Source organism: Mucilaginibacter sp. A3364 (assembly GCF_059690715.1).
In genome coordinates, this window is record NZ_JCAWED010000001.1 from 2,766,463 (window position 1) to 2,824,133 (window position 57,671).

General features: G+C 45.6%; 49 protein-coding genes (2 of these 49 only partly in view). 31 read left to right on the forward strand and 18 right to left on the reverse strand.

From position 1 onward, the window contains the following. The 8 genes from AC59JT_RS12300 to AC59JT_RS12335 form a co-directional block, all read left to right on the forward strand. Positions 1-202: the final stretch of a class I mannose-6-phosphate isomerase gene (locus tag AC59JT_RS12300; protein ID WP_497399200.1), read on the forward strand. 1,589 nt of this gene lie to the left of the window's left edge; the window shows 202 of its 1,791 coding nt (coding positions 1,590-1,791); its start codon lies beyond the left edge, outside the window; it ends in the stop codon at positions 200-202. A gap of 7 nt (positions 203-209) precedes the next feature. Next, a complete protein-coding gene (locus AC59JT_RS12305) occupies positions 210-2,564 on the forward strand; it encodes a GH92 family glycosyl hydrolase (RefSeq protein WP_497399202.1) in 2,355 nt (784 codons plus the stop codon). A 29-nt stretch (positions 2,565-2,593) separates the two neighbouring features. Then, a complete protein-coding gene (locus AC59JT_RS12310) occupies positions 2,594-4,009 on the forward strand; it encodes a sugar porter family MFS transporter (protein WP_497399204.1) in 1,416 nt (471 codons plus the stop codon). Between the two features lie 11 nt (positions 4,010-4,020). Next, a complete protein-coding gene (locus AC59JT_RS12315; RefSeq protein WP_497399206.1) occupies positions 4,021-6,369 on the forward strand; it encodes a GH92 family glycosyl hydrolase in 2,349 nt (782 codons plus the stop codon). Positions 6,370-6,584: 215 nt separating this feature from the next. After that, positions 6,585-6,905 carry a YbbC/YhhH family protein gene (locus AC59JT_RS12320; RefSeq protein ID WP_497399208.1) on the forward strand — a complete coding sequence of 107 codons (321 nt, stop codon included), beginning with the start codon at positions 6,585-6,587 and terminating at the stop codon, positions 6,903-6,905. A gap of 592 nt (positions 6,906-7,497) precedes the next feature. Beyond that, a complete protein-coding gene (locus AC59JT_RS12325) occupies positions 7,498-8,055 on the forward strand; it encodes an REP-associated tyrosine transposase (RefSeq protein WP_497399210.1) in 558 nt (185 codons plus the stop codon). Between the two features lie 456 nt (positions 8,056-8,511). Continuing rightward, entirely contained in the window at positions 8,512-10,962 is a 2,451-nt protein-coding gene (locus AC59JT_RS12330; RefSeq protein ID WP_497399212.1) for a glutaminase family protein, read from the forward strand. A gap of 83 nt (positions 10,963-11,045) precedes the next feature. Then, positions 11,046-11,873: an SGNH/GDSL hydrolase family protein gene (locus AC59JT_RS12335; RefSeq protein ID WP_497399214.1), complete on the forward strand. Its 828-nt coding sequence runs from the start codon at positions 11,046-11,048 to the stop codon at positions 11,871-11,873. A 25-nt stretch (positions 11,874-11,898) separates the two neighbouring features. Here the strand turns inward: AC59JT_RS12335 and AC59JT_RS12340 are convergent, their stop codons facing one another. From AC59JT_RS12340 to AC59JT_RS12350, 3 genes are all read right to left on the reverse strand, one after another. After that, positions 11,899-12,840: an outer membrane protein assembly factor BamB family protein gene (locus AC59JT_RS12340; RefSeq protein WP_497399216.1), complete on the reverse strand. Its 942-nt coding sequence runs from the start codon at positions 12,838-12,840 to the stop codon at positions 11,899-11,901. 167 nt (positions 12,841-13,007) lie between these two features. Then, positions 13,008-14,714 (reverse strand): sialate O-acetylesterase, encoded by a 1,707-nt coding sequence (locus AC59JT_RS12345; protein WP_497399218.1) that lies wholly within the window; start codon positions 14,712-14,714, stop codon positions 13,008-13,010. 114 nt (positions 14,715-14,828) lie between these two features. Further along, positions 14,829-17,135: a GH92 family glycosyl hydrolase gene (locus tag AC59JT_RS12350; protein WP_497399220.1), complete on the reverse strand. Its 2,307-nt coding sequence runs from the start codon at positions 17,133-17,135 to the stop codon at positions 14,829-14,831. A 210-nt stretch (positions 17,136-17,345) separates the two neighbouring features. On the opposite strand from AC59JT_RS12350, the gene AC59JT_RS12355 reads away from it, so the two are divergent. Beyond that, on the forward strand, positions 17,346-17,738 hold the full coding sequence (locus tag AC59JT_RS12355) for a VOC family protein (protein WP_497399222.1): 393 nt from the start codon (positions 17,346-17,348) through the stop codon (positions 17,736-17,738). Positions 17,739-17,979: 241 nt separating this feature from the next. On the opposite strand, the gene AC59JT_RS12360 is transcribed toward AC59JT_RS12355, so the two are convergent. Genes AC59JT_RS12360 through AC59JT_RS12370 form a run of 3 tightly spaced genes read right to left on the reverse strand, consistent with a single transcriptional unit; the run spans position 17,980 to position 21,184 of the window. Continuing rightward, positions 17,980-19,290: a glycoside hydrolase 5 family protein gene (locus tag AC59JT_RS12360; protein ID WP_497399224.1), complete on the reverse strand. Its 1,311-nt coding sequence runs from the start codon at positions 19,288-19,290 to the stop codon at positions 17,980-17,982. A 34-nt stretch (positions 19,291-19,324) separates the two neighbouring features. Next, entirely contained in the window at positions 19,325-20,581 is a 1,257-nt protein-coding gene (locus tag AC59JT_RS12365) for a Na+/H+ antiporter (protein ID WP_497399226.1), read from the reverse strand. Between the two features lie 12 nt (positions 20,582-20,593). Then, complete coding sequence (locus tag AC59JT_RS12370) at positions 20,594-21,184, reverse strand: Crp/Fnr family transcriptional regulator (RefSeq protein ID WP_497399228.1); 591 nt, start codon at positions 21,182-21,184, stop codon at positions 20,594-20,596. Positions 21,185-21,299: 115 nt separating this feature from the next. Between AC59JT_RS12370 and AC59JT_RS12375 the strand changes: the two genes are divergently transcribed. The 8 genes from AC59JT_RS12375 (at position 21,300) to AC59JT_RS12410 (ending at position 27,377) form a co-directional block, all read left to right on the forward strand. After that, positions 21,300-21,743 (forward strand): DoxX family protein, encoded by a 444-nt coding sequence (locus AC59JT_RS12375; protein WP_497399230.1) that lies wholly within the window; start codon positions 21,300-21,302, stop codon positions 21,741-21,743. A 34-nt stretch (positions 21,744-21,777) separates the two neighbouring features. After that, positions 21,778-22,395 (forward strand): hypothetical protein, encoded by a 618-nt coding sequence (locus AC59JT_RS12380; protein WP_497399232.1) that lies wholly within the window; start codon positions 21,778-21,780, stop codon positions 22,393-22,395. 28 nt (positions 22,396-22,423) lie between these two features. Continuing rightward, on the forward strand, positions 22,424-22,687 hold the full coding sequence (locus AC59JT_RS12385; protein ID WP_497399234.1) for a hypothetical protein: 264 nt from the start codon (positions 22,424-22,426) through the stop codon (positions 22,685-22,687). Positions 22,688-22,759: 72 nt separating this feature from the next. Next, a complete protein-coding gene (locus tag AC59JT_RS12390; RefSeq protein ID WP_497399236.1) occupies positions 22,760-23,698 on the forward strand; it encodes an EamA family transporter in 939 nt (312 codons plus the stop codon). Positions 23,699-23,712: 14 nt separating this feature from the next. Beyond that, entirely contained in the window at positions 23,713-24,204 is a 492-nt protein-coding gene (locus AC59JT_RS12395) for a cupin domain-containing protein (RefSeq protein WP_497399238.1), read from the forward strand. Positions 24,205-24,303: 99 nt separating this feature from the next. Next, complete coding sequence (locus AC59JT_RS12400; RefSeq protein ID WP_497399240.1) at positions 24,304-25,413, forward strand: hypothetical protein; 1,110 nt, start codon at positions 24,304-24,306, stop codon at positions 25,411-25,413. Then, a complete protein-coding gene (locus AC59JT_RS12405) occupies positions 25,397-26,500 on the forward strand; it encodes a hypothetical protein (RefSeq protein WP_497399242.1) in 1,104 nt (367 codons plus the stop codon). Before AC59JT_RS12400 ends, AC59JT_RS12405 begins: the two co-directional genes overlap by 17 nt. A gap of 154 nt (positions 26,501-26,654) precedes the next feature. Then, complete coding sequence (locus AC59JT_RS12410; protein WP_497399243.1) at positions 26,655-27,377, forward strand: helix-turn-helix domain-containing protein; 723 nt, start codon at positions 26,655-26,657, stop codon at positions 27,375-27,377. Positions 27,378-27,491: 114 nt separating this feature from the next. Here AC59JT_RS12410 and AC59JT_RS12415 read toward each other — a convergent pair whose 3' ends face one another. Together AC59JT_RS12415 and murB are read right to left on the reverse strand one after the other, a co-directional pair. After that, on the reverse strand, positions 27,492-28,028 hold the full coding sequence (locus AC59JT_RS12415; protein ID WP_497399245.1) for an RNA polymerase sigma factor: 537 nt from the start codon (positions 28,026-28,028) through the stop codon (positions 27,492-27,494). A gap of 237 nt (positions 28,029-28,265) precedes the next feature. Then, complete coding sequence (murB, locus tag AC59JT_RS12420) at positions 28,266-29,285, reverse strand: UDP-N-acetylmuramate dehydrogenase (RefSeq protein WP_497399247.1); 1,020 nt, start codon at positions 29,283-29,285, stop codon at positions 28,266-28,268. Between the two features lie 136 nt (positions 29,286-29,421). Here murB and AC59JT_RS12425 point away from each other — a divergent pair, with 136 nt between their 5' ends. From AC59JT_RS12425 to AC59JT_RS12445, 5 genes are all read left to right on the forward strand, one after another. Beyond that, positions 29,422-30,321 carry a tetratricopeptide repeat protein gene (locus AC59JT_RS12425; protein WP_497399249.1) on the forward strand — a complete coding sequence of 300 codons (900 nt, stop codon included), beginning with the start codon at positions 29,422-29,424 and terminating at the stop codon, positions 30,319-30,321. 265 nt (positions 30,322-30,586) lie between these two features. After that, entirely contained in the window at positions 30,587-32,791 is a 2,205-nt protein-coding gene (locus AC59JT_RS12430) for a putative Ig domain-containing protein (protein WP_497399250.1), read from the forward strand. A gap of 35 nt (positions 32,792-32,826) precedes the next feature. Next, positions 32,827-34,182, forward strand: a complete 1,356-nt coding sequence (locus tag AC59JT_RS12435) for a Gfo/Idh/MocA family protein (RefSeq protein ID WP_497399252.1) — start codon at positions 32,827-32,829, stop codon at positions 34,180-34,182. A gap of 99 nt (positions 34,183-34,281) precedes the next feature. Then, complete coding sequence (locus AC59JT_RS12440; protein ID WP_497399254.1) at positions 34,282-35,325, forward strand: DUF6807 domain-containing protein; 1,044 nt, start codon at positions 34,282-34,284, stop codon at positions 35,323-35,325. Positions 35,326-35,406: 81 nt separating this feature from the next. Beyond that, the gene (locus tag AC59JT_RS12445; protein WP_497399256.1) at positions 35,407-35,976 is read left to right on the forward strand and encodes a hypothetical protein; all 570 of its coding nucleotides are present in this window, start codon (positions 35,407-35,409) and stop codon (positions 35,974-35,976) included. A gap of 477 nt (positions 35,977-36,453) precedes the next feature. Here the strand turns inward: AC59JT_RS12445 and lpdA are convergent, their stop codons facing one another. After that, entirely contained in the window at positions 36,454-37,857 is a 1,404-nt protein-coding gene (gene lpdA, locus AC59JT_RS12450; RefSeq protein ID WP_497399257.1) for a dihydrolipoyl dehydrogenase, read from the reverse strand. Positions 37,858-37,968: 111 nt separating this feature from the next. Here lpdA and AC59JT_RS12455 point away from each other — a divergent pair, with 111 nt between their 5' ends. The 4 genes from AC59JT_RS12455 (at position 37,969) to AC59JT_RS12470 (ending at position 41,579) form a co-directional block, all read left to right on the forward strand. After that, positions 37,969-38,592, forward strand: a complete 624-nt coding sequence (locus tag AC59JT_RS12455; RefSeq protein ID WP_497399259.1) for an XAC2610-related protein — start codon at positions 37,969-37,971, stop codon at positions 38,590-38,592. A gap of 60 nt (positions 38,593-38,652) precedes the next feature. Continuing rightward, the gene (locus AC59JT_RS12460) at positions 38,653-39,081 is read left to right on the forward strand and encodes a hypothetical protein (protein ID WP_497399261.1); all 429 of its coding nucleotides are present in this window, start codon (positions 38,653-38,655) and stop codon (positions 39,079-39,081) included. 47 nt (positions 39,082-39,128) lie between these two features. Next, the gene (locus tag AC59JT_RS12465; RefSeq protein ID WP_497399263.1) at positions 39,129-40,781 is read left to right on the forward strand and encodes a M1 family metallopeptidase; all 1,653 of its coding nucleotides are present in this window, start codon (positions 39,129-39,131) and stop codon (positions 40,779-40,781) included. A gap of 72 nt (positions 40,782-40,853) precedes the next feature. After that, complete coding sequence (locus AC59JT_RS12470; protein ID WP_497399265.1) at positions 40,854-41,579, forward strand: head GIN domain-containing protein; 726 nt, start codon at positions 40,854-40,856, stop codon at positions 41,577-41,579. A 511-nt stretch (positions 41,580-42,090) separates the two neighbouring features. Here AC59JT_RS12470 and AC59JT_RS12475 read toward each other — a convergent pair. Next, positions 42,091-43,125 carry a lipid A deacylase gene (locus AC59JT_RS12475; protein WP_497399267.1) on the reverse strand — a complete coding sequence of 345 codons (1,035 nt, stop codon included), beginning with the start codon at positions 43,123-43,125 and terminating at the stop codon, positions 42,091-42,093. 10 nt (positions 43,126-43,135) lie between these two features. Beyond that, positions 43,136-44,854: an ArnT family glycosyltransferase gene (locus tag AC59JT_RS12480; protein ID WP_497399269.1), complete on the reverse strand. Its 1,719-nt coding sequence runs from the start codon at positions 44,852-44,854 to the stop codon at positions 43,136-43,138. A 98-nt stretch (positions 44,855-44,952) separates the two neighbouring features. On the opposite strand from AC59JT_RS12480, the gene AC59JT_RS12485 reads away from it, so the two are divergent. Continuing rightward, complete coding sequence (locus AC59JT_RS12485) at positions 44,953-45,408, forward strand: DinB family protein (RefSeq protein WP_497399271.1); 456 nt, start codon at positions 44,953-44,955, stop codon at positions 45,406-45,408. A gap of 99 nt (positions 45,409-45,507) precedes the next feature. Here the strand turns inward: AC59JT_RS12485 and AC59JT_RS12490 are convergent, their stop codons facing one another. The 4 genes from AC59JT_RS12490 to AC59JT_RS12505 all read right to left on the reverse strand — a co-directional run bounded on the left by AC59JT_RS12490 (position 45,508) and on the right by AC59JT_RS12505 (position 52,321). Next, positions 45,508-46,242 (reverse strand): EcsC family protein, encoded by a 735-nt coding sequence (locus AC59JT_RS12490; protein ID WP_497399273.1) that lies wholly within the window; start codon positions 46,240-46,242, stop codon positions 45,508-45,510. 79 nt (positions 46,243-46,321) lie between these two features. Further along, on the reverse strand, positions 46,322-47,542 hold the full coding sequence (gene odhB / locus AC59JT_RS12495) for a 2-oxoglutarate dehydrogenase complex dihydrolipoyllysine-residue succinyltransferase (RefSeq protein ID WP_497399274.1): 1,221 nt from the start codon (positions 47,540-47,542) through the stop codon (positions 46,322-46,324). Between the two features lie 138 nt (positions 47,543-47,680). Next, a complete protein-coding gene (locus AC59JT_RS12500) occupies positions 47,681-50,482 on the reverse strand; it encodes a 2-oxoglutarate dehydrogenase E1 component (protein ID WP_497399276.1) in 2,802 nt (933 codons plus the stop codon). A gap of 546 nt (positions 50,483-51,028) precedes the next feature. Then, on the reverse strand, positions 51,029-52,321 hold the full coding sequence (locus AC59JT_RS12505; protein WP_497399278.1) for a DASH family cryptochrome: 1,293 nt from the start codon (positions 52,319-52,321) through the stop codon (positions 51,029-51,031). 172 nt (positions 52,322-52,493) lie between these two features. Between AC59JT_RS12505 and AC59JT_RS12510 the strand changes: the two genes are divergently transcribed. Both AC59JT_RS12510 and AC59JT_RS12515 read left to right on the forward strand, forming a co-directional pair. Continuing rightward, entirely contained in the window at positions 52,494-53,156 is a 663-nt protein-coding gene (locus AC59JT_RS12510; protein WP_497399280.1) for an HAD family hydrolase, read from the forward strand. Between the two features lie 38 nt (positions 53,157-53,194). Next, positions 53,195-53,506, forward strand: coding sequence for a Dabb family protein (locus tag AC59JT_RS12515; protein ID WP_497399282.1), 312 nt, complete (start codon positions 53,195-53,197; stop codon positions 53,504-53,506). A gap of 106 nt (positions 53,507-53,612) precedes the next feature. On the opposite strand, the gene AC59JT_RS12520 is transcribed toward AC59JT_RS12515, so the two are convergent. Next, entirely contained in the window at positions 53,613-54,917 is a 1,305-nt protein-coding gene (locus tag AC59JT_RS12520; protein WP_497399284.1) for an FAD-dependent oxidoreductase, read from the reverse strand. Positions 54,918-55,003: 86 nt separating this feature from the next. Between AC59JT_RS12520 and AC59JT_RS12525 the strand changes: the two genes are divergently transcribed. Together AC59JT_RS12525 and AC59JT_RS12530 are read left to right on the forward strand one after the other, a co-directional pair. Continuing rightward, positions 55,004-55,528, forward strand: a complete 525-nt coding sequence (locus tag AC59JT_RS12525) for a YfiT family bacillithiol transferase (RefSeq protein WP_497399286.1) — start codon at positions 55,004-55,006, stop codon at positions 55,526-55,528. Positions 55,529-55,814: 286 nt separating this feature from the next. Beyond that, the gene (locus AC59JT_RS12530) at positions 55,815-56,135 is read left to right on the forward strand and encodes a DUF6686 family protein (protein ID WP_497399288.1); all 321 of its coding nucleotides are present in this window, start codon (positions 55,815-55,817) and stop codon (positions 56,133-56,135) included. Between the two features lie 68 nt (positions 56,136-56,203). On the opposite strand, the gene AC59JT_RS12535 is transcribed toward AC59JT_RS12530, so the two are convergent. Continuing rightward, positions 56,204-57,217, reverse strand: a complete 1,014-nt coding sequence (locus AC59JT_RS12535; protein ID WP_497399290.1) for a 2Fe-2S iron-sulfur cluster-binding protein — start codon at positions 57,215-57,217, stop codon at positions 56,204-56,206. Position 57,218: 1 nt separating this feature from the next. After that, a protein-coding gene (locus tag AC59JT_RS12540; RefSeq protein WP_497399292.1) for a zinc-binding dehydrogenase crosses the window boundary here: on the reverse strand, positions 57,219-57,671 show its 3' portion. 546 nt of this gene lie beyond the right edge of the window; the window shows 453 of its 999 coding nt (coding positions 547-999); its start codon lies beyond the right edge, outside the window; it ends in the stop codon at positions 57,219-57,221.

Sequence of the window (57,671 nt, forward strand, 5' to 3'; positions counted from 1 at the left end):
AGTTGAAGTGCAAACTAACGGCTCAGTCCATGTGCTTATGCTTGTTGAAGGCTCAACAATCACGGTAGAAACGGCCGACGGCGAGAAAACCAACTTCAGCTACGCTGAAACATTTGTGATACCTGCCGCGGCAAACTCGTATAAAATTTACAACAACGGCTCAACACATGCCAAAGTTGTTAAAGCATTCCTAAAAGCATAGACCTATTATGATCTCTTTATTAAAAAAATCATTGCTCGTGCCGGGCCTCATCTGCGCTACGCTGATGGGTGCATCAGCACAGCAAACCAAAAAACAACCCGTTGATTACGCCGACCCGCTATTGGGTACGTCCGAGTCACGCTGGATGTTGACGCCTGCAGCTACCCGTCCGTTCGGTATGGTGCAGATCTCGCCGGACAACCAGGAAAACGTATGGAAATCGGGCTATGAATACTCGTTAAACAACGTTGGTGGCTTTAGCCATATCCATGCCTGGACCATGGCCGGGCTATCCGTAATGCCTACTGTGGGTGTTTTAAACGTGGTTAGAGGCAGTGCCGATAACCCAACCACCGGCTGGACAACCGGCTACCGCTCGCGCGTCTATAAAGAGACCGAGAAAGCCAGCCCGGGTTACTATGCCGTTAAATTAATGAACGGCGATATCACTACCGAGATTACCAGCACCACGCGTTCGGGTTTCTTTAGGTTTACCTTCCCTAAAAAGCGAGAAGCACATGTTTTGCTGAACCTGGACGTGCCGTTTGAAAACACCGCCGTTATACACGAGGCAACCATAACCAAAGTAAGCGATACCGAAATTGAGGGCTACTCTAAACAACAATGGGGCTGGCAAGAATATACCGTGCACTTTGTGGCGCGCTTTGATAAACCCTTCCGCGCGTTTGGTGGCTGGAAGGATAGCAAAGTGATCAAAGATGTGAAAGAGATCAGCGGCAAACCTTACAAAGAAAGCAAAAACCGCATGGGCGCCTATGTTGACTATGATGTAAAGGCCGGCGACGTGATCCAGATGCAAACCGCTATATCATTAGTAAGCATTGAGCAGGCAAGGCTGAACCTCATCACCGAGATGGATCCCTTTAAATGGAACTTTAACGCCGTACGCACCGATGCCCGCAACCAGTGGAACGCTTTGCTGGGCAAGATAAAAGTTGATGGTACTAACGAGATCAACAAAAAGAAATTCTACACTAATATGTACCGCTCGTACGTAGCGCGTACTACCTGGAGCGATGTTAATGGCAAATGGGTTGACCCGAACGAGAAGATCCGCCAGAACGACACCAAGTCCCCTATTTTAGGATCAGACGCTTTTTGGAACACCTTCTGGAACCTGAACCAGCTATGGACCCTGGTTACTCCTACCGTGGCCCGCGACTGGACAAATTCATTCCTTGAAATGTACAAAACCGGCGGCTGGTTGCCAAAAGGCCCTGCCGGGATGGAATATTCGGGTATTATGGAAGGCTCGCATGAGATATCGCTCATTGCCAGCACCTACCAAAAAGGCATCCGCGATTTTGATGCGAATCTGGCTTTTGAGGCTATGATGCACCAGCAAACTACACCGGGTGTTAAAACGCCTGAAGGTGGTTTTGCAGGCAATAAATATTACAAATCATACCTGGAATTGGGTTATGTGCCTAACGAAGAGGGCCAGGTATCAAACACCTTAGAGTATGCTTATGATGATTGGTGCGTGGCACAATTTGCCAAAGCATTAGGCAAAACCAAAGAGTACGATATGATGATGAAACGTGCCGGTGCCTACAAAAACGTGTGGGACCCGCAAACCAAATACATTCGCATGAAAAACCGCGATGGCAGCTGGGTGAAGGATTGGAACCCGCTTTGCTGCACCGCCTTTGATGGTGCCGGTTATTTAGAAGGTAACGCCTGGCAATACAGCTTCTTTAACCCGCATGATGTGCAGGGCATATTAAACCTGATGGGTAAAGACGAGTTTAACAAACGCCTGGATGAAGGTTTCGTTAAATCATCGCAGTTTGATTTTAATGCCGATGGCGATATGTACGACTTAGTGCCTATTAACCACGGTAACCAGCCCAACATGCAGGCCGCATGGTTGTTCAACTACTCGGGCAAGCCCTGGTTAACCCAGAAATGGACCCGCGAGATCATGAACAAATACTATGGCGCTACCCCATACCACGGCTGGTTAGGCGATGAGGACGAGGGCCAGATGGGTGCCTGGTATGTGATGTCAGCAATGGGTTTATTTGAGACAGATGGCGGCGCTTCTACCAAACCGTTCTATGAGATCGGTAGCCCTATTTTCCCAAAAACGACCATCACGTTAGATAACAAATACTACAAAGGCAAAACCTTCACTATCGAAGCTAAAAACACTTCGGATGTGAACAGGTATATTCAGTCGGCTACGTTTAATGGCAAACCGTTAACCAAGCCGTGGATCTATCACCAGGATGTAGTTAACGGCGGTAATTTGGTATTGGTGATGGGACCAAAACCGAACATGAACTGGGGCAGCAAGCCTGCAGACGCGCCGCCGTCAATGTCGGCACCAACCAAATAATTTTAAACCAATTATTAAGAATTTAGATTATGACGAATGAAAAAAAGATCAGCCTAACAACCATAACCATGGTGGCCTCGCTTGGCGGGTTCCTGTTTGGTTTTGATATGGCTGTAATATCGGGCGTGTTGCCGTTTGTAAAAACGCAGTTCGCGCTAAGCGCCGCGCAGGAAGGCTGGTTTGTATCGGTAGCCCTGGTGGGTTGTATCATCGGCGTAGCCTTTTCAGGTGAACTGAGCGACCGCTTAGGCCGTAAAAAGCCTTTACTAATATCCGCCATATTATTCCTGGTATCGGCCTTGGGTTGTGCTTTGGTGCCTTCTTTAGAGCTGGTTATCGTATCGCGCCTGTTGGGTGGTATCGGCATTGGTATCGCCAGTAACGTGGTGCCTTTGTATATTTCCGAGATCGCGCCGGCTAATATTCGTGGTCGCTTGGTTACTTATTACCAGTTTGCCTTAACGTTTGGCATTTTGGTGGCTTATTTAACCAACGCCTGGCTGGTAAATTATGCTACCGGCGCAGCCGAAGGCAGTCTGTTCAAAGCCGAAATATGGCGCGCTATGCTGGGCTTAGGCGCGGTACCTGCGGTGCTGTTCCTGGCGGGATTGTTTATTGTGCCCGAAAGCCCGAGATGGCTCATCCAAAAAGGCCGCCGCCAGGAAGGTGCAGATATTCTTTCACGCATTGAGGGCCATCAAACATCCGAAGAAAAAACCATCGACGACGCACCGCAAAGCCAGGGTTCGTACAAAGAACTCTTCGCCCCCGGCATGCGTAAAGCTTTGCTGATTGGTATTTTGTTACCGCTGTTCTCACAGTTTAGCGGCATTAACGCTATTATTTATTACGGTCCGAGTATTTTGAGCAATGCCGGTATCTCGTTAAGTAACTCCTTAATAAGCCAAATCATCTTCGGCGCAGCCAATATGTTGTTTACCCTGGTGGCCATATGGAAGGTTGACAGCTGGGGCCGTCGCCCGTTATATTTATGGGGAACTGCCGGCGCTACCGTTACCTTGATAGCAACCGGTTTATGCTTCCATTTTGGTGCTACACAAAGCATTTGGCTGCTGGTTTGTGTGTTGGGCTTTTTAGCCTTCTTCGCTTTCTCTATCGGTCCGTTGAAATTTGTGGTAGCTTCCGAGATCTTCCCGAATGCGATTCGTGGTCGCGCACTAGCCATCAGTATCATGACCATGTGGGTGGCCGATACTATTGTTGGTCAGCTTACGCCGATGTTGCTGGATAATGTTCATGGCATTGGCACGGCAGGTACTTTCTTCCTGTTCGCGTTCTTCTGCGTGATCGCATTCATCACTGTTTACAAACTGTTGCCCGAAACCAAAGGACAATCATTAGAGCATATTGAGAATTACTGGAAATCAAAAGGCATGGACGCTTCAAAGCAAGAGGCCGGCGATTCGCCATTAACGCTACACTAAAAACATCAGCTATGCTAAAAACATTCAAACGCCCCTTTTTAGGGGCTTTATTTTCTGTCGCTACGCTAACCGCCGCCGCGCAAACAACAGCGCCCGATCTGACTAAATTTGTAGACCCCGGCATCGGCACCGCGCATTCGCGCTGGTTCTTTTATACGCCGGGCGCTTCACCGTTCGGTATGGCAAAACCTGCACCATCAACCAATGGCAGCTACGGTAATGCCCATGGGTGGGACGCGGTTGGTTATGACCATCGTCATACTTCGATAGAAGGCTTTGCTAACCTACACGAGTTCCAGGTAGGTGGTATTGTATTTGCCCCTATTACCGGCAAGCTGCAAACCGTTCCGGGTCGTTTAGAGCATTCGGATGAGGGGTATCGTTCTGAGTTTGACCGTAAGGACGAACACGCGACCGCGGGCTATTATTCCGTTTTACTAAAAGAGTACGGCATTAAAGCTGAACTCACCTCTACCCCACGCGTGGCTTTCCACCGCTATACTTTCCCAAAATCAACCGAATCGCACATCCTGTTCGACATCGGCAATAAACAAGGCGAAAGCGGCGAGGTAAAAGAAGCCGAAGCACACCTAACCGCCGATGGCCGCATTGAGGGCTACGTGATTACCAAACCGGTTTACGTATTAAAATATCAGCCGGGCGCGCAGGTTGCCATGTATTTTTCGGCCGTGGTAAATAAAAAGCCTACGGCGTTTGGCACTTTCAAAGGAACTGACGTTAAAGCAGGCGAAAAAGACGTTACCGGCAAAGGTTCGGGCATCTATCTAACCTTTACAACTGCCGAAAAAGAGAGCATCACCATTAAAGCCGGCTTCTCGTACACCTCGGTAGCCAATGCCCGTTTAAACCTGCAAACCGAGGCCCCTGCAATGACCTTCGACCAGGCCAAAACCAAGGCACATAACATTTGGAACGAGTACCTGGGTCGTATTACCGTGCAAGGTGGCAAGCAGGAAGATATGGTGAAGTTTTACACCGGTTTGTACCACGCTATTTTAGGCCGTGGTTTGGCTAGTGATGTTAACGGTGCTTATCCAAAAAACGACGGCACCATTGGTCAGATCGCTTTAGATAAAGCGAAACACCCTATCCATAATCATTATAACACCGATGCTATTTGGGGCGGTTTCTGGAACCTTACCCAGCTTTGGGCCCTGGCCTACCCCGAGTATTATTCGGATTGGGTAAAGAGCCAGCTATTGGTTTATAAAGACGCGGGCTGGCTGGGCGATGGTATTGCCAACAGCGCCTACGTATCGGGCGTGGGCACTAACTTTGTAAGTCTGGCCATAGCGAGCGCTTACACTACCGGGATCCGCGATTTTGATATTAAAACAGGCTATGCCGCAGCGCTAAAAAATGAGTTGGACGGTAAGGACCGCCCGGCAGGTGCTGGCAAGCTTGATGTAGAGCGTTTTGTAGCCAACGGCTTTGTGCCCCACCAGGATAAAGGCGAAGGCGGCGGCGAGCGCTGGCAGTATTCGGCTTCGCATACTTTAGAGTATTCGTTCAGCAGCTACGCGGTGGCGCAATGGGCCAAATTATTGGGTAAAACCGATGATTACAATAAGCTCATCAAGCTATCAAAGGGCTGGGAGTATCTGTTTGACGATAACCTGAAGCTTATCCACCCAAAAACTATCGACGGCAAATTTATCGACAATTTTAAACCAAGCGAAAGCTGGCGCGGTTTTCAGGAAGGTAATGCTTTGCAATACACCTTCTACGTGCCGCAATACCCGGAGGCATTGGTGGCCCGCATGGGTAAGGATAACTTTAACACCCGCCTGAACAACATCTTCACCGGCGCGCAGAAAAACTCTTTCGGCGGTGGTAAAAAAATAGATGCTTTTGCCGGTCTGGAAGCTGATTACAACCACGGTAACCAACCCAACCTGCATATTTCCTGGATGTTTAACCACTCGGGCAAACCATCGCTTACGCAAAAATGGGTACGCACCATTTGCAACGAGTTTTATGGCACCGAGGGTATCCACGGCTACGGCTACGGTCAGGATGAAGACCAGGGACAACTGGGCGCCTGGTACGTAATATCAAGCATTGGTTTGTTTGACGTGAAGGGCTTGACCGATGCTAAGCCGAGCATGGGCATTGGTAGTCCGCTGTTTAAAAAGGTGACTATCAAGCTGAGCAAGAAATATTACCACGGCGGCAACTTTGTTATTAACGCTGCTAACGAGAGCGATGCCAACATGTACGTAAAAAGCTTAAGCCTTAACGGCAAAGCGCTGCACACACCGTTTATCCCTTTTACCGATATTGTAAAAGGCGGCAAGCTTAATTTGCAGATGAGCGCCGCGCCTACCGATAAATACTAAGATCGTCTTTTTTATGTTTATGGAGAGCCTCGCGTGAGCGGGGCTTTTTTTGTTTCCTCCCGATATGTCATTTCGACCAACGGGAGAAATCTATACACACGCTAAGTAACGGGTTTCATATCTGTGTATAGATCTCTCACTATCGTTCGAGATGACATGGTAATTTGTAGCTTATAAATGAATATATTTGATAGCAACATAGCCTTATTAAGTTCATGAACCGTTTCCTTTACTTGATTCTTATAGCAATTAGCTTGGTATGCTGTAAGCCTAATAACCCACACACTAACACGGAGTGGAAACTTCAGAATGGATACGTACCTAATGAAAAAACTGCAATCAAAATTACACTAGCAGTGGCTGATAATATTTACGGAGAGGGTGCCTGTGAAAATGAAAAACCATTTAAGGCTACGTTAAAAAACGATTCTGTTTGGGTAGTAGAAGGAACACATGTAGAAGCTTTAGGCGGCGTGTTATATATGGAGCTACAAAAAAGCGATGGTAAAATATTGCGGGTGATCCACGGTAAGTAAACGAACACAAATTTTAACAATGATGTCAAGAATCGTATATTTATTATTCATCGGATTAATAACAATTGTCCTGTATTTCTTATCCGTATTTTGGATTTTCAGTTTCCTGACCTTATCGCCGGCTCAACCATTCCCGATAAGTTCGTTCATAATAGTCAGTTTATTAATACTATCTTTAATCATTTTAGGTGTCTATTTTATTATTCGATTTGCGAAGAGCTTTTTCTAGTCGCTCCCCCACTAGTCGAAGCTTCTAGCTTCGTCCTAAAATGTGTTAAGCTTGTAGCTTTAACCTACCTATTCAAAATTACGCGGCACCTACGGAGCCGCTTTATGGTGATATTTTATTTCCTATAAACACGTAGCCCCGATAGGGCTGTTATTGGCTTAAATTAGCTAAACTGAGGCTTCGTTAGGAGCCACGTGTTTATAGCACCAACATGGATTTTTTTATAGACTCCGTAGGAGTCATGTATTAACCGCCTTATTTTGTTGAAATATACCGCTGTCCGAAGTTTGTAACTTCGGACGACTATGCCAGTAGTTTGCAACTACTGTGCACGATCCATACATTTGAAAAAACCCAAACCAAATGGCACGCAAAGGCTACATTATACACGATCAACAAGCGATTTACTACATGACCTTTACCATTGTTGGTTGGATAGATGTATTTTCCAGGCTAGCTTATCGTGATATGTTTATCGAATCGCTTAAATATTGCCAGCAACATAAGGGCTTGCATTTACACGCTTATGTGATAATGACTAACCATGTTCATTTGATTGTTTCTGTAGATGAGGGCAAAAGTATCAGCGACTTTGTTCGCGATTGCAAAAAGTTTACATCGAAACAAATACTGGCTGATATTGAAAGCAATAATTATGAAAGCCGACGCGAGTGGATGTTACATCAGTTTAAATATTATGCGTCGCGACATAGCCGAAATGATACCTATCAATTATGGGAACACGATAATCATTTTGTTGAATTAAGTTCGTCTGCTTTTACGCAGCAAAAGATTGACTACATTCATGATAATCCGGTAAAGGCAGGCTGGGTTTACAAGGCCGAAGATTATGTTTATTCGAGCGCATCAAACTATGCTGACATTGATCAGATTATTGATGTGGATTGTTTGTTCTTTTAAGTGCCGGTAGTCTAAAGACTACGGGCATAGTCGTCCGAAGTTACAAACTTCGGACAGCGACGGGCGATGCAATCGCATTTCCCATATTAAGCGCTCGTTTCAAACGAGCGCAAGTCTTATTTTTTGCGCCAAAATGTGCGCCACTTTACACATCGCCAAAACTATAATTTAAATAAAACCCTAATAATCAAATACTTGAATATAAAACAAGGTGCGCCGCATTGCGCCGCTTTTTCACACAAAATACTAACAATCAACATATTAGCAAAAATCAGTGCGCCACTTGCGCCACTTTAAAAGTGGCGCACCCTCACGGTCCCGCTTACGCTCATTTACAACGAGCGCTTAACGTGTTCAGCGTCTGTGACGCGACGGGCGATTCGTCTCAAGCAACACAATTCATCTCAATCACACACGCATTTGGTGTATTGCACAGATTTTACCTAATATTACGCCATGAAAACTCTTCTGAAACCAATTGCAGCCCTTGTACTTGTGGGCTGTAGCATTATGGCTAAGGCGCAGGACAGACTGCCGGCTTACCCGCTCATCACCCACAACCCTTATTTCAGCATATGGAGCAATACCGATAAGCTGACCGAATCTGTTACCAAACACTGGACAGGCACCCCGCAATCCCTCATTGGTATTGTTAAGGTTGATAACAAGTTTTATCGCTTTATGGGCAAACCTGCTACCCAATATAAAACCGTATTAGCGGCCAGCGACGAAACCAAATACAGCGCGGCCTACACCCAAGCCGCCCCTGCCGAAGGTTGGGAAAAACCGGGCTTTAACGATGCCGAATGGAAAACCGGCGCCGCCCCGTTTGGCGACGAGCGTGCCAAAGGCGGTACCAACTGGCGCCGCGGCGACCTGTGGACCCGTCGCAAATTCACTTTAACAGAGTTGCCTAAAGAGCAGTTATCGCTTAAACTATTCAATGATGATAACATCGAAGTATTCATCAATGGCGAGAAGGTATTCAACAAAACCGGCTGGAACGACAACTATGATATGTTTGAGCTGAACGGCAAGGGTAACCTTAAAGTTGGTGAGAACGTAATGGCCATCCACATTAAAAACACCGCTGGCGGTAGTATTTTGGATGCCGGTTTGGTAGAGAAAGTGATCGACAAATCAGTTGACGCTTTAGAGACTGCCGAGCAGACCAACGTTAAAGTTAGTGCTACGCAAACTACGTATAGCTTCAAAGCGGGTTCGGTTAATTTGAAAGTTAGCTTTACTTCGCCATTGCTAATGAATGATATGGCCGTGTTTGCTACCCCGGTATCCTACATCACCTACAAAGCCCAGGCTAATGATGGTAAAAAACATAACGTTAGCATTTACCAGGGTGTAAGCAGCGCCATTGCCAGCAACACGCCGACACAGGAAGTTACGGCATCGGTATACGCTAAAAACGGCCTATGGATAGCTAAAACCGGCACCACCGAACAACCTGTATTAAAGAAACGTGGCGACAACCTGCGTATCGACTGGGGTTACGGTTACGTAGCCGCCCCGGCATCATCGGGCATTAAACAATACACCAGCACTGCTATTGATGCGGTATCATCATTTGTAAACGGCAAATACACCGGTGCTGCCAAAGATGGCAAAGAACTGGTGTTGAACACCGTATTGCCACTAGGTCCGGTAGGTGCAGCCACCATCAGCAAATATGTAATGGTGGGTTATGATGATATCTGGTCAATCCAATACTTTGGTACCAACCTGCGCCCATGGTGGCGTGATACTGCCGGCGCAACCATCGAAGGCGAATTGGCCAAAGCCAGCAAAAATTACGCTGTGGTATTGGCTAAATGCGCGGCGGTTGATGCGAAGATATACCAGGATGCTTTCAAATCGGGTGGCGAGCAATATGCTAAACTGTGCGTATTCTCCTACCGTCAAAGCATCTCAGCACACCAGTTGGTTAAAAGCCCGCAGGGCGATCTGTTGTGGTTATCAAAAGAGAATTTCAGCAACGGGTCTATCAATACGGTTGACGTTACCTACCCATCGGCCCCACTATACTTATTGTATAACCCTAACCTGATGGCGGGTATGTTGAACGGTATTTTTTATTACAGCGAAAGCGGTAAATGGACCAAACCATTCGCGGCGCATGATCTGGGTACTTATCCTTTAGCAAATGGCCAAACCTACGGCGAGGATATGCCTGTTGAAGAGTGCGGTAACATGGTGGTACTGACAGCCGCTATCGTTAAAGCACAGAAAAATCCGGCTTACGCCAAACAACATTGGAAAACCCTAACTACCTGGACCAACTACCTGGTTGAGGCAGGCCTTGACCCGGGTAACCAGTTATGTACTGATGACTTTGCCGGTCACCTGGCGCATAATGCCAACCTATCGGTTAAAGCTATCGCGGGTATAGGTGCCTATGCACTAATGGCTAAGCAATTAGGCGATACCAAAACTTTTGAAAAATACGACGCCATTGCCAAAGACTATGCTAAAAAATGGATGGCTATGGACGATGCCGGCGACCACTATGCTTTAGTGTTCGACAATAAAAATACCTGGAGCCAGAAGTATAACATGGTTTGGGATAAAGTACTGCACTTAGGTTTGTTCCCGCAATCAGTTTATGAAAAGGAACTGGCTTTCTACATGAAGCATCAAAACGAATACGGCCTGCCTTTGGATAGCCGTAAAACCTACACCAAATCCGACTGGATCATGTGGACCGCAGCCATGAGCGACAAGAAATCAGATTTCGACGCGTTGTTGAAACCGGTTTTCAAATACGTTGAAGAAACCCCAACCCGCGTACCACTAAGCGACTGGCACGAAACTACCAACGGTAAACAGGTAGGTTTCCAGGCCCGCAGCGTTGTTGGCGGCTACTGGATGAAGGTACTGAGAGATAAGAATTAATTTTTAGCTTACGCTAACAGAAAGCCCCGCCATTAGCGGGGCTTTTGTTTTTTTGTTATGTTTGATAAGCACTAAAACCAATTATGAAAAAGATAGTCCTGGCCCTGGTGGCCATCATCCTGTTATCCGCATTTATCGACCATCAGGAACTAACCTGGATGGCTATTGGCGATTCCATCACCTATCATAATAATAAAGTGAGCGATACCAAGGGCCGGGTACTTACCGGTTATATGGACAAAGTGGTTAAAAAGCTTCCCTATGTAACGTATGCCAATCACGGTCATCCGGGCTGGACGGTTAAGGGCATTGCAGATTATGTTAACAAGCTGGGTTTGGTGAAGGCAGACTTATATACAATTTTTTTGGGGACCAACGACTGGTGGGTGGGTTTACCTATTGGTACGCTAAACGATTACCAACACAATACAGGCAATAACACCGCTTATGGCTCGTACCGCACCATCGTTAACAAAATACGCGAGCTGAACCCGGAGGCTCACATCATCCTTATCACACCACTACAACGTACAGATTTTGTCGATCTTAACAATCAGCGCAGCATCATCTACGGACAATACAAAGAAAAGAACGGCAACTACCTGAGCGATTATGCCGACGCTATAAAGACTATTGCCAAAGCCGAAGGTTTTGAACTGGTGGACCTATACTACAAAAGTGGAATCAACTTAAAAAACGCCGTTAAATACAAACGGCTTAAAGATCCCGCCACCGGCGAATACCGCAACTATAAATACCCGGATTACATCGGCGTTCCCTTCAATCCTGAAACCGATGAATATCCTTATCCGGCTGAAGCAATGGATATGACTTATGACGGCTTACACCCATCAGACAAAGGGCACGGCATTATAGCCGATATGCTGGTTAAAATAATGAAGAAGTATTAGCGGATTGTGGTGGCCGATCACCGGACTACCTGATCATTTTACCTTTGGCATCCAGTATCATCACGGCAGTAATATCATCGCCAAATATTTCACGGTTATTAAACGTCCACACCACTTTTTTGGCTTTATCGTGTGTTATTTCAATCAACTGAGGGTTTGTTGGCCCGCCATGCGTGTTGCCAAAAACAATGTTCCCGTTAGGTAAAACTTCTATGGAACTTACCCAAAACAATTGGATACCGGGCAGATCATTCCGCTCTACCGACCATACTACTTTGCCAGCCTTGCTCACTTCTATCAGGCGGTTATTGTTGCCTCCGGCGATGAGCGTATTGCCATTTTTTAATCGTACGGCGTGGAAAACATCAGTACCATGGCCGGTATGACCCGGCGTGGCCGGCTGATTATTCAGATCCAGTTTATATTGCCAAACTACTTTGCCGTTCTCATCATACTCGCGCACGGTGCCATCGCTTTGGTGGCAGGCCAGGTAATGGCCACTATCCAGCTTACGGGCAAGGCGGGTTTCCATATGTACATCAGGGTGTTCAATTACATAAGGTATTTCTTTAACGATCTTACCTTCCTTATTCACCTCAATAATGCGGCTGTTACCATTTTCGGATATTACGGTGTTGCCATTATCTAAACGTTGTATTGCGTGAATTTCAATGCGACCTGTATAACCCGCTTTAGGCTGCGAGGTGAATTGCCAAACAACCTGCTTATCAGGCGCCATTTCGGTAACGGTGGTATTGTTTGTGGCGAAAAGGATATTACCGTTAGGCAACATACTGATATCGTGGTTACCAAACTTGCAGGGGGCCTCCCACTCTGTTTTACCATCGACATCCAGTATAACCAAATGGCCCTTATCCTGCCCTAGCAGGCGGTGCTTTACAGTTGTTTGCGCATGCGCGATGCCTGCCGTTAACAGACAGCAGGTGAGAACGTTAAATAGCTTCATAATTGGTGGTTTATCAAAGCTATTTAATATTTTTTTATAAACAAATAGCCCGAGCAGACTTACGAAGTTTTAGAACCTTCGTAAGTCTAACTCCCATTCTGTCCCAGCAGGGTCCTCTGCGAGAGACCCTGCTGGGACTTGGTGAATTTCTGACTCAGGGATACAGCCTACAAAAACGGCGACCAATCATCCGTGCGGAAAGGCGCAGCGGGCAGGCCATCCTGATTGTACAAGTTACCTGCCGGGTTATCGTTCCAGTTGTAGCGCACGGCTACCGGGCGGGCTACCTCGTCGGTACTTACCTCAACGGTATTACCTTTTATAACGGCTTTGGCCCAAACAAATTTATGGTCGGCACCGGCAATGCCGAAGCCTTTCAGTTCTTTGATCTCCATGGTGGTCATTTCGCCGGGGCGTGGCGGACGACCGGCTACCAGGCCTTTGTGTACGTGGTCAAAAGTGATGATTACTTTATTACCAGCAACCCGCATTGATTTATAAGTAGGGCCCGAAGATACCACCTTTTGCTTATAAACATCGTGCTGTGCTACCAGTGCCAAACGCTCACCGGCATCAATTTTACTTGCCGGGTGCACGTCAAAAGCTTCGCCTGCATCAATAATTACAGCCATGCCCGTGTTGGGCAGCGCCAATGTTTTTTGCTGCCCCTCGCGCACCCATGGCCAGTTACCGCTCGACGGCGTTTTACCCGGCGCATGGTAGCCCGGCAATTGCACAAACAGGAAAGGGAAATTACCCTGCCCCCACTTACTGCGCCAGTAACTGATCATACGTGGAAAATGGTCTTTATACTCAACCGCACCTTCCAGGTCATCGCCATTGGTTTCGCCCTGGTACCATAGCACGCCTTTAATGCCATAGCCCACCAAGGGCGATATAATACCATTATAGTTAGTGGTGGGCGCGTTGTAACCACCTAAGGCATCCCATGGCCATTTGGGTTGCGGCACGGCAGGTTTTGGGCTTGGTGGCGCATCTTCCATCCGTTCGCGGGCTGCTTTGGCTTCGGCATCCCATTTCTTTTGTATAGGCTCGAAAGTTTTGCCGTAGCCTTCGTTCCAGGCTTTCATGCTGTCTTGAAATGCTTTCATTCTGGCGGGATAGGTTTTGCTGGCAGCTTCGTAATTATCAACCAGGTATTTATATCGCGCGAGTGGTTTGGCGTAGGCGGGTGCTATTTTCAAGCCTTCTTCGCTTATCCAGCTTTCTACAGGTGTGCCGCCACGGTAGCTGCCTATCATACCCAGCGGTACGCCGGTAGTTTTGCGTATTTGCTGCGCGAAGTAAAAACCCACTGCCGAAAACCCGTGCCAGGCCCATTTCGGGTCGGCCATCATTTCAGGCGATCCTACCAGCCATTTTCCATTCGGCGAACCAGCAGGTGTTTTGGCAATGTCGTCTACAGGCGTTAACGACAGGTTCATCGGCACATAAAAGTAATGTATCTCCGTATCGGTGGCCGTTTTTATGGCTTCCTTTCCATTTTTTTCGGTTTGAATACCAAACTCCATGTTTGATTGGCCCGAGCATAGCCATACATCGCCTACTAAAATATTTTTATAGCTAATGTTGTTGCTTTTGCCTTTTACCTGCATTTCGTACGGTCCGCCAGCTTTGTAGGCGTTTAGCTTAAGCAGCCATTTGCCGTTTGGTGTTGCAACGGTTTTGTAGGTTTTGCCCATGAAGGTTACCTGCACAGCTTCGCCGGCATCGGCCCAGCCGTATACAGGTACTTTCATATCACGTTGCAGCACCATGTTATCGCCAAATATGGCGGGTAATCTTACTTCGGCATGTAGGGTTTTGCCGGCTAGTAGCAAAAGGCATAGCGCGGCGGTGGTAATTCGTTTCAATTTAGGTTGATGTTTAGTGCATAATTCAATCGCCTCCGCAGGGTCCTTTATGAGAGACCCTGCGGACAGATATAATAATATTGGCAAATCAAGACTTTCGACTAAAGCCTAAAATCAATTTATAGGTGCCGACATTGAAGGAGGCGCATCAGCAGCAGCGCTGCCCCAGCTTTTGTTAGGGCGCGGGCCCATTACGAATACTACTTTACCGCCTTTTACAATATCGCCGTTTTTAAGCCAAGGCTTATTTAAAGCGACGCCATTTAGCGTAGCCGATTGTATGTACTTATTTTTTTGCGATACATTTTTAGCTTCAACCACAAAGGTTTTTCCACCACCAACGTTAATGGTAGTTTCATCAAACAGCGGACTACCAATATCAAACACGGTACTGCTTGGGTTTTGCGGGTAGAAACCGATAGAGTTAAAAACATACCAGCTTGAAGTGGCACCGCCGTCCTCATCGCCGCTTATGCCTTGCGGCGTTACGTCATACCAAAGATCCATCAGCATACGCACGCGGCTTTGGGTTTTCCAGGGCTGGCCCGAGTAGTTGTACAGGTAGGGAATGTGATAAGCAGGCTCGTTACCTTGCGTGTACATGCCCACCAAACCCGTCATATCCGGAAACTGTCCCAGGAAAGCCAACTTATCTGCCGGGCCATGGCCTACGGTAAATAGCGAATCAAGCTTTGTGTTAAATTTATCGTTACCACCCATTAGGTTTATCAGGCCCTGCACGTCGTGCTGTACGTGCCAGGTGTAGGTCCACGAGTTGCCTTCGGCGAAATAGCCTTCACCCGCAAATCCGCCGGAAAAACGCGGATCAAAAGGCTCTATCCATTTGCCATCGGCAGATTTTGGGGCCATCATACCTATTGATGGTTTAAACAGGTTGCGGTAATTACCGGCCCGTTTCATAAACAGGTTATAGTCGTCTGTCTTACCTAAGGCTTTGGCCATTTGCGCCAGGCACCAGTCATCATAACAATGCTCTAATGTCACCGAAACCGATTGGCGGCGGTGCCAGCCGTCTACCTCTTTTACGGTTTCTTCAACACCAACTTCGGGCAACCATTTTACGTTGTAAGGCAGGCGGGCGTATTTATCAACTTTCTCGGGTTTACCGGCATCATCTTTAACAGGCAGGGCCGGATAAAAACCTTTTTCAAAATAAGTTTTCTCCAATTCTGTCAAAGGTGCCTGCCCGCCATCTTTCCATGGTATCATGGTAGCTTCCATATGGTTTTTGCGCATACCGGCATAGGCTTTTTCTACATCAAAACCACGTAGGCCTTTTAAGTAGGCTTCTGTAATTACTGCTGTTGAATGATGGCCTATCATAGCCCCCGAACTGGTTAGCCATCCGCTACGCTCATAAGCGTTAATAAAATTGTTAATGGCTTTTACCGATTCTTCGGGTTTGATCATGTCCTGCAAGGCGTAGGCACTACGATAAGTATCCCATACGTTGCCCATGCGCAGGGCACGGGTGCGATACAGGGTGCTGTAAAATATACCGCGCTGGCGTTCGCTGCCTCCTTTTATTTTGATGAGGTTAAGCTCGGCGTTCCAGGCGGCTTTGGTTTTGGCTTTTACCTGGTCAAAGCTTTGCGTACCTATTTCGGCAGTTATTTTCTTTTTGGCATCCTCAACACTGATCGTTGAGTAGCCCACTTTTAGATCAACAGTTTGTACTGAAGGTACATTTTTATAAGTTAGATACAAGCTTACGCCATTGCCTTTAACAATGGTTTGCGGCGAAGTTGTACCATTTTGCGCGGTGCCATATGTGCTTACGGGTTTGCTTAGCTCGGCGTAAAAGTAACGGCGCTCGGCTGTAGCACCTGCATTGTTTCTACCGCGACCACCAAAAGCTGTCGATCCTTTGATCACTTTATAATCGGCAACCTCAATATCGGCACTTGGCTGCAGACTTATCAGCAGGTTATTAGCCTGGCCGCCGGGTAGCGTAAAACGATAGATACAGGTATTGTCGGTTAAAGTGTATTCGGTGTTAATGTCGCTATCTTCTAGCAATGCCTGGTAGTAATATGGGGTGGCTGTTTCCATATCATGATCAAAGTGTGAAGCATTGGCGCGTGGGGTAAAGTTGCTCAGTTCGCCTTTGGTGGCTATGATGCTGCCAAACCCTATCGGGAAGCTGTAGATCTTATCCGCCAGGAAAAAATCCTCAATCTCGGGCGTAAACTGCGGGAAGAAGGTTACGTTACCATTGGGCGTTTTTATAACCGGACCGGTGCTGCGCGTTTTGGGGTTAATGCTGCCAATGTAAAGGTCTACATAGTCAACAGGTGTTTTTACCTGCGCCTGTTTGGCGGCCACCGCTTTAGGTTTTTGCTGCGCGAAAACGGCGCTGCTAAGCATACAGCATGCTAATAGGGTAAGTTTTGTTTTCATGATACAGGTTGCTTGCCGGTTTACAGGCAGGCTTTTAAAATTGGTTTACAAGTACATCAATACTATAAAAATAAAATTACTTATAAAAACCCCGGCGGTAATTGTTTTGATACATTGTTGATAAGCCCTTAAAACCAAACAACAGCCTAAGTGTTAATTAATTGAACATGCCTGCGCCTTTCGCCCAATAAACATTTAAAACAAAAATTTATGTCTTTAAAAAATTCGAAAGCATTCAGCGGTTTTTCTGTGAAGGATATACAGGAGGCCAAAAAGTTTTATACCGAAGTTTTAGGCTTACAAGCCAGTGATGATAACCCCATGGGTATATTGGAGCTTGATGTAAATAGCGGCAGCAAGGTGCTGGTTTACCCTAAACCCAACCACGAGCCGGCAACCTACACCGTGCTAAACTTCCCGGTGCCAAATATTGACGAGGCTGTAGATTGGCTTACCGACAAAGGCGTAAAATTTGAACAATATACCGGCGAGATACAAACCGACGAAAAAGGCATTTGCCGCAGCGACGGTCGCGGCCCCAACATTGCCTGGTTTAAAGATCCGTCGGGGAATATATTTTCGGTGTTGGAGGATGAGGGGTAGTGATTAGAGGTTGGTTGATTAAAGATTAGTTGACCTGGATTGATCTGTCAATCTTAAAGCTAACAATCGCGCTGATTGCTCCGTAGGAGCACCGTGTTTATAGAATTCGATCAAAAAATTAAAGGCTCCGTAGGTGCCCCGTTTATACACGAGGCACCTACGGAGCCTTTTTCCTTGTTGTGTTGCTATAAGCACGTAGCCCCTATGGGGCTTTTAGCGTAGTGGCAAATTAAGCGGCGCGTTACTTGGTGGTCAAAGCCTTTGCACCTTCCTGTATCACCTTCCACGTAGAAGCATCTCCCGCAAAAACAGAATTTAAACCCTGCTCTTCCGTTCCCGGGTCGCAGGTAAAATCAGCGCCGGGTTTCCATATGCTGCCCTTGGGGTTGTTTTTGGCGAAACCGCCCATGCCCCAAAAATTGAGGCCGGCTATAACATCCTTACTTTTTACGCATTGGTCAAACATCAGTTCGTAGTAGCTGTCGCGATTAGCGGTCGGGCTGCCTTGGGCGAACGAATGCCTGTCGCGCGGTAAGCCAAACTCTTCTATCACCAGCGGTTTGTTCAGGCTTTTGGCTATGGCTACGTGTTTGGCAACATATTGCTCGGTATTGTAGGCAATATCCTTCCAGCTTTTAGCTATAGAAGTATCGCGGAACCACGCCCAGTTTTTTGGCCATATGTGGATGGTGAGGTAATCAATATTAGCATCCTTGTGGCTGTTAATATAGCCGTCGGGGTTGTTAGGGTAAGCTATGTCTCCTTCACTGCCGGTAGTTACTAAATGGTTTTTATCCTGGCTTTTAATAAAAGCCGAAATATGCCCTAACCATGCCTGGAAAGCCTGGATGTTGTTAGCTTGCATTGGGCGCGGCTCGTTGGCAATTTCCCAGGCCATAATAGCGCGGTCGTTAGCATAAATGCGGCCGTTAACGGTGTTTTTATGGTTGATGATGATCTTTACAAAATTATCCAGCGCGGTGATGCAGGCATCGCAATTGTAAAATTGAGTGGTATATTTTTGGATCTCTTCCCAGTAGTCTTTACCATCGGTAGTGCCGGGGTTGCCGTAGCCTTTGGTAACGGGCGGCTCGCCGTGGCCGTTCCATTTAAGGTATTGGGTAATGCCGCCGCTCCAGTCCCAGTTATTGGTAAAGTACAGCACAGTTTTCATATCGCGTTTAGCAACTTCGGCCATAAAATAGTCCAGGCTTTGCAGGTATTTTTGGTCTATTTTACCTTGCTCGGGTTGTATAGAATAAGGCACGCGGAACGGATGGGTAGCTTTCCCTTCGGCACCTACAAAAACGCGCAGGTTGGTAACGCCTTTGCCTTTTAAAAAATCAAGCTCCTTAGCCAAACGCTGTTTGCCTGCCGCACCATTAACACCGGCCAGCAGCGCGCCGTACCAGTAGTTGGTACCCGCGTAATAATACGGTCGGCCGTTTATGGTAAACTGCGTGCCCTTAACTTTTACAAAACCCGTTTGTGCAAATGCGGCCATACCCATTAATACTAAACCTATGCTGAAAACTATTTTATGCAATTTCATTACCTGTAAATTTATGTAATAACAAGCCTGTGGCTTATTGTTTTTCCTCATCGGCTTTTAAGCGGCGCACAATCCATGGCAAAGTAAGCCCCTGCCCTATCAGCGTAAACAACACCACCACTACCGAAATAAATATAATAACATGCCGCTGCGGAAATGGCTGCCCGTTGCCTAAATGCGACGGCAAACCTATCGCGATAGCTAAAGAAACAATACCCCGCATACCCGACCAGCTAATAATTAAGCTGTCCTTCAACGTAAACAAAGCTTCCTGCTTAATGCGCGGGTGGCCTTTGGCAAATGCCTTTTCCAGGTTTATGCGTTGTGTAAATACCCGGCTAATACGTATCAGCAAAGCCACCACAGTTATAATAAAAGCGTAGCCGATGTAAGGCAGCACCTGGTCGGGATGAATGCTTTTGATAACGTATGGAAACTGCAGACCGATCAAAATAAATATCAAGCCGTTCAGCAAAAAAATGATCACATCCCAGATGTTTTTGGATTGCTGCTTGAAATGATCCGGGAAGACCTTGCGGCCATAACGTGCTATGGCGAGGCCGAGCATCACCACCGCAATAACCCCCGATACATGCAATTCCTCAGCAATTTGATAAGTAACAAAAGGCATCAGCAACATAAAGCTAATTACCACCAAAGCGTTTTTCCCAACCCACTCTATCACAAACGATAACAACTTACCCATAACCAAACCCACCAGCACGCCACCCGCCATCAGTATCACAAACTCCAGCGATGCTTTCCAGAACACAAAGGCGGTACCTGTAACGGCGGCTACAGCAAAGCGGTAAGCCACCAACGCCGAGGCATCGTTAACCAAACTCTCGCCCTCTAAAATAGTATTGGTACTGTGCGATAAACCCAAACCTTTAGTAATACTCATGGCCGCCACGGCATCCGTTGCTGAAAGTATAGCACCAAGTACAAATGATAAAGGCCAGGTCATGCCCGGAATTAAATAATGCGCTACAACCGCTATGCCCGCCGTGGTAACAAATACCAGCGTTATGGCCAGGGTTGATATGGTATTAAGGTTAGCTTTAAAGGTGTTGAACGATATATTGAAAGCTGCATCATACAACAAAGGCGGCAAAAATATAAGGAATACAATTTCGGGGTTTAGCTCGATATTGGGGATGGACGGGATAAAACCTACCGCTATCCCCGCCGTGATAAGCAGCACCGGGTAGGGCAGTTTGATCTTATCGGCCAATGCTGAAAAGCCGATCATTACGGCCAGTATAAATAAAACTATGCTGTAGTTTTCCAAAATTGTATTGTTTTATTGTTTGGCAGATGTAATAGCCTGCTTGCGTAGCCTACTTAAACTTTGAGGGGCTATACCCAAAAAAGATGCTATTAAATGATTAGGCACACGCTGTTCAATATGCGCGTAGTTTTGCTGAAATTCCCGGTAGCGCTCCAAAGCCGTTTTATCCAATGTTGATTTAATACGTTTGCTGTACGCGATGACCGAGTTGCGGTACAATATCCTGAAATAGATATTCATTTTGGGTACCCGCTCGCACAGCAGCTCAATATCGTCTTTAGTTATTTGGAGCACTTCGGTGGGTTCAAGACAGTCTATGTTGGTTTCGGTGGGTTCGCCGGTAAAAAAGCTGTACAAATCGCCGGCCCACCAGTTTTCGGGACTGATAGAAATGATGTGCTCCTGCCCTTTTTCATCAACGGTATAGCTTCGCGTTAGCCCTTTTATCACAAACACTTCATAACGGGCTACATCCCCCGCCTGCAGCAGATATTGCCTTTTGCGATAGGCCTTATACCTGAAAAGCGATTGCAAAATGGCCACCTCATCGGCGTTAAGCTCCACACCTTTTTTGCTGATATTTTGAATAAGCAGATCCCACATAAGCAAACTAAAATAGCAAAAAACCTTAACATAGGTTAACGTAATTATTAAACCTGTGTGATTGGCCACCCATGCCGCGCGTCGCAACTTTGCGGCAACAAATAATCAATAAAAAATGAAAACATTAATCTTTAAAACAAACAACAGTTATGCTACCCTGGTGCAGCGCGTATTATTAGGCCTGGTAATGTTCCCTCACGGGGCACAAAAAATTTTCGGCTGGTTTGGCGGATACGGCTTTAGCGGCACCATGGGCTTTTTTACCGAAACCATGCACTTACCATGGATCATTGCTCTGCTGGTTATCCTGATCGAGTTTTTTGGGGCGATTGCTTTAATACTGGGTCTGGCTACCCGCCTGTCGGCCCTTGCAATTGCCGGCGTAACGCTGGGTATAGTACTTACATCGCACCTGCAAAACGGCTTTTTTATGAACTGGTACGGCGCGCAAAAAGGCGAAGGCATTGAGTATTTTATACTGATGATAGCGCTTGCCATATCACTAGCCATAAGCGGTGGTGGCAAAGCATCTGTTGACAGGCTTATTGTTAATGAGTAAGTCCCGTCTTTCAGCTATTAATACATCCTCCATCATGAAAAAGTATTTAACCCTTATTGCTATTACAGCATTTGTATTTCAGGCCTGCAAAAAACACGACTCTACACCTACCCCAAATCCTAATGATCCTGCAGGCCAGATAATACACAAAACCCTCAAAGCTGTAGCCAGTTACGACACACCTGCTATTGTTGATATTAATAACGATAATGTAGCTGATTTTATATTCTTTGGCGTAGAGGGCATCGAGAACGACAGGCAGTCGTTATACCTCACTGTATTTTCAAAAGTAGGGGCCGGCAACAGGATAGTTGTGCAAAAGCAGGCTATTGGCAATTTTGGTGGCTTTTGGGTTAACCCGTTTAACACCGGCGATAAGATAAGCGATAATTTATCTGCCACCTTGCGCTGGAATACAGGAACAAACAGCGCCTTTATATTTATAGCCACTTTTACAGGCGCTCAAAAAAACTTTATCGGCCCGTGGATAAGCAAACAACAGGCCTACCTGGGTGTAAAATTTTTAACCGGCGGTAAAACGTATTACGGCTGGATCCGCATTGCGTATACCGAAGGGCAGGAAAAGATAACCGTTGTTGATTACGCCTACTACAACATCCCCGAAAGGGAAATAAATGCCGGGCAGTACTAACAAGTACCGCCTCTTAACATCCCATACCATGAAACACTTACAATTACTTAAAGCATACATCATTACCAAAATCTATAACCTGATGTTTATTGTTACCACGCTGCTTACCGGCTGCGCGGGTAGTACCAACAATTTAACTGTGCCGGTACAACAGCAAATGGTTAAAAGCATCAATTTTATTGATCCTGACAACCCGCTGCTGCATATACTGAATGAGCAGGCTATCAGGCCTGTAAACAAACAAACAGCGCAATTGAATGACGATGTAAAATCCACGTCAAAAATTAATTAAGGTTGCACCTCCCACTACGGCTATCTGAAAGAAAATTGCCATATTGCTACACATTCACAACAACGATACCTTATGGCAACGCAGCAAAAAAAAACATCTACCTTATTAGTTATAGTTGCCTTTGCTATAGTGTACGTGGTGTGGGGTTCAACCTACTTTTTTATACAGATGGCCATACACGGCTTTCCGCCCATGCTGATGGGGGCTGTGAGGTTTTTACTGGCCGGCGGCTTAATGCTGGCCTGGTGCGCCATCAAAGGCGATAAAATATGGAATCTGCGCGATATAAAAACCGCTGCTGTTAGCGGTCTGCTGATGCTTTTTGTGGGCATGGGCATCGTAATATGGGCCGAGCAAAGCATCCCCAGCGCTATGGTAGCTATTATGGTATCAACCAACCCCATCTGGTTTGTACTGCTTGACCGCGCTAATTGGAAAACCAACCTTAAAAGTGTTACTACCATATTGGGTTTAATTGTAGGTTTCGGCGGTGTGTTTATGTTGTTTGGCGAAGCTATTCATAAATCGGTTAACGGTGGCATAAGCAATGAGCAATTGCTGGGATTAATACTACTATTGTTTGGCCCGGGAGCCTGGGCATTGGGTGGTTTGTATTCAAAAAAACAAGGCAGCACAGCTTCCGCAGGTGTAAATACCGCTTGGCAGATGGTGATAGCTGGTATAGCTTATCTCCCTGCATCGGCCTTGCACAACGAGTTTAATGGTTTTGATATAAGCGCCGTGCCTACGCAAGCCTGGCTGGCCATTGGATATTTGGTTTTCTTTGGTTCTATTGTCGCTTTCAGCGCATATGTGTGGCTGCTATCAGTGCGGCCGGCAACGCAGGTGAGCACGCACTCATATGTAAACCCCGTTATAGCGGTGTTGCTTGGCGTTTGTTTTGCCGGTGAGGTAATAACAAATTTACAACTTATAGGATTATTTGTGATATTATTTAGCGTGTTGTTGCTAAATTACAATCAATACGCCAAAAAGGCGGCTACCAAGTAACCCTAAGTACTACCATGACTATTGAAAATGCGCGCTACTGGAAAGAGCATTTAAAGCTGCACCCCCATCCCGAGGGTGGCTATTTCCGCGAGATATTCCGATCCCGGCAGTCTGTATTACGTAACCCGCCAAACGGGGCAAAACAGGCCTGTACCTCTATCCATTATTTATTGGAAGGAAATGATTTTTCGGGTTTCCACCGCATCGCGTCTGATGAGCTATGGTATTTTCATAAAGGATCGCCCTTAAACATATATACTTTGGATGAACAAGGCAATCTAACAACACACGAATTATCTGATCAACCCACCGGCAGCCTTTCGGTCATCGTAGATGCCGGCCTCTGGTTCGCTGCCGAAATACCATCGAGCACGGGCTTTACGCTGGTTAGTTGCGCTGTGGCACCGGGCTTTGAGTTTACAGAGTTTGAGATGGCCAAAAAGCAGGTATTGCTGGCGCGATATCCGCAGCATGAGGCCATTGTAAGTAGGCTATGCAGGCTTTAGTAATATTCTTGTTATCAGCCAATTAAATTCCCTTTTCAGCAAAGCTTATTTTATATTTGTTATAGCACCATCCCATTATAAACATAAATCATTTAAAATATGAAAAAGACCTATTTATTTTCTGCTGTCGCGATAGTAGGTGTACTGTTGTTTGCAGGCTTTAACCGTGCGCCTAAGTCGCCATACGGTTTTGCAATGGGTTCGCCCGAAATTAAATCTATCACTTCGTTAACCTTCGGGCCGTCGGGTGTTTTGTTCCTGGGCGATTCGTACAACGCGTCGGTTATCGCTTTTGATACCAAAGACACTAAGAAACCAGCCACGGTAAAAGCTTACGACGTGCAACACATCGACATTAAAATCGCCGAAGCCCTCGGCACCGCCAAAGAAAACATCAGCATTACTGATGTGGCCGTTAACCCGGTATCAAAAAAACTATACATAGCCGTTAAAAGCGCCGATGGCACCCCTGTACTATTGACACTGAACAACGATAACAAAATAGAAGCGGTTAGCCTAAAAAACATCAACTTCTCAACCGTTGAGTTAAACAACGTACCACCGGCAGATGCTAAAGATCGTCGCGGCCAGCCTTTGCGTATTACCTCTATCTCAGACATGGGTTTCGCCAATGGCAAATTGATGGTGAGCGGTTTATGTAATAAAGAGTTCAGCTCTTCATTCCGCAGCATTAGCTTTCCGTTTACTGCTAAACAGGAAGATGAATCGACTTTAGAGATGTACCACACTTCACATGGCCGTTATGAAACTACCTCGCCTATCCGCACTTTCACCACTACTACTATTGATGGTAAAAACTATTTAGTGGCCAGCTATACATGCACGCCGCTGGTACTGTTCCCGATGGATGAGCTGAAACCTGGCGCCCACGTAAAAGGCCGCACCATTGCCGAAATGGGTAACCAAAACACGCCAAGCGATATGATATGGCTGAACGAAAACAACCAAAGCTACTTGGTAATGGCCAACAGCAACCGCCCGGCAGCCAAAGTGAGTTTGAACGATATTAAACAATTTCAAGGTAGCTTAACCGAGCGCATCCCGGGATCGGGCGGTACGGCATTTGTTAAATTACCTTACGAAAAAGTATTGCAGATTGATAAACTGGATGATGGCAGAGCAGTGGTGATACAAGCCAAAGCTAATGGCGATGTTGATCTTTGGACATCAGATGGTAAGAATATTTAACACTGGTTTTATAAAGAACGCCAGGCTATGCTTTATGTATAGCCTGGTGTTTTTGTTATTGGCCGGCTGTGGTGCCGATAAACAAAGCGCGAAGCAAGTAGAAGTAGTTTACACCAACGGCAAAGCTACAGGCATCAAATTCCCGGCGGATAGTTTGCAGGATATTAAAACGCATCCGCTACGCGTAACCATACCCGAAGGTAGCGACACCGGTATATTAGGCACCTTTACACCCAAAGACGGCTATATACTATTTGAACCTGCCATACCGCTTACGCCGGGGCAAACTTACTCGGTGTTGCAGGCCAATGTGTTTATTTGTAAGGTTACGGTTGAAGTGGGATCGGCGCAGACATCGCCCGAACTGCTGCACATCTATCCCGAAACTGATACTCTCCCCGAGAACACCCTAAAACTTTACCTGCATTTCGCTACGCCCATGCGTACAGGTAACTCGTTGGAGCATGTGTACCTGCTGGATAAGAACCGCGACACCCTGCACCGTGTGTTCCTGAATCTACAACCCGAACTATGGGATACCAGCGGCACCATACTTACCCTATGGATAGACCCCGGCCGCATCAAACGGGACCTGGTGCTTAACCGCGAACTAGGCAATCCCCTTAAAAAAGCGGAAAGTTATCAACTCTTAGTTAAAGCTAATTGGAAAGACAGCCAGGGCACACCCCTCCCCAAAACATACACTAAAAACTTTATTGCCGCGGCGCGGGACGGTATTAACCCGGATATAAACCAATGGACGCTGACCTTACCTAAAACCGGCAGCACTGATGCTTTGACTATTGAATTAGGCGAACCTTTCGATCATTACCTATTACAGGAATCAATTACCATTTTAGGGGCAGATGACAAGCCCGTTGCGGGCACCATTAGCACTGCCAATAGAGACAAAGCATGGCAATTTACCCCTACCCAGCCCTGGGCTTCCCAAAACTACAAACTCCGTGTAGCCGCCCGTTTAGAAGATCTGGCAGGCAATAACCTTAATCGCGTGTTCGATCGCGATATTACCAAAGAGGTTAAAAAAGATAACGCTTACTATGAGCGGGTTTTTATTATCAAATAACAACTATCCGCCAGTATTTACAGCAACACGCCAAATGTCGGGTTGCTTTCGTGTTTTTACAGGAATTTTTCGTGTCGGGCTAATGTCGGCTATAAATACAGGGCTAATATTTGTACTTTGGTGGGCTTACTAATATCATTGCCTTATCAATTTTATGGACTTACAGCAACCGGCCTTAGGTAAAAAAATAGCTAATCTCAGAAAAGCTAAAGGGTTAACACAAGAAGAGCTTGTGGAGCAATGCAACCTCAGTGTGCGCACACTGCAACGCATTGAAGCAGGCGAAGTAATGCCCCGCAGCTATACTATAAAGCTAATATTTACCACCCTGGGCGAAGATGTTTACGGATCAACTTCGCCACAAAAAACCGCGGAGGCCGGTCCCGGCAGGTTACAAAAAATTGGATTTTATGTAATTGATCTTTTCAACTTTAAAACCAACGCAATGAAAAAAGTAAGCATTCTATCTGCATTCACCTTAAGCGTAATAGCTATTGTTTTTAGTGCCTGCTACAGCAGCAAAAAAGCCATGAGCGACCAAAACGAACTGGTAGGCACCTGGCAAATAATGAGCAACGGCCAGCTGGATACCATGTATGGCGGCAAGCCTGGCCAGATAAGGTACAAAGTACTCACGCAATCCATGTTTGTAGTAACCGATATTGAAACCAAACAGAGTTTAATGCATGCCGCCTTCACCGGCTCGTACACGGTAGACGAAGCGCATAAAACTTACTCTGAGTTGGTAGAAACCTCGGGCAATGGCTACCGCCAATATATGAATGGTAAAATAGGGACCTATAATTATAAAATAAAAGACTCGCTATGGTATATTAAGGGTAATGGCTATGATGAGGTCTGGAAGAAGGTGAAATAAGCGTTGCCAGGCTATCCCAACCCTGCACGCCGTGACGGGCCGAGGTTTAAACACAAAAAGCCTCCCGAAATATCGGGAGGCTTTCTTTTTTATATGGTTGAGTTAATGTTTGGCTTAGTTCTCGGCATATACCGGTTTTTTAACACCGCTATCATACGCTTTAAGGTTTTTCTTTAACAGTTTACGCGCAACGTGGATGCGGGTTTTAACTGTACCGATAGGAATAGAAAGATGATCAGCTATTTCATGGTATTTGTGCCCTTCAAAATACATGGTAAATGGTACGTAGTAATCTTCGGGTAAACGGTCCAAAGCGCGTTTAATATCGTCCATCACAAATTTTGATTCGCCTTGGTTTTTGGTTGAGCTGAATACCAGGTTTGGTGATGATATCTCATCGCTTTTGGTAACAAAAGTGCTCATTTTAACAAAACGGCGGTAGTTGTTAATGAACGTGTTTTTCATGATGGTATACAACCATCCTTTTAAATTGGTGCCTTCTTTAAACTTATTGTAATAAGTTATGGCTTTCAACATTGTATCTTGAACAAGGTCGTTAGCATCGTCTGCGTCATGTGTAAAATGTAAGGCGTATGACCTTAGTGAACTTGCTTGACGTAATACCAGGGTGTTAAACTCAATCTTTGTCATCGGTTAAATGTTTTGTACTACCTGATATACAATCCTGATACCACAAAACCGCCGTTAGGCTTGTTTAACCATGTTTTGGTTGACTTATTGATGACAATTTCAACTTAGTGTAATAAATACACTTAAAATTACGTAATTACACTTATCTACAGCTAAATAGGCAAAATTACCATAGCCATAAAAAAAGAAAACAAACCCTTATGAGGCTTGTTTAACAAAATAAAGAGTAGGAATATTTTAATTAATGATATTCACTTCACGTTGTAGGGTGACGCCGAATTTAGTGTGCACACTGTCTATTATTTGCGACGAAAAGTTGTACACTTCTGCACCCGTGGCACCGCCATGGTTCACCAAAACCAAGGCCTGGTTTTTCCATGTTCCGGTATTTCCAACCACTTTACCCTTCCAGCCGCATTGCTCAATTAACCAGCCCGCGGCCAGTTTTACCAAACCTTCGCCTGCCGGATAGTTTACCACGTCTGGAAATTTAGCATGCAGTGGCTCAAACCCTTCGGCGGTAATAACTGGGTTTTTAAAAAAGCTACCGGCGTTGCCGATGGTTGATGGATCGGGCAGTTTAGCTACGCGGATGTGCGAAACCACTTCAGACACGTCTTTAATAGTAGGCTCGGTAATACCTCGTTTGGCTAATTCGTCGCCTATGGCGCCATAACTTAACTTTAGGTTTGGCAATAATGATAGATGAAATTTTACGGAGGTAATAATATACTGCCCCTTCAATTCATCCTTAAACACACTTTCGCGATAACCAAAATTGCAATCGGCTTTGCTAAACGTGCGGAAGGTGCCGGTGGCTATCTCAAAAGCCTTGCAGCTTTCAAACACATCTTTCAACTCCACACCGTAAGCGCCAATGTTTTGTATGGGCGATGCGCCTACCGAGCCGGGTATGAGGCTCAGGTTCTCCAATCCGGCATAGCCGTGCTGCACGGCATGGTTCACTAAGTCATTCCATACCTCGCCGGCACCGGCTTCTACAAATACATCGTTATGGCTTATGCGATGCTCAATACCACGTATATTAAGGCGGATAACCAGTCCCTCAAAATCTTTTATCAGCAGCATATTACTGCCGCCACCCATTACCAGGCGCGGCTGGTCTATCCACTGCGTGTCCATAAATAGCTCCGCCAGGTCGTCTTCGTGATTAATTTCCACAAAGTAGCGAGCATTCACATCAACCCCAAAGGTGTTAAAATTTTTAAGCGAGACGTTTTCCTGTATTTGTAGCATGGCGCAAATTTAGCTTATTTTTTGATGGTTCATAGTTAATGGTTGATAGATGACCGGACGTACCGAACCGTTAAATTATTATTGCAGCATAAATAATGTTCGCTATATTCATGCCCATAATAACACTAAACCTTACATGAAAAGAAGTACCATAGCCATCATATTGTTTATGCTGATAGCGCCAAATTGTGGTGCGCAGGATTTCAGGGCAAACTTTCGCGAACTTTTTGCTAAAAAAGATACTACGGGCCAGCTGCGTGTTTTGCAACAATGGGAGAAAAGCTCGGCAAACGATCCTGACCTATATATATCATATTTTAACTACTACTTCGTTAAAAGCAAAAAAGAAATACTGAATTTAAGCACCACGCAAACCGGCGAAAAATCTATTGTTATTAACGACCCTAAGACTAAAAAGCCGGTGGCTTATATAAACGATGGGGGTATATCCTACCAGGTAAAACAAATTGATAGCGGTTTTAACTACATCCATAAAGGCATTGAAAACTTCCCGGCAAGGCTTGATATGCGTTTTGGCGAAGTATACGCGCTTGGAGTAATTAAGGAGTATAACTTGTTTACAAAGCGTATTGTGGCGGTAATTGAGCAATCGCAAATAAATAGCTACCAATGGACATGGAGTGACGGCAAGGCAATACCTGAACCCAAAAAATTCATGCTATCTGCCCTGCAGGATTACATAGGCCAGTTATTTAACGCGGGCGACGAGCAGTTAGATAACATGCGTACTGTAGCGCAAACTATTTTAAAGTACGACCCTGATAATGTTGAGAATTTATCAAACCTGGCTATCACTTACCTGCTTAAGGCCGATTACAGCAACGCGCTGATACCTTTGCTTAAAGCAGAAAAACTTGCGCCTACAGATGGCATTGTATTAAATAACATAGCGATGTGTTATTACAATAGTAAGGATAAGCCAAATGCTATTAAATATTTTAAACTCGCCGAAAAACATGGCGAGGAGAGTACAAAACTCAATGCTCAAAAACGTTTAAAAGAACTGGGTAATTAATTGCGTTAATAAAACCCTGATAATGGGTAACAACTTGCGGCAATATTCATCAGTAAAATGGTCCATAGTCTGCTCTGCGCTACCCAAACGGTATGTGGACTATTGACTATGGACCATCGACTATGGACTATCCCCCCCCTCCTCAAACGTTTGCGTACTTTTTAACAATCAGATATCATTTTTCGTCTTATTTAATTGATATTTGATTTTAGCTGTGCACTACAGCTTGAACCAGTTATAACGTTTCAAAAAAAATTATTTAGCAGTGAAGAAAAACCTCCTCATTTTGTTCTTGCTGTCGCTTTGCATTAACGCGCGCGCACAAACTTTTTCTATAGCCAAAGGCTGGAAAATTAACATTGGTGATGATATGCAATGGGCCAAACCTGATTTTGATGACAAAGGATGGAAAAATGCCGATATCACCAAGGCATGGGAAGACTTAGGCTATCCGGGGCATGATGGTTTTGGCTGGTATCGCCTGCATACGGTTATCCCGTCATCGTTAAAAGAAAAAGCTTATTTAAAAGATAGCGTGGTAATAAACCTGGCCAGCGTTGACGATAATGACGAGATATACCTTAACGGCAAACTGATAGCTAAATACGGCGGTCATAGCGGTACAATAAAAAACGGGCATTACGGTCCGCGCAGCTATACCATCAGCGCTAAGGATCCAGCTATTTTGTGGGATAAAGAAAACGTGTTTGCCATCCGCATTTTTGATACAGGCGGGGCGGGCGGTATTTATGGTACCGATTTTCACCTGGTAATGGCGGATGTAATGCGCAACGCCATTATTGATACCGAAGGTGATTTTGCCTTTGGCGAAAAAAACACGCTGGGCAAAGAGATCAGGTTAGTAACCAAAGGTTCATACAACTACAAAGGCACCTTCAGCATAAAAGTTACCGACCCGGAAACAGGTGCCGTGGTTTTCAACAAACCATCACTTGCGGCAGATTTCAGCAACGGTAAAGTGTTTAAGTACTGGTTGCAATTCCCGGCCCCTGCAAAAAAATCATACCATATCACTTACAAATTTTTTGATGCAAAATCGGGCAAGAGTATAGTTAAGAATCAAACTACGCCTTATATCCTTACGCCTGCAGTAGCCAAAACTCCTAAAATTAACGGTGCTGCTATATTGGGCGCAAGGCCGGGCAAACCTGTAATATACCTGATCCCGGCTACCGGGCAGAAACCCTTAACCTACAAAGCCAGCGGCTTGCCTGAGGGTTTAAGTTTAGATACCAAAACGGGTATTATTACCGGCACTGTATCCGCTAAAGGCAATTATGCGGTAACCTTTACCGCAACTAACAAACTGGGCAGCGCAACCAAAAAATTCACTTTTGTCATAGGCGATGTAATTGGCCTTACCCCCGCGCTGGGCTGGAACAGCTGGAACGCTTTCGGCCTGAGTGTTGATGATGAAAGAGTGCGCGTAGCCGCCCGCGAAATGTCGGGCAAACTAGCCGCGCACGGTTGGAACTACGTGAACATTGACGATGGCTGGGAAGCCGAAGAACGCGCAGCAGACGGTAAAATAGTAACCAACAACAAATTCCCGGATATGAAGGGAACTACCGATTATGTGCACAGCCTTGGCCTGCGTATGGGTATTTACTCGTCGCCGGGCCCGCGTACCTGCGGCGGTTACCTGGGCAGCTGGCAGCACGAAGATCAGGATGCCCAAACCTATGCCGACTGGGGTATTGACTACCTGAAATACGACTGGTGCTCATACAGCCAGATCGCCCCACGCCCCGACCTGGCCGCTATGAAAAAACCTTACGAGGTAATGCGCCAATCGCTACAAAAAACAAACCGTGATATTTTATACAGCTTTTGCCAATACGGCATGGGCAATGTATGGACCTGGGGCGCCGAAACAGGCGGTAACAGCTGGCGCACAACCGGCGATATTGAAGATACCTGGGAAAGCATGTACCGCATAGGTTTCGCGCAGGATAAAGCCGCGCCATATGCCGGTCCGGGGCACTTTAATGATCCGGATATGTTGATTGTGGGTAAAGTTGGCTGGGGCCCGCGCCTGCACAATACCCGCTTAACTTATGATGAGCAGTACACCCATATTAGCTTGTGGAGCCTGCTGGCATCGCCGTTATTAATTGGTTGCGACATGGGTAGCCTTGACCGCTTTACGCTTAGCCTGCTTACCAACGACGAAGTACTGGCCATAAACCAGGACGAGCTAGGCAAAAGCGCCCGCCAATACATCAAAAACGACACCTACCAGATTTGGGTTAAGGAGTTGAAAGACGGCAGCAAAGCCATCGGCTTGTTTAACATGACGGATAAATATCAGTCTATCAGCCTGCCAAAAACTGACGCGGCACTTAAAGGTTACAGCACTTACCGCGATGCATGGCGCCAGCACGCTGTTGCCAGTGTGGGCGGCAAAGTAGCACCACATGGTGTGTTATTAATAACTGTACGTAAATAATAAACTATATATCAAACCTCAAAATAATAATACCGATGGAAGAATCACGCCGTAAGTTTATAAAACAGGCATCATTGGCCAGTGCAGGCTTGCTGATCAGTCAGCCAAGTTGGAGCGCCAAAAGTTATAACCGCATTATAGGTGCGAACGACAGAGTACGCGTGGGTGTAGTAGGATTTTCGGATCGTCACCGCAGCTCGCACATGCCGTGCTTTATGAACCATTACAAAGAGTTAAACTTTGAAGTGGTAGCCGTATCAGACATATGGAACAAGCGTCGCGAAGAAGGTGCCGCCCAATGGAAGAGCAAAATGAATAACGACGTTAAAGCTTTCCGCAACAACGAGGAGCTTTACGACAGCAAAATGGTTGACGCGGTATTCATCAGCACCGCCGACTTCCAGCACGCGCGCCACGCCATCGAGGCTGTAAAAGCCGGTTGCGATGCCTATGTTGAAAAGCCATTTGCCGAGACCATGGAAGATGCCAAGGCAGCCATGAAAGCGGTTAAAGAGACCGGCAAGATCGTACAAATCGGTTCGCAGCGCCGTAGTGGTAGTAATTACCATGCAGCTAACGAGTTCATCCAATCTGGCAAGTTTGGTGATATTACCATGGTTGAATTAACCTGGAACGTAAACCAACCCGGCCGCTGGCGCCGTCCCGAATTGTTGAACGTTTTAAAAGAGCAGGATACCGACTGGAAACGCTTCATCATGAACCGCCCTTATGAGAAATTTGATCCGCGTATTTACCTGGAGTACCGTTTATTCTGGCCTTATTCTTCAGGTTTGCCTGGTCAGTGGATGAGCCATCAAATTGATACTGTACACTGGTTTACCGGCTTAAAACATCCGCGTAGCGTAGTGGCCAACGGTGGTATTTACAAGTGGAAAGATGGTCGTCGCAACTGGGATACCATTATGGCTGTGTTTGATTACGGACCATTGGATGACATGAGCAAAGGCTTCCAGGTAACTTTCGGTTCGCGTATGCATAATGGCGATGAGAATCCATCAGAGATCTACTACTCGACAGGTGGCGAACTGAACCTGATCACCAACAAAATATCTCCTAAAGGTGGTTTAACCGAGCGCATGGCCAAAGCCATGAATATGCAACCGTTCCTGCTGCCAAACATCAGCCTTAAAAATACCGAGGCGGTTGTAGCATCAGCCAATACCGGCGGCGATCAGCTAACTTCAAACCACGTGCGTAACTGGATGGAGTGTGTACGCAGCCGTAAAACACCTAATGCGCCTGTTGAAGCAGGTTACAGCCACTCAATTGCCAACATGATGACCACCGCTGCTGCCCACACCGGCGGCAAAGCTACTTTCGACGAGAAAACGCAGGAAGTAATGGTTAACGGCAAGGTATTTAAATACTAATATCTTGAATATCGAATAACGAATATTGAATGATGAATGTCGAAGTACTTCATCGTTCGATATTCGACATTCGGTGTTCGATATTCAATCCCTATTAATATGAAAGCACTAAAATTAACAGGATCGGCCTTATTAATTGCCGCTCTGGCAACATCTGCTATGGCACAAAAGCAGCAGCTGGTATCGGTAGTAAAATCTGCAAAAGATAAAAAGATAGATGTGCTGATCGGCGGCAAGCCTTTCACCACCTTCCTGTACCCGGATACGCTGGAGAAATCGGTACTGTACCCGCTGCACGCGGCCAACGGCACGGTGGTTACCCGTGGCTTCCCGATCAATCCGCAGCCCGGCGACCCGACCGATCACCCGCATCACATCGGCCTGTGGTTTAATTTTGAGAACCTTAACGGTCTTGATTTCTGGAACAACAGCTATGCTATTCCGACCGCTAAAAAAAGTCAATACGGCTGGATCCGCACCGATAAAATTACCGAAACCAAAAGCGGCAACACCGGTGTAATAGCCTACCACGCCAACTGGACCAACCAGGCCAAAGAAGTGATACTGGAAGAAACAACCCGCTACGAGTTTAGCGGCGATGCCAACCAACGCATCATCGACCGGGTTACTACACTAACCGCCGCGCAAAAAGCCGTATTTAACGACGCTAAAGACGGTATGCTGGGCCTGCGCCTGGCCCACGCCCTTGAAATACCAAGCAAAACCGACCAAAAATTTACCGACGACAAAGGCATTGTAACCGTAGTTAAAGCCGGTACCGATAAACTACCCAACGGTAACTACTTAACCAGCGCCGGCAAAACCGGCGACGACGCCTGGAGCACCCGCGGCGAATGGTGCAAGGTTTTTGGTAAAATGGGCACAGACTCGGTGAGCATCGCTATTATTGATCATCCGAAGAACGTGAATTATCCTACCTTCTGGCATGCGCGTGGCTATGGCTTGTTTGCGGCTAATCCTTTGGGCGAGAAGATTTTTACAAATGGTAAATCGGCTAAGAATTTGACTTTGCAAAAGGGAGAGTCGGTTACTTTTAGATATCGTGTGGTGATTAGTAATGGCAAAAGCACACTAAGTGTAAAACAACTAAATACGCTGACTGCGGCATTTGCAAAGAAATAATCACATTGCTTAAAAAATTGAAGCCTTTCCATTATGGAGAGGCTTTTTTATTTATTTTTAAGCGTAAAAAACTAAACCTTGATGAAAATACGCTTCGTTTTCTTTTGCCTTTTGCTGGCGTCATTTGGCTGTTCGCCTAAGGTGAAGGAGTTTACCATGCCTTTTTATAATTTCGGACACACAGCATCGCGTTTACAACCCATCGCATTAAGCGAAACAGACGTGGCTTTCAGGGTTTGGATAAATAACGGCACTTCCATAGAACGAGTAATTTCAATATCTAAAGACACCACATATAATACGCAATCATATTTGAACGAATTCGAGGTAGGTGTCAGAAGGAAAAACAAACCCTCCTATTACAAAAAAACACAACTGATACCTTATAGTGGAGTTGATAAATTTCTTACCCGTTTAGACTCCCTCAATCTGTTCGACATAAAAAGTCAAACACAAGAAGAATCCTTTAAAGATGGGTTTTCTCTTCATCAACCGTTCTCGATGTACGTTATAGAAATAAAGAAAGGAGATAAATACCATTGCTTTAAATTCTTTACTCGTTTTCCTTTAAAAGACACTCGTACCAACATATATACAGAAATTGAAAGAGTAATAAGACAGGAGTTTAAATACTCTTTCTACTTCAAATAACATTCTGTTGGTCCGGATCTGTGGTCCCGGACCCCGGAGCCGGGGATTTGCAATCCCCGTACACGCTCCACAAGCTTAACATAAAGCGGATTACAAATCCGCAACCCGGGAGTCCGGGATTTAAAATCCGGACTAACAGTATAATTATAAGCAGCAAGGCCTTTCCGGATGGAAAGGCCTTGCTGCTTATAAATCTCTTCTTGCGCTCGCTTACAACGAGTGCTTAACGTGGTCTGGCGATTGAATCGCATTACAAATGCTAAACCATATTAAGCGCTCGTTACAAACGAGCGCAAGTTTAATGAAAAAGAGGGTGTCATGCTGAGCTCCGTCGAAGCATGTGGGCAAAGGCCTCTACGCTCATGCTTCGACGGAGCTCAGCATGACAGGCCACTACCCCACTTCAACACAAAAAGGCCTCTCCATCTGGAAAGGCCTTTGTATTCAAACTGCTAACTTAAAACTGCTAATTGCACACTAAATATGTATCGCCCTATTCTCCGTAGCCGCTAAGCACGCTTCGCGCATAGCTTCGGTATAGGTTGGGTGGGCGTGGCTCATGCGGGCTACGTCTTCGGCGCTGGCGCGATATTCCATGGCCACTACGGCCTCGGCTATCATATCCGCCGCACGCGGACCAATCATATGTACACCCAGTATCTCATCAGTAGCGGCATCGGCCAAAACTTTAACAAAGCCATCCAGATCGCCGCTGGCTACTGCCCTGCCGCTGGCGCGGAACGGGAACGAACCTGTTTTGTATTTCACGCCTTTTTCTTTCAACTGCTCCTCGGTTTGGCCTACGGCAGCAACTTCAGGCCAGGTATAAACAACACCCGGTATCAGGTTGTAGTTAATGTGTGGTTTTTGGCCTACGATCTGTTCGGCTACTAAAGTACCCTCTTCTTCGGCTTTGTGGGCCAGCATGGCACCTTTTACCACGTCGCCAATGGCGTAAACGCCCGGAACGCTGGTTTGCATATGGTCGTCAACCGTAATTTTACGGCCACGCTCTTCAACGGTAATACCAATTTTATCTAAACCTAAACCATCGGTATAAGCCACACGACCAACAGCTACCAGGCAGTAATCGCCTTTCAGCTCTTTTTTATCGCCGTTAGGGGCGTCAAATGTTACGGTAACTTCATTGCCTTTAACTTTGGCGCCGGTTACCTTGTGGTTAAGGTAAAACTCCATGCCTTGTTTGGCCAATACTTTTTGCAGCTCTTTACCTAAAGCTTTATCCATGGTTGGGATAATACCATCCATAAACTCAATTACCGATACCTTAGCACCCAAACGCGCGTATACCGAACCTAACTCCAGGCCGATAACGCCACCACCAATTAATATCAGGTGTTTAGGCACTTCGGTTAGGGTTAAAGCTTCGGTTGAAGTGATAATACGTTTTTTGTCGATCTGGAGGAACGGCAGGCTTGATGGTTTTGAGCCGGTGGCGATGATCACGTTTTTAGCGGTCAGCTCTTCGGTTTTACCATCGGCAGCGGTAACAATAACGGTATTTTTATCTTTAAACGAACCCATACCCTGGTACGGGGTTATTTTATTTTTTTTGAACAGGAATGCAATACCCGCGGTGTTTTTAGCTACCACATCGGCTTTGCGTTTTATCATCTGGCCAAAATCAAGCTTAATATCTTTTACATTGATACCATGCGTTGCAAAAGCGTGAACGGCATTGTGGTAATGTTCAGACGAGTCCAGCAGCGCCTTTGATGGGATACAACCCACGTTTAAGCAGGTGCCACCATAGGTAGCATATTTTTCAACGATAGCTGTTTTTAAACCTAGTTGGGCACAACGTATAGCGGCTACATAACCACCCGGGCCCGAACCTATAACGATAACATCATATTGCATAGTGAGTGTATTTTTTATTGCGTGGCAAAGTTAAGGGTTTTAGGCATTAGGGGTTAGTTAATTAGCGTTTTTTGACTAATAAAAGCACCTTTTTAGTATTTTTATTACAAAATGACAACACGCCTATTACTAAGCCTTATTTTAATTGTATACAGCCAAAGCGCTCCGCTACTGAAGGAGTGTGTTTATACAGGGCTTTCTAAAACTTTTACTTTTAAAGTAAGCACTGTTGTATTGCGGAAGGATCACGCCGATGAAATATTCCCTACCAGGAATATTAGTCTGTACATCTACAAAAAAGATAAAACTTTAGTTCAAAAAATAAGCTTTACTGCCGAATCGTTATTTGAGGATGTTTTCAAAAGCGATAAAACCTCGCGCTCATACATCACCGGACAAAATAAAGCGGCCGAAGTGCTTGATTATGATTATGGTGATTTGATCATTGCCGATCTGAACTTTGACGGCAGGGAAGACATTGTCATCAAATATGATTCGGGTGGTAACGGTGGTCCGTTTTATCGCTTTTATCTCCAAAACCCGGATGGAAAATTTACGCTTGATCATTATCTGACCAAACAAGTCGAATCATTCCCCGCTCAAATAAATAACAAACAAAAAACTATCGAAACGCAAATACACGCCAATGTACACCAGGAAAGAGGTACTATTTATAAATACAATACATCAACAAAAAAATGGCGAATTGTAAAAAGCTACCTTATTAGTTATTAAATAACTGCAACGCGCTTAAACAAAACTTGTCTTATCAATCATTATACATTCCATTTTTGTATGAAAAAACTGATCTTATTATTCCTCATTTCCATGAGCACCATAATTAATGCGCGGGCGCAGAAATTGTACGGCGTTACCGCAGATGGATTGAAAGCCAGGGCCATTGGTTTGCTGGAAAACAATAAGATATACACTTTAGATTTTTATGGTTTTAAAGGCTGGGTAATTGGCTTTGTGCAGGATAATAAGATATACAATACCGACAGCTATCAGCTTAAAAACAAAGTGGTGGGCATTATTGACGACCATAAAGTTTATTATGTTGATGAGTACAAGCTAAAGGCCAAAACAGCCGCTTTTTTAACCGGTGGAAAAGTTTACGGCGCAGATGCCTATCAACTTAAAAACACCATAAAAGGATTTTACGATGGCGGAGACGCCGCCGGCGCGGCCTGCGCTGCTATATTATTACTGTTAAACAGGTAATACCTGCCAAAACAATTATATTTGAAATACATATTAACTGATAAATAATGAAACCACTTCGCTTAACCTTGATCCTTTTAGGGTTTATTACTTTTAGCGCACATGCACAACTGATGGGCGTTAAAGAAAAATTTACCCGTGCCGATTCGCTTCGCGGCAACCTTACCCCCCTACGTACTTGTTACGATATTAATTACTATCACCTGGATGTGAAGTTTGATATCGACAAAAAATTCATCAGCGGCAGCAACCAGTTTAAATTTACGGCCACGCAGGATTTTACCGATCTGCAGTTTGACCTGTTTGATAATCTTAAAATTGAAAAGATAGTTTACAAAGGTAAAGAGCTGCCTTACAAGCGCGAGTTTAATGCCGTGTTTGTAACCTTCCCCAAAATAAACAAAGGCAGTAAAGACGAGTTTACCGTGTTTTACTCGGGCAACCCGGTTGTAGCCAAAAACGCCCCATGGGATGGCGGCGTGGTTTATACGCAGGATTCGTTAAAACGCCCTTATGTAGCTACGGCTTGCCAGGGTATGGGTGCCAGCGTTTGGTGGCCAACTAAAGATCACCAGGCCGATGAGGTGGATAGTATGATGATCAGCATAAGCGTACCTAAAGGTTTAAAAGATGTATCGAACGGGAGGTTACGTAAAACTACCGACCTGAAAAACGGCTATACCCGTTTTGATTGGTTTGTAGCCAACCCTATAAACAACTATGATGTAGCCGCTAACATTGCCAATTACGAGCACATTAGCGACAGCTATGCAGGCGAAAAAGGCAAACTGACTTTGGATTACTGGGTGCTAAGCTACAACGTGGCCAAAGCCAAAAAACAGTTTGATGCCAACGTAAAACCCATGCTAAAATCCTTCGAATATTGGTTTGGCCCTTACCCTTGGTACGAGGATGGCTATAAACTGGTAGAAACCCCGCACCTGGGCATGGAGCACCAAAGTGCGGTAGCCTATGGCAATAAATATATGAATGGCTACCTTGGTCATGACCTGTCGGGCACCGGCTGGGGCATGAAATGGGATTACATTGTAGTGCACGAAAGCGGCCACGAGTGGTTTGGCAACAACATTACCTCGAAAGATATTGCCGATATGTGGATACACGAGGGCTTTACCACTTATAGCGAATGTTTATTTACCGAAAGCCAGTCGGGCAAGCAAGCCGGCCTTGAATATACCCACGGCGAGCGTGGCGGCATAGGCAACCAGGCGCCAATTGTGGGCCCTTATAATGTAAACAAAGAAGGCAGCGGCGATATGTACCCTAAAGGTGCTGTATTGCTAAACCAAATACGTACCATTATAAACGATGATGCCAAATGGCGCGACATTTTGCGTGGCTTAAACAAAACCTTCTACCATAAAACCGTTACGTACGAAGACATTACCGGCTATATCTCGCAGCAATCGGGCATTAACCTGTTACCTGTCTTCGATCAGTATTTACACTATAGCACCCTGCCTATTCTGGAAGTTAAAGTTGTCAATGGGGTGCCTATGGCACGTTGGATAGCCAGCGCTAAAGGCTTTGCCATGCCGGTTAAAATACGCACCAAAGGCGGCGAATACAAATTAGTAAATGTTACGGGCAGACCCGCGAAAATTGATATTGCCGGCCTTACTACCGATAATCTTGAGGTAGATACCTTTAACTTCTACATAGGCGTATTGGTTGAGTAATCGATTGAAAATAAAGTGTAACCCTTTGGTATTTCTATACGTCTCATAAATAAATACAAACCACACACCAAGATGAAATTAACAGTTAAGATACTTTTTGCCGCAATGTTGCTAACAGGCCCGGCCACCACTTTTGCAAAACCGGCTATTGTTATCAGCAACGAGCCCGCTGCCGAAGACCGTAATCTTTCAGGCTTTAAAGCCGTATCGCTTTCAGGTTCGTTTGATTATTATATCACGCAAGGCAGCACCGAATCGGTAAAAGTTGAGGCATCGGCCAAGTTATTGCCCAACATTATTACCGAAGTAAAAAACGGTGTACTTAAAGTGTACACCAAAAGCAATATTAAATGGAACCTGTTTGATAACGAAGATGTAGTTATCCGCATCACCGTTAAAGACATTACCGCTATCGAGCTTTCAGGATCAGGCGATGTGTTTTTTAAAGGCGGCCTTAACGCCAACAGCCTGCGCATTGCCCTAAGCGGATCGGGCGATATTACCGGTAAAGTAAACGCAAAAACGCTGGAAAGCAGCATCACCGGCTCGGGCGATCTGAATCTATCGGGCAAAGCCGAAACTTCGCGCGTTAGCGTAGTTGGTTCGGGCGATTTTAGCGGTCACGACCTGATCACTGTCAACACAGCCGTTAAAGTAGTAGGCTCAGGTGATGCCGAAGTATACGCAACAACCCGCCTTGATGCCAGCGTAAGCGGTTCGGGCGATATTCACTACAGCGGCGGTGCCAAAATGGTTAATAAATCTGTAGCCGGTAGTGGTGATATAAGCGGGCACTGACCTCTCCATAAATCCCTCTCCAAAGGAGAGGGACTTTGATGGGCATGAGTTTTAATATTTAAGGAGATACCGGTGGGTATCTCCTTTTTTGTTTGTTAATGATTTTCTTGCGCTCGTTTGCAACGAGTGCTTAACGTGGTCTTACGTTTGTAACGTTTCGGGCGTTCCCGCTGCTAGAAGCGGGCCGGGCTGTACGCTCATACGCCTGCAGGCCTTAAGCGCGGGGCCGGTATCCGCTGCCATCCCTAACGCTGAAAAGAAATTTCCCCGTAGAGACGCAATACTTTACGTCTCCTTGCATTAAACCCTTCGCGCACGAGTCTTGCCCTGCAGCAGCATGGATGAGACGAGACGATTTTGGCCGAATCAAGGTGTAGCAACTACTACTGACAAAACACCGCCACCAAAAAACTCAACTATCTGATAACAAACGCTGTAGCGCGCTACACCAGGTGTAGCGGTGTAGCGTGCTACGCATACGGCGCTACACTGCGCCCCATTTGCAGCGCTGTTATTTATCGTCCTCGAATCTTTTTATTATCTTCCGCCCAAGGTCATAAGTCAGGCGGAAAGCTTGCTGGTTGTCATTAGTATACCCCGGCGAAAAGTGAAAGCTGAAAATAAATTGCCCTTTAACATGCTTGAACAGGAATGGCGTATAAATTACATCCAAACGGTTATAGGTAGGTTTAGAGTAGTAGGAGTCGCCATAGATGATGTGACTGCCATCGCCCTTGTAAAATTCGTTGTATAGTGCAAAACGGCGGTACTGGGCATAAACGCTGGCGACCACGCCTTTTGGCATTCTGCCATTATCAAGCCCGCGTACGCGCTCAAATGACATCATCCCGCCGGCCTCGATAGAAAGCGAGTCCAAAAAAGTTTTATGGCTGAAATCAAGGCCCAGGCGAATTTGCCCGCCGCCGTTATCGCCAATATGGTCGGTAGGTAGTAAAACCTCGGCCCCGGCGTCGTGCATTAACAAAAAGTAATGCGAAAGGTAGAATGGGCCACTCAAACTCGGCCTGTACTTACCCGAAAACCCGAACAGAAATTGCTCGCGCTGGGTTTGGGTTTGGCGGCTCAGCCAGTCAATCCATATGGTTTCGGTAAAGTGCTCATTTTGGTATCGCGCCAGCAGGCCTTCCACGTTGGGGCGGTAATAGCGCAGGGTATCATTCAGTAAAGCGCGCGGGTAGTCGCTCAAAGTCCCCTCCCGCGGGAACATACCGGCGTTAAACTGCCAGTTTTTGCTGTTATGCTGATAGTAAGCAATCGGGGCCACGTTCACAAAAAACGGCTGTGCGCCAAACTCATGCAAGCCATTGGCACCCACAATGAAGCGGTTACTGTTATCAAGGTTCAACCCAAAATCCAAAGCCAAACGCGTACCCGAGTAAGTACGCGAACGTGGCACAAAAGCTTTGTACTCGCGATTGTCCAGAAAAGCCATGCCGTTAAAATTAACATCGAAACTTTGCTGGGCCTGCGCGGCGGCAGTGGTTAATGAAATTATGGTAAGGAGCAGGTATATTTTTTTGATCATCGTTAATTTGTTATTCAACTGTGAGTTTGATGGTTCGGCTGTTTGTGCTTCCAAAAAACGGCGTGGTACTGATAGAGAATAGCTGGTCGTACCTGCCCTTTTGTTGGGGTGTAATCAATTTAAATTTATAATGTACACTTTCACCCGGTTTTATGGCCAGTTGGTTAAAACCGCCGCTATCACGGTACGCATGTGCCATAGTATCCGCTTTAAAAAAGCTGCTTGCCAGGGCAACAGTTTGCTTGTAACCGCGGTTGGTAAAGTTAACGCTATATGGGTATGGGTTTGTAATGGTAAGGTCAATATCTTTGACCTCGCCTGGTTTCATAGTCAGTTTATGAAAATCGGTCTCTATCCTTACCTTTTGGTAGGTGCGGAAGTCATCTATCCAACGTGTATACCAAATTCCCTGCTCGTCTTTAAAAACCTTGCTGCTGCCATCTTTAGCAGGATAATCATCCAGGTAAAAAACGCGTTTACCCTGCATTTTTTCTTCCATTGGCCAAAGGTCAAACTGGGTACGGTGGTAAAAGCGCGAATCGTACGAGAAAGCCTTCAAAGTATTGTTATAGTAATTGTACTTGGCCGGATTCTGAAAACCATCATTCATGATCACATACGAGTCGCCGGCTTGCTGCTTTACGGCGCGGGCCCATTCCTTAATATGGTAGTAGCTTTTTATCTGGCCTATCTCGGTAACTATCGGGGCTTCAAACATTACCATTAGCCTGAATATCAATATCAGCCCCGCGTTAATAACCGCTCCTGCGTAAAACCAGGTTGGTATCTTAGCCAACTGCCTGAAACGGATCAGTGCCAGCATCAACAATGGTGCAAAGGCAATCAACGTCCAATGCGGCTGCGCCTCGCCGCGGAAAGTGGTAATGAAAAAGAAAGTCAGCGTACCAATGCAGTTTACCAGCAGGCAGCGTATAAAAGCATCTTTTATCTTGATGGTAAACGCGGCGTAAAATAAAAACCAGCCTACCAACGGCCCCGCCATTAATAGCTGACCCGGAATGTACGTGTAACTGTTCATTGGGTTGTAAACAGATACCGCGCGCTCATACAAATGGTAGTTAACGGATGGGTAGCCATGCTGTATCTGCCATAAAATATGCGGCAGGTATAGTACTAGTGCAATCACCACTATGCCCCAAAACGACCAACGCTTTAACAGTTTTATGTTAGACGCTATAGTAAAAGCCACCAGTAGCACCGCGTGGTATTTACTATAAAACATGCAAGCGATGAGCATACCCAATAATAAAGCCAGCGTCCATTTATCCTCATCAATATAACGTTGGTAGACATAGTAAAACAACACCGTAAAGAAAAACAGCGGCACATCGGGCGTGGTGGTGAACCCGTAAATGCTGAATATAAATATCCCCGAAGCGGTTAGGATAAACGACAAAGCATCAACAGCATACCGTTTCAGTATCAGCCATAAAATGTAAAGCGAGGCGCTGCTGGTTAATACGGTTACCAATCGCAAACCTAATTCATTATGCATTAAGGTGTCGCCCGCGCGAATGAACAGGGCCACCATGGGTGGATGATCAAAATATCCCCAGTCTAAAAATTTAGAGTATAGCCAATAGTAGGCTTCGTCGGCATGAAGCTCGAGTGTGAAAGCCTGGATAGCATTAAAAATTGTCCAGCACAATAAAAAGTACCAAATGGGCTTATCGGATTGTAGGTTCTTCTGTGCGGACGATGATGGCATTAATAATTGCTTATGTAATGCAAATGTAGATAAATTATTGCTGCACGTAATTACAAATGCAGATGTACTAAATTAGCCGCTACTAAATACTTGAACCCATGATAAAGGAACTTGAAATTATACAGAAACCGCGCCTGCATTTGCTGGAGTACATTAAAGACCTCACCACCGAGCAACTGAATAAAGTCCCGGCAGGTTATAACAACAACATCATCTGGAACCTGACGCACATCATATCATGCCAGTACAGCCTTTGCTACAAACGTGCAGGTGTTGAGGTTACTTTGGATGAACGCTTCTACCTACCCTATCAACCCGGCACCAAACCTGAAAAGTTTGTTTCGGCTGAGGAAATAGAGGAAATAAAAGCATTGTTTATATCAAGCCTTGATGAGCTGGATGCTGATATTGCTAACAATGTATTTGCCAACTATCAACCATGGACAACCCGCTATGGCGTTGATCTGCATGATATACTGGAAGGTGTAAAGTTTTTGCCTTTTCATGACGGGATACATACCGGGTATATCTGGGCCTTGAAGAAGTTGGTGTAGGGCTTCTTAACCTTACTTGTCATCCTGAGCATAGCGAAGGATCTTTTACGCTTTGCTAGCCGCTTTTATAAGATCCTTCGCTATGCTCAGGATGACAAATTACTGTAATTTATCTTGTTCCAAATCCAACCGCATCCTGTAACAATTCATAGCCGTTTCACCCAACTGCGCTATCAAACGATAATTCACCACAGCACCTACCGCGGCACCTATCACCGGTACCAACTGCGCCATTTTGGCCAGGTCAATATAATCTCGGTATTCTTGTTGGAAGTGTCGCCAGTCGAATTGCTCTACGTCGGCAGGTAATGTTTGGCTGTAATTATCCCAATTCGCCACCAGCTTATAAGCCTCATTACGGCTTTGTTGGCTGCTGAAAGCTAGTTGAAATATGTATAGGATATACAAACGCTCTTTGTAATCATCTACATCGTGACCGTAAAGCGCTGCAATATCAAACAACAGTTTTATTTTTATGCCGATAAGGATGGGAAAATCCGCCAGACCTAACAATATCCCACCGGCACCGGTTACCGCGCCTTCTATGGTTGCTGTTTTTTGATAGGTTTCTATCTCGCCTTTTATTAAAGCTTCACGTAATTGCAGGGATGAATCCTGCCGTGGCGACTGCGTGGTATGCTGCGCGCCGAACAGCACGCCCTTCACCATTTTTTCAATAATGGTAGTTATAGTGGTATGCCATTTATCGGGTAGCAGATTGTTTACTTTATCCTGTAAACCCTTGGCCAGCTTATTACCCAACGATGGCTTCTTCTGCATTTTATGCTGCCAGAATTGGAGTTGGATATGGGCCTGTTGCTCGTAGGTGGTCATGTTAAACAAGTTACAAATATTCGGCCTAAAACAAAAAAGCCCGGAAAAACCGGGCTTCTATATGCATTGTAAGGAATAATTAAACTCCTAATAACAATCTCGCAGGATCTTCCAGCAACTGCTTAACGCGCACCAGGAAGCTTACCGATTCACGACCATCAACAATACGGTGATCGTAAGATAAAGCCACATACATCATCGGGCGGATAACCACCTGACCGTTTATGGCTACCGGGCGCTCAATAATGTTGTGCATACCCAATATGGCTGATTGCGGTGAGTTGATAATTGGCGTTGATAACATTGAACCAAATACACCACCGTTAGTGATAGTGAAAGTTCCACCAGTCATTTCTTCTATAGACAATTTGTTATCGCGAGCTTTGGTAGCCAAGGCAACAACGGCTTTCTCAATGTCAGCTAAACCCATCGCGTCAGCATTGCGGATAACCGGCACCACCAGGCCTTTAGGAGCCGATACGGCGATAGAAATATCAGCAAAGTTGCTGTAAACAACTTCTTCGCCTTCTATACGGGCGCCAACTGCCGGCCAGTCTTTCAATGCCTCGCAAACAGCTTTGGTGAAGAACGACATAAAACCTAAGCCAACACCATGTTTCTCTTTAAATTTATCTTTGTATTTACCACGCAGGTCCATTATCGGCTGCATATCCACTTCGTTAAAAGTGGTTAGCATGGCAGTTTCGTTTTTAACGGTAACCAAACGTTTGGCAACTGTTTTGCGCAACGGCGACATTTTTTCGCGGCGCTCGCTTCTTTCGCCAGCCTTAACAGGCGCAGCAACCGGAGCCGGAGCAGCAGCAGGTTTTGCAGCAGGAGCAGCAGCGGCTTGCGCAGCTACGGCATCTTCTTTAGTGATACGGCCGTTAACACCTGTACCGGCAACACCGGCAGCATCTACACCTTTTTCGGCTAATATTTTGGCAGCAGCGGGTGATGGAGTGCCCGATGCGTAAGTAGTTCCTTTTTCGGCAGGAGCAGCGGCAGCAGCTTCAGCAGCAGGTGCGGCTTCGGCTTTTGCAGCAGGGGCAGCAGCAGCGGCACCACCTTCTTCAATGCTGCAAACTACAGCACCAATTGGCAATACATCGCCTTCGGCAGCGATAGTTTTTAAAACGCCTGCTTTTTCGGCAGTAAGCTCAAAGGTAGCTTTGTCTGATTCCAGTTCGGCAATGGCTTCGTCCATAGCAACGGTATCGCCATCTTTTTTTAACCAGGTTGCCAGCGTTACTTCGGTAATTGATTCGCCTACCGGCGGAACTTTGATTTCTAAACTCATTGTTTTTAGATTGTATGTCTTTTTAGGTTGTACGTAATACGTTGTACGTTATACGTGTTGTTATAGATAGATAATAACGCGAACGCTTTACGTGGTATTATAAAAACGTACCACGTAAAACGTCAAACGTAAAACCTATCAATCCGCGCCGGCAGTAGCCATTTTCTCGGCTGTTGCTTTAACGGTTTCTTTTACTTTTTTGCCTGCCGGCGATTCAAACGCTTTGCTAATGATGTGCAATTGCTGCGCGGCATGCTGTTTAGCATAACCGGTAGCCGGGCTGGCGGCCTCGGCACGTGCAAATACGTTGTCAAATTTCAAAGCGTCCTCTGTACGCGATTTGCGGAACAGGTATGGCCATGCCCCCATGTTCTCCGGCTCTTCCTGCACCCAGATAAAATCCTGGGCCTTGCTGTATTTAGCGCGGATGGCAGATAGTTGTTGCAACGGAGTTGGATATAATTGCTCCAAACGCACAATAGCTACATCTTTACGATCGTCGGCTTGTTGTTTCTCCAACAGGTCGTAATATATTTTGCCCGAGCAGAACAGTACGCGTTTTACTTTTTTAGCATCCGCGTTCGCGTCGTCAATCACCTCCTGGAAACCACCTTCGGTAAAATCAACCAGTGGTGATACGCATTTAGGGTTACGCAACAAGCTTTTCGGTGTAAATATGATCAACGGTTTACGGAACTCACGTTTCAACTGGCGACGCAGCACGTGGAAGAAGTTAGCCGGTGTAGTACAGTTAGCAATCTGGATATTGTTATCAGCACAAAGCTCCATAAAACGCTCAATACGTGCTGATGAGTGCTCAGGGCCCTGGCCTTCGTAACCGTGTGGCAATAGCATAACAAGGCCGTTACCGCGTTGCCATTTAGTTTCGGCACTTACAATGTACTGGTCAATAATGATCTGGGCGCCGTTAAAGAAATCGCCAAACTGCGCTTCCCAAATAGTTAAGGCATTAGGGTTAGCCAAAGCATAACCATACTCAAAACCTAATACGGCGTACTCAGATAATAATGAGTTATAAATGCTGAATTTAGCACTGCCCAAAGTATCCAGCGGGGTATACTCCTCGTCCGAATCGGCCAGGGTTACTACCGCGTGGCGATGCGAGAAAGTACCACGTTTAACGTCCTCGCCGCTTAAGCGTACGCGATGTCCTTCGGTTAATAAACTACCATAAGCCATTAATTCGCCCATGGCCCAGTCAAACACCTCGGTTTTGTTTACCATTTTGCCGCGCTCTTCAAACAGTTTTTCAATTTTCTTGAAAAACTCTTTATCCTTAGGCAGGTCGGTTATTTTTTTTCCAATATCCAGCAAAGCATCTTTGGAGATAGCGGTTTGTGCCGGTGTAGCAAAATCACGATCAGTTGCCAGGTGTAGGCCGTTCCAGGCTCCAGCAAACATCGGGATAGATTCGGTAAACCTGTCCTCGGCCTTAGCTTCGTTCAGTTTTTCCTGCAACAGGTCGCGGAATTCTTTTTCCATCTTCTTAACCGTAGCGTCATCAATGCTGCCTTCGGCTAATAGTTTGCTTAAATATACTTCGCGCGGGTTAGGGTGCGCTTCAATAGCTTTATACAATACCGGCTGGGTAAACTTAGGCTCATCGGCCTCGTTATGGCCGTAGCGGCGGTAGCATAAGATGTCAATAAACACATCGTCATGGAAAACCTGGCGATACTCCATCGCTAAGTTAATCACATATACCAGCGCCTCAACATCATCACCATTAACGTGGAAAACCGGCGATTGTACGGTTTTAGCCACATCGGTACAGTAAGTACTTGAGCGGGCATCTTTAAAGTTGGTGGTAAAACCTATCTGGTTGTTTATGACCAGGTGTATGGTACCACCGGTGCGGTAACCATCCAGTTTTTCCATCTGCAACACCTCGTATACAATGCCTTGGCCGGCAATAGAGGCATCACCATGTATCACTATCGGCGCTATCTGGGTATGATCGCCGTTGTATTTAAAATCAATTTTTGAGCGGGTTAAGCCTTCCACAACAGGGGCAACAGCCTCCAGGTGGCTTGGGTTAGGGCAAAGGCTTAAGTGTACCTTGTTACCATTTTCGGCTTCCACGTCGGTCGAAAAACCTAAGTGGTATTTCACGTCGCCACCAAATGGCGAATCCATATCATAGTTTTTACCTTCAAACTCAGAGAATATCTCTTTGTAGGTTTTCTTCATGATATTGGCCAGCACGTTCAAACGTCCGCGGTGCGCCATACCGATGATAAACTCTTTGATACCCAAAGTAGCACCCTTCTGTATAACAGAATCAAGCGCTGGGATCAAAGCCTCGGCACCCTCTAACGAGAAACGCTTTTGGCCCAGGAATTTCGTACCCAAAAAGTTTTCGAAAATAACTGCCTGGCTTACTTTGCTCAGCATCAGTTTTTTCTCGTCAAGGTTAAACGATGGTTTGTTTCGCACGCTTTCCATGCGGTTTTCATACCATTTAACCTTTATAGGGTTACGTATATATTTGTATTCAACACCTATTGTACCGCAATAAGTGTCTTCCAGCATTTGCAAAATATCGCGCAGTTTGGCAGGGCCAATACCTACTTCAACACCGGCGTTAAAAACGGTATCCAGGTCGCTTTCGGCTAAGCCAAAGGTTTCCAGCTCCTTACCCGGGAAGTACTTGCGGCGCTCGCGTACAGGGTTAGTTTTCGAGAACAGGTGCCCGCGACCGCGGTACCCGTCTATCATGTTAAAAACGTTTATCTCTTTTAAAAAATGCTCAGGCGTTTCGGCGCTGACCATCGGGGCGTCGCTTCCCCTTCCAAAATCAAATCCTTCAAAGAATTTTTGCCATCCAAATTCAACCGAACTAGGGTCTTGTTTGTAGGCTTCGTATAAAGAATCTATAAAAGCAGCGTTGGCGGTATTAATATAATTGAGGCTATCCATTGTAAACCATTCTTAAGAATAGTGCAAAAGTACACATCTGCACTTATAAACTTTAAATTTAATTTGTAAAATATTAACAATAAAAAGCGTGAAAACGAGGGAGAAAACGCCGTTTATCCTTTTATTAAATACAACAAGTTGGGTGCTTTGTTCTGAACTACTAATGCAACAATTTGGCAAAAAACTCGCGTACATAGCCAAACCCTTCAAAAAGGATGGCCAACAGGCCTATGATCAGCGTAAATTGTTCGAAAGAGTTCATATATCAAATATAATAATTGGCGGCAAATTAGGTATCATAAATACGTAATTTTCTATTAGAGTTTGGCGGGGGTGAAATTGTTACAAAACAGGAATAAATAGTGTAGGGCGTTACCCTCCTACGTCGGGTCAGGCTATCCGCTCATACGCCTGCAGGCATTAGGCGCGGGGCCGGTATCCGCTCCCATTAACGCAAGAACGATTTAGATTTACGAAGTTTTAAAAACTTCGTAAATCTAACCTATGTCAAGGTAAGTAATAGCCGCTATTACAATGACACAATAACTAATGACTAATGGCCACTTCCCCCGGCAACCAGGTATTGATAAACTCGCCGCTGGTTTCCAATTCGGCAGCTTGCTTATTCAAATTAAAATAACGCGCATCCTTAGCATCGGGGCTTAACCCGGCCACAAAAGCCCAGTTTCCCCAGTTGCTGGCGGGCGAATAATCAATCAACTTTTCCTCAAAATAAGCGGCGCCCTTTTTCCAGTCGATATCCAACTCGCGCACTAAATAGCCCGCAACCATTTGCCTGCTAAAATTGTTAATATAGCCCGTAGCATTTAACTGATGAATGCTGGCATCAATAAAAGGCACGCCGGTGTTGCCGCTTTTCCATTTTTCAAAAAGTTCCGCTTTTTCGGGCGACGTAGTTTCGGCCTGCTCATTGGTGGTAAAATATTGCCTGCCATGCTTTTTAAACATAAAGCGGAAGTAATCGCGCCATAAAAGCTCCAATTCTAACAGATCGGTTTTATGTACGCCTTTGGACTGTTCGTGGTTAGCCACGGCCCAGTACACCTGGCGCATAGAAAGGCAGCCCAGCGCCAACCATGGTGATAGTTTAGATGACCTGTCTATATTTTTGCCTTTTACAGGCTGCAGTTGATCAATATTAGTAAAGTATTCTTCCAGCTGAGCCAATCCCGCGGTTTCGCCACCTTTAAACTTGGTGCAGGCGCGGTTATCATCTACCGGTTCGTCCAGGCCTAAAGCTTGTAGCGTGGGCAGTTCGCCGGCATCCGTAATGGTTGGTGTATTAATAATTTCAGGCGTTGCAATGGTTGGGCGCACATTACTGTCGCGCTCTACCTTTTTGCGGAAAGTGGCAAAGCTATCAGGTATATCTTTTATCGGGAAGGGAAGATCTTCTTTATGGTATAGCGTATGACCGATGAAATGCTTCAGATTGAGTTTTATCTTCCATAAAGCGGCCTCTACCTGTTCAGAAATATCGGTTTCTTCATAAGCTACTTCGCGGTGATGATAAACCTCGTTAACCTGGTATTGCTCACACAACTGGGGTAATACCTCGGCCGGGTTTCCTATGCGAATGATCAGCTCGCCACCAAGCTTTTGCAGGTTAGCACGCAGATCGGCTACTGATTCAATTAAAAAGCGGGTACGCAAGCTGCCGGTTTTTGGCGCGCCGGCGGCTGTTTTACCAAAGTAATATGGGTCAAAACAATATACGGGCAGTACTTTATCGGCCTTGCGCGTTGCTTCTAACAATATCTCGTTATCGTGAATGCGTAAGTCGTTCCTAAACCAAACCAATATTGTTCTTTCGCTCATAATTGTGCCGGAGGGCTAGTAAGATCTGAGTGTTTTACAAATTTGCAATAAAAATGCTTTAAAACACCTTTTATAACCAATATTTGACATCAGCCCAACATTTTTAACGGTTGTTAGCCTAATACTGTTACAATAATTTATCTTAGCCGCTGCTCACACAACGCGCTACATTTTGAAAAAATTTGCAGTAATATTTGATATGGATGGCACCATGGTTAACAATACGCCATATCATTTACAATCATGGCAGGCCTTGTTTAAAAAATATAACCTCGGTCACCTGGCCCCCGAAACCTATTACGGCGAAATAAGCGGCGTACCCATTATGGATACCGTAAAACGCTTATTCGGTGCTGATATGGACGGCGAACCACTGCATGCCATCCATAACGAGAAAGAGGAATTTTACAAGCAACTTTATGGCCCTTATGTAGCACCTGTTAACGGTCTCGAAAACTTTTTGGCCGAACTGAAAGACGCGGGCGTAAAACTGGCCATGGCATCATCGGCCACTGTAAGTGATATTGATTTTATTTTAGATCGCATCCCTGTAAGGGAATACTTTGACGTGATCATTGACGGCAATCGCGTTAGCAAAGGCAAACCTAATCCGCAAATATTTTTAAAAGCCGCCGCCGACCTGCACATCCAACCCGAAGACTGTATAGTTTTTGAAGACTCACTAGCCGGCATTAAAGCCGGAAACGCCGCAGGCATGAAAGTTATTGGCATCACCACCGGCCACAAAGCCGAAAACCTGCAGCCAACAAGCCTGGTTATCGACGACTTTACTCAATTGAGCGTGCAAAAGCTTACCGCGCTTTTTAATAAATAATTGTTTACTACTTTAGCACCCGATAAAAACACAACACCATGATATTTAAAGACACCTTTGTACACCACGTTCATTTTTGGTTGAATGATAAGGCAGACCTGCCAAAACTAATTGAAGGCCTGAACAGCCTGGCCAACATCAGTCTGATACGCGATATCCACGTAGGCATACCTGCCGCCACCGACCGCGACGTGGTTGAACGCTCGCACGATGCTTCACTGCTTACCTTTTTTAACACGCAGGAAGAGCACGATGCTTACCAGGTAGACGCCGATCACCAGGTATTTATCGATAACTACGCCAAGCCGCTATGCGCCAAAGTTTTGGTGTTTGATAGTGTGAACGCGTAAATTCCAACTTGTCATTGCGAACGTAGTGAAGCGATCTCCGCCGACAATTATGCAACATGGCATGCGGAGATTGCTTCGTCGTTCTTCCGCGCAATAACATAAAAAATCAGTTCACAATCCTCCCCGCCATATCCACCGTACGGGCAAAAGGGTTAAGATACTTATTGGCCAGTATGGCAAATTCGCGGCGGGTTACCGGGCGCTGCAGGTCAAAATCAGAAGTAAACTTAAAATCGTTTTTCCAGGCGCGTTGCATGTATATTTGGAAATCTTTCGGTTCGCTTAGCGTTATTTCACTTATCAGCGACAGCAAATTGCCTGTGGTAAAATTCTCAGCAGGTTTTTCCCTGTTTAACCATAAAAAAGCACGACTGTATATCTCTGTCAAAACCGGTTTTATTTCTTCGGTTTTTACCAATGCATCGGGCATAAATAAAAACTCCTTACCGGCCTCATTTTCGCGCAACATACCTTTTAACATACCTGTTAGGCCTATTTGCTGTATGGCCCTGCTGTAAGGGTCTTTCTGGTCAATATCGGTAAAAGGCAAAGCATGGCCCGCAAAGTCAAGCAACTCAATTTGTATAGCACGCACTTTTAGGTTTTGCGTGGTAGTTTTAAAAAATGCGCAAAAGGCTGCGGCTGCGCCCACTCCTTCGCCCAGGGTTACTTCGGCAGGTAAATATTGGTCGTCGCCTACGGCTAAGGCTTTATCAACTATAAACAGGTTAGTCGCATTTTTAGCAACAACCGCATTTAAAGGTATATAAAACGCAGGGGATTGCGGATAACTATCATAAACGCCTGCTGCCTTTTCATTAGTTGTACCACCGGCTATCGAGGTGCGGTACAGATACTGGCCGGCTGTTTTTCGCCATTCATTATAAGCAGGTGGAAAACTTGCACCTACTTTACTTACCACCTCGCCGTTAGCCGTGGCATCTATCAGCACTTTGGCTTTGATGGTAGTTTTTTCGCCGTTAATAGTTACCGTAACCTTCCAACCCGTGCCGTCTTTTTCAACATCGGTATAACTGGTATTTAATTTTATACTGAGAAGCTTGACCGTATCGGCGCGTTTTTTCAGATCGGCAGACACATATGACGCAAATTGATCGCGTGTTAAGTCTTTTGTAGAGTCGGCGGTAATAAGGCTATAAAAACTGCTGCTATCAGGTTTTACGAAGGTGCGGTTATAGTATTGATCGGCAATAATGCGTTTCTGCTTACTATCGGCCAGCCATTCGCCGTTAACTAACAACACGGTTTTAAGTCGGCTGCGCGCGCTTTGTATAGCGGCTGCTGCGGCACCTGCGCTATTGCCTATTACCAGTACATCTGTTTTAATAGTGGCAGCATAGGTAATTGTTGTGTAAAGAAAGAGAATTAACAGGGGTAACTTTTTCACCATGTGCCTAATAACGATACAAAACGCTAATTTAGTGTAAAGCATATGTAATTGCCGAATAATATTAAGAAATCCTTAGTTTAATATAAATGACAGACGAACATCTACGCTGCCCTATTGGCCGGTTTGAAGTGCCGGTAACTTATACTGCCGAAGAAATACGGAAATGGATAAACGATATTAAAACACTACCGGGCAAAATGCGCCACGCGGTAATGAACCTTACCGAACCGCAACTGGATACGCAATACCGCCCCGGCGGCTGGACAATACGCCAGGTAGTACACCATACTGCCGACAGCCACATGAACTCGCTGATCCGTTTTAAATGGACATTAACCGAAGACCGCCCAACTATTAAAGCCTATAACGAAAAAGATTGGGCCCTGCTACCGGATTCGCGCCTGCCGGTTGAGCCTTCGTTAAAAATGCTGGAAGGTATACACCAACGCCTGGTGGCCCTGTTTGAAAGCTTTACCGAAAATGAATGGGACCGCGCGTTCATACACCCGGAAAGTGGTGCGACAATTACTTTAAAGCGCAACCTGGCACTGTACTCATGGCACAGCAGGCATCATTTAGCGCATATTACCCAGGCAGTAAAGCGCTTTTAACATCAAACCAATACTTATTAAAAAGGGAGGCTATTTAATTACTAGCCTCCTTTTTATTTTTATTTAACTGTATATCAACCCAATTACTATATTATTTATAATTATTCTAAATAATGTTTGGATTTACCAATACGGCTCGTACTTTTGTGTCATTATTTATAATCATTCTAAATAATGCGATTTGACGCTACATCTAATACGAAAAAACATAATTAGCCATTAAAGTCCTGGCACGACGCTTTACTTGTTTGGGTAATCGGACCGGCCAGGTACAAACTAAAACAATATGTGCGAAGCCAAAAATTTAAGTCAGCGGGGTATTACCATGGTAAGCCAGTGCATACAGTGCAAAACCATCAACATTTGGCACAATAACATTTTGCTGAATTTTACCCCCCAGCAGTTTTACGACTTTAAACACTTCGTATCCGAACTTGACTTTTATGACCGGTCACTTCCCTTCCCCGACAGGCAGGACCGTGCCGTACTAAAAACCCCGGTTGATCATATCAACTTTACATTTACCCTGGAAGAATGGGGTGACTTTTTGGATGCTATGGATGAGGCGCTATACATGCAGAAGGTTTTTGATTTGTTAGTTGATTGATCAACTTTAAGGGGTAGATAGGTTAATACCGACGGAGACACAAAATGGAGACACAAAATATTGTGTCTCTACAGAAAGGTTATCTCCACATCATCGCTGGCCGGGTGCCCGGTACACGTAAGCACCCAGCCTTGGGCCAGGTCAAGATCGGTTAATACATCGTTCACTGCCATTTCAACTTTACCTTTGGTGCACTTAGCTGTACAAGCCGAGCATATACCCGCTTTGCAGCTATAAGGCAAGGCCAGGTTATTTTGTAAAGCCGCTTGCAGGATAGATTGATTCTCTCCTACCTGCAGATCATGCTTTTCTTTATTGAATATAACACGTATCGTACGCGGTGGATAATTGAGTGGCGCGCCGCTAACAGCAACTGTTTCCAGCACAAAGTTTTCTTTACGGATCTGCATGGGTTGCAAGCCCATGTACAGCAAAGTAAGCCTAACCATACGCATATAAGTAAACGGCCCGCATAAATAAAACGAGGCCGTCGGCAAACCGTAATACACGTTTTGCAGCACTAGTTGCTCAGCGTTAACGTTGTTTAGGCGCTGGCCCTCGCTGCTTAGCAGGTGTATTATTTTTAGCCTGTCGGGATGTTGGATTTGAAGCTCCTCCAATTCATCGCGGAATAATATCACGGCTTCATTTTGATTGCTGTAGATTAGCGTCAGGCAGCTTTCTCCCTTTCGTTTCAGGATATATTTTATATGGGCGTAAATGGGCGTTATGCCGCTTCCGGCAGCGAAGAACAGGATATCCTTACCCTGTTCAAAATCCTCGACCACAAACTTGCCGGCAGGTTCAACCGCGTTTAAAATATCGCCGGGTTGCACCTTGGTGAGCATAAACCGGGAGATCTCGCCATTGGTAATGCGTTTAACCGTGATGGCTAACAAGTCATCGTCAGGCGTTGAGCTTAACGAGTACGAGCGCCGAACTTCTTCGTTATGATGCGTAAAAACCACCGTAATAAATTGCCCGGGCTTGTAGGCTATCTTCCTACCCGAAACTTCCGCCAGGTAAAAAGTAGCAGTATCCTTACTTAGCCATTGTATGCTTTCAACTTTAAGTTGCAGCATATCAGCCTATGCTTAAAACCAGTTTACCAAATTGGCTTGAGTTCGCCATTTTCTGCACAGCCCTATCAGCATCCGCCAGTGGAAACACTTCATCTATCACCGGCACTATCTGATGCTCATTAACCAGTTTCAGCATGCCCTCAAAATCTGCCGCGGTGCCCATGGTGGTGCCTAGTATCTGTAATTGCTTCCAGAATATTTTTCGGCCATTGATGGCGGGGATATCGCCTGCTGTACCACCGAAGAAAACGATGCGGCCGCCGGGATTACAGAGATCAGGTAGTTTGGCGAAGCCTTCGCCTAGGGCACTATCTATAATTACATCAAAACCGTGTGCTAAGTGTTTTAGTTCTTCGGCCCAGTCCTGCGCTTTGTAGTTTATGCCGGCCAATGCGCCTAACTGACTTGCGCGTTCAATCTTCTCGCCTGTACCCGATGTTACAAACACACGGCA

What these genes read in the sequence shown, in the direction of transcription:
- AC59JT_RS12305 (WP_497399202.1), top strand. Translation starts at nt 210, where the DNA reads ATGATCTCTTTATTAAAAAAATCATTGCTCGTGCCGGGCCTCATCTGC.
- AC59JT_RS12310 (WP_497399204.1), top strand. Translation starts at nt 2,594, where the DNA reads ATGACGAATGAAAAAAAGATCAGCCTAACAACCATAACCATGGTGGCC.
- AC59JT_RS12315 (WP_497399206.1), top strand. Translation starts at nt 4,021, where the DNA reads ATGCTAAAAACATTCAAACGCCCCTTTTTAGGGGCTTTATTTTCTGTC.
- AC59JT_RS12320 (WP_497399208.1), top strand. Translation starts at nt 6,585, where the DNA reads ATGAACCGTTTCCTTTACTTGATTCTTATAGCAATTAGCTTGGTATGC.
- AC59JT_RS12325 (WP_497399210.1), top strand. Translation starts at nt 7,498, where the DNA reads ATGGCACGCAAAGGCTACATTATACACGATCAACAAGCGATTTACTAC.
- AC59JT_RS12330 (WP_497399212.1), top strand. Translation starts at nt 8,512, where the DNA reads ATGAAAACTCTTCTGAAACCAATTGCAGCCCTTGTACTTGTGGGCTGT.
- AC59JT_RS12335 (WP_497399214.1), top strand. Translation starts at nt 11,046, where the DNA reads ATGAAAAAGATAGTCCTGGCCCTGGTGGCCATCATCCTGTTATCCGCA.
- AC59JT_RS12340 (WP_497399216.1), bottom strand. Translation starts at nt 12,840, where the DNA reads ATGAAGCTATTTAACGTTCTCACCTGCTGTCTGTTAACGGCAGGCATC.
- AC59JT_RS12350 (WP_497399220.1), bottom strand. Translation starts at nt 17,135, where the DNA reads ATGAAAACAAAACTTACCCTATTAGCATGCTGTATGCTTAGCAGCGCC.
- AC59JT_RS12355 (WP_497399222.1), top strand. Translation starts at nt 17,346, where the DNA reads ATGTCTTTAAAAAATTCGAAAGCATTCAGCGGTTTTTCTGTGAAGGAT.
- AC59JT_RS12360 (WP_497399224.1), bottom strand. Translation starts at nt 19,290, where the DNA reads ATGAAATTGCATAAAATAGTTTTCAGCATAGGTTTAGTATTAATGGGT.
- AC59JT_RS12370 (WP_497399228.1), bottom strand. Translation starts at nt 21,184, where the DNA reads ATGTGGGATCTGCTTATTCAAAATATCAGCAAAAAAGGTGTGGAGCTT.
- AC59JT_RS12375 (WP_497399230.1), top strand. Translation starts at nt 21,300, where the DNA reads ATGAAAACATTAATCTTTAAAACAAACAACAGTTATGCTACCCTGGTG.
- AC59JT_RS12380 (WP_497399232.1), top strand. Translation starts at nt 21,778, where the DNA reads ATGAAAAAGTATTTAACCCTTATTGCTATTACAGCATTTGTATTTCAG.
- AC59JT_RS12385 (WP_497399234.1), top strand. Translation starts at nt 22,424, where the DNA reads ATGAAACACTTACAATTACTTAAAGCATACATCATTACCAAAATCTAT.
- AC59JT_RS12390 (WP_497399236.1), top strand. Translation starts at nt 22,760, where the DNA reads ATGGCAACGCAGCAAAAAAAAACATCTACCTTATTAGTTATAGTTGCC.
- AC59JT_RS12395 (WP_497399238.1), top strand. Translation starts at nt 23,713, where the DNA reads ATGACTATTGAAAATGCGCGCTACTGGAAAGAGCATTTAAAGCTGCAC.
- AC59JT_RS12400 (WP_497399240.1), top strand. Translation starts at nt 24,304, where the DNA reads ATGAAAAAGACCTATTTATTTTCTGCTGTCGCGATAGTAGGTGTACTG.
- AC59JT_RS12405 (WP_497399242.1), top strand. Translation starts at nt 25,397, where the DNA reads ATGGTAAGAATATTTAACACTGGTTTTATAAAGAACGCCAGGCTATGC.
- AC59JT_RS12410 (WP_497399243.1), top strand. Translation starts at nt 26,655, where the DNA reads ATGGACTTACAGCAACCGGCCTTAGGTAAAAAAATAGCTAATCTCAGA.
- AC59JT_RS12415 (WP_497399245.1), bottom strand. Translation starts at nt 28,028, where the DNA reads ATGACAAAGATTGAGTTTAACACCCTGGTATTACGTCAAGCAAGTTCA.
- murB (WP_497399247.1), bottom strand. Translation starts at nt 29,285, where the DNA reads ATGCTACAAATACAGGAAAACGTCTCGCTTAAAAATTTTAACACCTTT.
- AC59JT_RS12425 (WP_497399249.1), top strand. Translation starts at nt 29,422, where the DNA reads ATGAAAAGAAGTACCATAGCCATCATATTGTTTATGCTGATAGCGCCA.
- AC59JT_RS12435 (WP_497399252.1), top strand. Translation starts at nt 32,827, where the DNA reads ATGGAAGAATCACGCCGTAAGTTTATAAAACAGGCATCATTGGCCAGT.
- AC59JT_RS12440 (WP_497399254.1), top strand. Translation starts at nt 34,282, where the DNA reads ATGAAAGCACTAAAATTAACAGGATCGGCCTTATTAATTGCCGCTCTG.
- AC59JT_RS12445 (WP_497399256.1), top strand. Translation starts at nt 35,407, where the DNA reads ATGAAAATACGCTTCGTTTTCTTTTGCCTTTTGCTGGCGTCATTTGGC.
- lpdA (WP_497399257.1), bottom strand. Translation starts at nt 37,857, where the DNA reads ATGCAATATGATGTTATCGTTATAGGTTCGGGCCCGGGTGGTTATGTA.
- AC59JT_RS12455 (WP_497399259.1), top strand. Translation starts at nt 37,969, where the DNA reads ATGACAACACGCCTATTACTAAGCCTTATTTTAATTGTATACAGCCAA.
- AC59JT_RS12460 (WP_497399261.1), top strand. Translation starts at nt 38,653, where the DNA reads ATGAAAAAACTGATCTTATTATTCCTCATTTCCATGAGCACCATAATT.
- AC59JT_RS12465 (WP_497399263.1), top strand. Translation starts at nt 39,129, where the DNA reads ATGAAACCACTTCGCTTAACCTTGATCCTTTTAGGGTTTATTACTTTT.
- AC59JT_RS12470 (WP_497399265.1), top strand. Translation starts at nt 40,854, where the DNA reads ATGAAATTAACAGTTAAGATACTTTTTGCCGCAATGTTGCTAACAGGC.
- AC59JT_RS12475 (WP_497399267.1), bottom strand. Translation starts at nt 43,125, where the DNA reads ATGATCAAAAAAATATACCTGCTCCTTACCATAATTTCATTAACCACT.
- AC59JT_RS12480 (WP_497399269.1), bottom strand. Translation starts at nt 44,854, where the DNA reads ATGCCATCATCGTCCGCACAGAAGAACCTACAATCCGATAAGCCCATT.
- AC59JT_RS12485 (WP_497399271.1), top strand. Translation starts at nt 44,953, where the DNA reads ATGATAAAGGAACTTGAAATTATACAGAAACCGCGCCTGCATTTGCTG.
- AC59JT_RS12490 (WP_497399273.1), bottom strand. Translation starts at nt 46,242, where the DNA reads ATGACCACCTACGAGCAACAGGCCCATATCCAACTCCAATTCTGGCAG.
- odhB (WP_497399274.1), bottom strand. Translation starts at nt 47,542, where the DNA reads ATGAGTTTAGAAATCAAAGTTCCGCCGGTAGGCGAATCAATTACCGAA.
- AC59JT_RS12500 (WP_497399276.1), bottom strand. Translation starts at nt 50,482, where the DNA reads ATGGATAGCCTCAATTATATTAATACCGCCAACGCTGCTTTTATAGAT.
- AC59JT_RS12505 (WP_497399278.1), bottom strand. Translation starts at nt 52,321, where the DNA reads ATGAGCGAAAGAACAATATTGGTTTGGTTTAGGAACGACTTACGCATT.
- AC59JT_RS12515 (WP_497399282.1), top strand. Translation starts at nt 53,195, where the DNA reads ATGATATTTAAAGACACCTTTGTACACCACGTTCATTTTTGGTTGAAT.
- AC59JT_RS12520 (WP_497399284.1), bottom strand. Translation starts at nt 54,917, where the DNA reads ATGGTGAAAAAGTTACCCCTGTTAATTCTCTTTCTTTACACAACAATT.
- AC59JT_RS12525 (WP_497399286.1), top strand. Translation starts at nt 55,004, where the DNA reads ATGACAGACGAACATCTACGCTGCCCTATTGGCCGGTTTGAAGTGCCG.
- AC59JT_RS12530 (WP_497399288.1), top strand. Translation starts at nt 55,815, where the DNA reads ATGTGCGAAGCCAAAAATTTAAGTCAGCGGGGTATTACCATGGTAAGC.
- AC59JT_RS12535 (WP_497399290.1), bottom strand. Translation starts at nt 57,217, where the DNA reads ATGCTGCAACTTAAAGTTGAAAGCATACAATGGCTAAGTAAGGATACT.